A 55,766-nucleotide genomic window follows, 5' to 3' on the forward strand; every position below is an offset into this window, starting at 1 on the left:
ATTATGCGAGCCCTTCGCCGTAACGTTGTCGTATTCGATGTCCACTCCTGAATTCCTGCCGGCGCAGCTGGCGCAACTGCAGCACGTGCTGGACCGCATGCCGCCGGTGGCGGCCATGCAGATCCGAGTCGAGTCCTACGCCGATGGCGTGCTCGACCTGCGCGCGCCGCTGGCCGCCAACGTCAACGACAAGGGCAATGCCTTCGGCGGCAGCCTGGCCTCCGCGCTGACCCTGTCCGGCTGGGCCCTGGTGACGCTGCGCCTGCGCCTGGCCGGGTTCGACGCCGACGTTTACGTCGCCGACAGCCACGTGCGCTACCTGGCGCCGGTCTATGAGGACCTGCACGCCCGGGCGCAGGCCAGCGACGAGGCCGACTGGGACGGCTTCCTGGCCACCTTCGCCCAGCGTGGCAAGGCCCGCATCGGGCTGGTCGCCCGGCAGCCCGGTGCCGCCGGCAAGCCGGCCGCTGAACTGACCGGTCGCTTCGTCGCCTTCGCAAGGCGGTAGGATGTGGCCCTTGCCGATTGGGGAATTCGCATGCGCCGTACGTTACAGATCCTGCTGCTGAGCCTGCTGGCGCTGGCCAGCGTGACGGCCTTGGCCGCCGATCAGAAAATCACCAAGAAGCAGCGCAAGGAACTGGAAGAAACCCAGGTCAAGTACGACTCGACCCTGCGCTGGGGCACCGTGGAGGACGCGCTGCCGTACCTGGACCCGGAGTACGCCAAGCTGCACCCGCTGACCGACCTGGAGCTGCGCCGGTTCGAGCAGGTGAAGATCTCCAGCTATCGCGCCGGGGACAACGTGCCGATGCCCGATGGCCGGGTGGGTCGCAACGCCGAAGTGCGGGTGATCAACAACAACACCCAGTCCGAGCGCACGATGCGGGTCAAGGAAATCTGGCGCTGGGACGTGGAGGGCAAGCGCTGGCTCCAGGCCAATGGGCTGCCGGATCTCTGGCAGGAGCTCTGAAAACCGCGCCGGGCGGGGCTGGACGCCGCTTCGCCTGCATGTGCGACAATCGGCGCCCGCTTATCGACCCGTGATCTGAGTGAATTACGAAGAGTTGCTGGCCTTCGCCGGCCGAAACCCGATGTTGTCCATGGCCCTGGTCGGCCTGACCGTGGCCATCATCGTCACCGAAGTCCGTCGCCTGTTCCGTGGCTTCAAGTCGCTCAAGCCGGCCGAACTGACCCACCTGATGAACGCCGGTGGCGCTGTCGTGGTCGACCTGTCCTCCAGCAGTGACTTTGAAAAGGGCCATATCGCCGGCAGCCGCAACGTGCAGGCGAGCCAGTTCGGCCCGGAGCACAAGCTGGTGGCCAACGCCAGGCAGAGCCCGGTGGTACTGGTGTGCCGGACCGGCACCGCCTCGGAGACCGCCGCCAAGGCGTTGAAGAAGGCCGGTTTCGAGCAGGTCAACGTGCTCGATGGCGGCATTCCCGCCTGGCAGCAGGCCGAGTTGCCGCTGGTCAAAGGCCGCAACTGATTTTGCCCGGATTGCACCGCGCGCCTTGTGCGCGGTGCCACACGCCCGCATAGCAGGGCATGTAACAATCCAACTTATTGCACTTAATTTCTGGAGCTACAGGAAATGTCCGAAGAGACCACCAACGGCGCCGTTGCGCCGGCAGACGCCGCCACCGGCCCCTCGTTCACCGTCGAGAAGATCTACGTCAAGGACGTGTCCTTCGAATCGCCGAACGCCCCGGCCGTGTTCAACGACGCGGTGCAGCCGGAACTGCAGCTCAACCTCAACCAGCGCGTGCAGCGCCTGGGCGAGAACGCCTTTGAAGTGGTCCTGGCCGTCACCCTGACCTGCAAGGCCGGCGACAAGACCGCCTACGTGGCCGAAGTGCAGCAGGCCGGCGTGTTCGGCCTGGTCGGCCTGGACCCGCAGTCGATCGACGTGCTGCTCGGCACCCAGTGCCCGAACATCCTGTTCCCGTACGTGCGTTCGCTGATCAGCGAGCTGATCCAGGCCGGCGGCTTCCCGCCGTTCTTCCTGCAGCCGATCAACTTTGAAGGCCTGTACGCCGAAACCCTGCGCCAGCGCCAGGATCAGGGCGAAACCTCGCTCGCCGATTCCGAGCCGGTCGGCAACGCCTGATCGGCGCTGCTGTCGTTGCGATGAGTACCCACGCAGAAAAAATCGCGGTTCTCGGCGCTGGCTCCTGGGGCACGGCGCTGGCCAGCCTGCTCGCCCGGCACGGTCACCAGACCGTGCTGTGGGGGCGTGATGTGGCGATGGTCGAGGCCATCGACCAGCGCCACGAGAACACCCGTTACCTGCCGGGCATTCCGTTGCCCGCATCGCTGCGCGCCACTACCGATCTTGCCGCCGCAGTCAGCGGCGCGACCTGGATCCTGGTGGTGGTGCCGTCGCACGCCTTTGGTGAAACCGTGCGCGCGCTGGCGCCGCTGCGTCCGGCGCATGCCGGCGTGGCCTGGGCAACCAAAGGCTTCGAGCCCGGGTCCGGCCGTTTCCTGCATGAAGTCGCACGCGAGGTCCTCGGGCCGGACGTGCCGCTGGCGGTGGTGACCGGCCCGTCGTTCGCCAAGGAAGTCACCCAGGGCCTGCCGACGGCGATCACCGTGCACGGTGACGCGCCGGAGTTCGCCCAGCAGGTGGCCGACGCCATGCATGGCCCTGCCTTCCGCGCCTATACCGGCGATGACATGGTCGGTGCCGAGCTCGGCGGTGCGATGAAGAACGTGCTGGCAGTGGCGACCGGCGTGGCCGATGGCATGCAGCTGGGCCTCAATGCCCGTGCCGGCCTGATCACCCGTGGCCTCAACGAAATGCTGCGGCTGGCCGCGGCCATTGGTGCCAAGCCGGAAACGTTGATGGGCCTTGCCGGGCTGGGCGACCTGGTGCTGACCTGCACCGGCGACCTGTCGCGCAACCGGCGGCTGGGCCTGGCGCTGGGACGTGGCCAGAGCCTGCAGGACGCGGTGCGTGAGATCGGCCAGGTGGTGGAATCGGTGCAGACCGCCGATGAAGTCATGCGCCAGGCCCGTCGTCACGGCATCGACCTGCCGATTTCCGAGCGGGTGCGCGCGGTATTGCACGGTGAGCAGACGCCCGAAGAGGGCCTGCGTGCCCTGCTGGCACGCGAGCAGAAACCGGAATACCCGGACACGCTGTTCAAGTAATCCACGAAAACCCGGCCAAACGCAAAAACCCGGCACGAGGCCGGGTTTTTGCGTGGCGCACCGACGAGGTTGCGGCCAGATAAGGTGAAGCCCGGCAGAGCCGGGCTTCAATGGCGCGCGGGAGAGAGGTCACGCGCCATCCAACTGCATCTTGCGTGTTGCGTATTACCGTCGTACCAGTTACCAGGTGAAGCGCGGGCCGACGAACCATTCCTTGTCGCCACCCTTGGCCAGCTTCACTTCGCCAGCCAGGCCCCAGTTCTGGTTGAGCTTGGCCTGGGCGCCGACGCGGCCGTAGAACTCGCCGTCCGGGTTGATGCCGTGCTTCTTGCCGAAATCTTCGTAACCGGCCATTGCGTAGCCTTCGAAGTTCGGGGTGAACGCGGTGCGCACGCCCACTTCGGTCGAGTAGCCGTTGAAGTCCAGGCCGTGCTTCGGATCGAACTTCTGGTAGGCAACGCGTGCCACCAGGTCGGTGGTCGGGGCGATACCGTAGTTGTAGCCCACACCGACCTTCCACTGGTCGACGTCGTTGCTGCCACGCTTGGTTTCCTGCGAGTTGTAATCGCCAAAGACATGGAAGTTCGGCGCCACGGCGACCGAGCCCTTCACGGCCCAACCGTCAGCGTCGCCACCCTTGGCATCGGTCTTCACGTAGCCGCCTTCGACATAGTTGTACGACAGACCGTCGGTAGCCGAAGCAGCGAACGGCAGCGCAGCGAGCAAACCCAGAGCAAGCAGGGAAGTCTTCATATCGGGACACACCTTTAATTATTTTTGGTTTTGCCGACCGCCCCCCTTGGGAGGGGGAGAGAAGGGGCGGTCGACAGGTGTGAATTATCCGTTACGCGCTCTAATCGACCCTGAATATTGAACTGACCGGTGCATGAATGAAGCCCCCGTTCAGGGAACTCGGTTGTGCGGGCTCACGAAAAGGGAATTGCCCTGCGTCTGATCGAGCCGGGCAATCGAGCCGGGCCAGCGGAACCAGATCCATACGTCGAGTCCTTCAACGGCCGGCTACGCGATGAATGCCTCAAGGAGCACGGGTTCCCGACATTGCTTCATGCCCGAACTAGCATCGAAAGCTGGCGGCGAAGACAGATAACATCAGCACTGCACGCTAAACATGACGGCTACCCAGGGCGGGGACGTCGAGGGAGTTCCCAAGTCCATGAGAAGGGTGAGTTCCGATTTCAACCTGGCAGTCCGACTACTTGAGAAGGGAGCGGCGGGGAAAGCGCTGGCCCTTGCGGAGTCGCTGATTGCGTCGAGTGAGGACGAGAGCCGTATCGATGGCTATATGTGCAGCGGGATGATCCATGAGGACGGTGGTGATGAGGTCCAGGTTGATCTTGCTAAAGCCATGGATAGCTATCGACAAGCGGCATTGCTGGCACCAGGCGCCACAACTTACCTGAGTCTGGCCCGTGTCTGCCTGAGGCGCAAAAGATACACCGAAGCGTATCGATTCCTTGACCAGTCCGCGACGTACGAGGTAAGCCCCGAGACTGTTTTAGGCTATGGACACTACTTCGAGGAGTGCGACCCCATGGACCCTGAAAAGGCCAGGCGTTACTTCTTCAAGGCTGCGATGCACGGAAGGTTTGCTGGATTCTTTGGTTACTCCAGGGTGTCCCGTGCAGTGGGACAAAGCTTCCGTGCGCTTCTCATGGATTGCGCAAGAATCATTCTTGGTCCGTGGATTGCGCTGGCCATCGGCGTGCAAGCTCGGTATCAGTTTTGACTGATGTGTTTGTGATGGGGTGGAGTGCTGAAAATAATGGCACTTCTTTGGCCAGTGCTCCGCGGAGCACTGATGAACGAGGCAGGCCGTCAGGTTCGTGCACTGAGGCATGGGGAGCAGGGTATGGTCAGGTTGTTTTCTTCTGTTGTTCTGGCACTGGGTCTGCTGCTGCCTGGTGCAGTGTTTGCCGACAACGGCCAGAGATTCACGGGCACCTATTCCAATGTATGCAGGCATGCCGATTCGGGAGATCTACTTGGATTGGAGCTGTCATTTGTCAGTGAGGCAGACGGTGGCTATGTGCTCGTGCAGAGATACGAGGGTGGCCCCCTTGCTCCTGAGCTCATGAAGATCAAGCGCCGTGGCAACGTTGTCGTGCTGGCGGCCGGAAAGTCGGATTCCATCGTACTGCGCAGGGAAAAGGGGAAGGTACGTGCGACCTATCTCGATGGTCAGCTCAGCTCTATGGGCAGTGCAGATGAAACGCTGGTGTCGTCGCCACCGGTTTGGCAGGGAAAGACGCCCGCCTTATGCAGGTAGCGCTTCCTGACGCTGCGGGGGGCCTTCGTGCGCTGAATGCACCGTTGATGACCTGCGGAGCAGCCAGGCATTCCGCCTTGGATCCCGCCCCCCAATCCTCGGCGTCCAGATCGTTTCGTACCGCAGGCGATACCTCCTCCTTGCCGTCCCCAACCTAACACTGTTAGATTCACCCCCTAACACCGTTAGGTAGATCCCCGTGCGCCCACCCATTGCCCGCGAGAACATCGTCGAGGCCGCCTTCCGGATCCTCGACGAGGCCGGCCTGGAAGGGGTCACCCTGCGCAAGGTGGCCTGCTCGCTGGGCATCCGTGCGCCATCGCTGTACTGGCACTTCAACAGCAAGCAGGCGCTGATCGATGCCATGGCCGATGCCATGATCGGGGAGGTCGCCCGGGACATTCCCGACGGCCAGCCCTGGCGGCAGACCCTGCTGCAGATCGCCCGCGAGTTCCGCCACGCCTTCAAGGCGCACCGCGATGGCGCACGCGTCTATGCGGGCACCTTCCTGGCCACCGAGAACGTGCTGCGGGTGGGCGAGGCCAGCATCGCCGCGCTGGTCGGGGCCGGTGCGCCGGTGCGCTTTGCCGCGACCACCGCGATGGACCTGGTGTACTACGCGATGGGCTTTGTCATCGAAGAGCAGTCCTGGCCCGGCGACGGCAGCATGGCCGCGCTCGGTGAGGCGTTCATGGCCCTGGCCGAGCAGCGCTTCCCGCATTGCTGGCAGGCCCGTGATGTCTGGAGCGAGGTCGATCTGGACACCCGCTTCGAGCAGGGCCTGGGCCTGATGCTCGATGGCATCGAACTGCGCCTGGCCCGCGCTGCCTGACCTGCGACATTCCCTCCTGTTCCTGCTGCTCCCACCCGGAAGCTCACCGATGCGCGCGCCACTCTTTCGATTCACCTCCCTGATCCTGATCGCGGCGCTGCTGGCGGCCTGCGGTGGCAACGATGACAAGGCGTCGGCAGATGCCAGCGCCGACAGCTCGGCGCTGCCGGTCTCGCTGGCCCCAGCGCTGCAGCAGGCGATGGCGCGCACGGTGCTGGTGTCCGGCCCGGTCACCGCCTATGAGGAAATGCAGCTGGGCGTGGAGATCAGCGGCCAACGGGTGACCGCGCTGCCGGTCGACGTGGGCCAGTGGGTCAAGCAGGGCCAGGTGCTGCTGCAGCTGGACCACCGCACCCTGGACAGTGAACTGGCCCAGGCCGATGCATCGCTGCGGCAGGCACAGGCTTCGCAGGAACTGGCACGGCTGAACTACCAGCGCAGCGAAAAGCTGGCCGCGCAGCAGTTGATCAGTGCCAGCAGCCTGGACGAGTTGCGTGCATCGCGCATCAATGCCGAAGCGCAGACCGCCACCGCACGTGCGGCGCGTGACGCGGCCAAGCTGCGTCGCGATTTCGCCGACCTGCGTGCACCGGCCGATGGGGTGATCTCCAAGCGGCTGGTGCAGCCGGGCCAGGTGGTGTCCGCCGGCAGCGAGTTGTTGCGGTTGATCCGCGACGGCCGCCTGGAATGGCGCGCCGAACTGCCCGAGGATCAGCTGGCTGACGTGGTGGTGGGCAACACCGTCGAACTGCCCTATGCCGGTGCGGTGATCAGCGGCCGCATCCGCGCGGTCACCCCCGGGGTGGATGCGCAGACGCGCACCGGCACCCTCTATGCCGACCTGCCCACGCCGGGACCGCTCAAGCCGGGCATCTTCGTGGAAGGCCGCATCGTCACCGGCGATGGCCAGGTGCTCACCATTCCGACTGCGGCGATCGTGCAGCGCGATGGCCACAGCTACGTGTTCAGCGTGAACGACAAACAGCAGGCCACCCGCCATCGTGTCCGCACCGGCCAGGCCGCACAGGGCCGCACCGCGATCCTCGACGGCCTGAAAGTGGGTGATCGCGTAGTGGTGGACGGCGCCGGGTTCCTCGGTGAGGGCGACCGCGTGCGCGTGGTGGCCGATGCCAAGGCCGCCGCCCGATGAATATCTCCGCCTGGGCGATCAAACGCCCGTTGCCTGCGCTGCTGGTGTTCTTCGTGCTGTGCGTGGCCGGCCTGTGGGGGTTCTACAAGCTGCCGGTGGCGCGCTTCCCCGACATCGCCTTCCCGATGACCACGGTGACGGTGACCCAGCCCGGCGCATCGCCCAGCCAGCTGGAGGCCGAGGTCACCCGCAAGGTCGAGGACTCGGTGGCCACGGTCAACAACGTCAAGCGGGTGATCTCCTCGGTCAGCGAAGGGGTGAGCACCACCACCATCGAGTTCCAGCTGGAAGCAGACCTGGCGACCGCGCTGGACGACACCCGCGATGCGGTCACCCGCATCCGCACCGACCTGCCGCAGGACATCCAGGAGCCGGTGATCTCCAAGGTCGATATCGGCGGCTCGCTGATGACCTATGCGCTGGTCGCCCCGCACATGACCGCCGACGAAGCCAGCTGGTTTGTCGACCGTGACATCGCCCGCGCGATGTATGGCGTGCCGGGCGTGGCCCGGGTCACCCGCGTGGGTGGCGTGCAGCGCCAGATCCGCGTGGACCTGGACCCGAACGCACTGATTGCCATGGGCATCACCGCCGGCAATGTGTCCCAGCAGCTGGCACGCATCCAGGTGGAGCGCGCCGGTGGCAAGGCCGAGATCGACGGCGCGCAGCAGACCATCCGCACGCTGGGCACCGTGGGCGACGCGCAGGCGCTGCGCGACTACTCCATTGCCTTGCCGGACGGACGCGGGGTGCGGCTGTCCACCCTGGCCACGGTCACCGATGGCGCGGCCGACCCGACCGAAGCGGCGTTGCTGGACGGCAAGGACGTGGTCGCGTTCTCAATGTCGCGCACGCGCGGCTCCAGCGAGGTCAAGGTGGAGGCGGGCGTGCACGCCGCGCTCGACCAGCTCAAGGCGAGCCATCCCAGCATCGACTTCCGCCTGGTCACCACCGCGATCGACGAGACCCACCGCTCCTACGATTCCTCGATGACCATGCTGTGGGAGGGCGCGCTGCTGGCGTTGCTGGTGGTATGGCTGTTCCTGCGCGACTGGCGCGCCACCTGGGTCTCGGCACTGGCACTGCCCCTGTCGATCATCCCCACTTTTGCGGTGATGTACTTCTTCGGTTTCACCCTGAACATGATCACCTTGCTGGCGTTGTCGGTGGTGGTCGGCATTCTGGTCGACGATGCGATCGTGGAAATCGAAAACATCGTGCGCCACCTGCGCATGGGCAAGCCGCCGCTGGAAGCGGCGCGCGAGGCGGCCGGCGAAATCGGCAACGCGGTGATCGCCACCTCGCTGACCCTGGCGGCGGTGTTCGTGCCGGTGGCGTTCATGCCCGGCATTGCCGGCAAGTTCTTCCGCGAGTTCGGCTGGACCGCCGCCACGGCGGTGCTGTTCTCGCTGCTGGTGGCGCGCCTGCTCACCCCGATGATGGCCGCCTACCTGCTCAAGCCGCACGGCGAGGAGCCGCCGGAGTCGCGGCTGATGACCTGGTACCTGGGCTGGGTGGATGCGGCGCTGCGCCACCGCGGCCGCACGCTGTGGCTGGCCACCGGCCTGTTCGTGGCGTCGCTGGCGCTGGTGCCCTTCATCCCGGCCACGTTCATTCCGCAGTCCGACCTGGGCCGCAGCAACCTCAACCTCGAGCTGCCGCCAGGCACGCGCCTGCAGGAGACGGTGGCGGTGGCCGAACATGCGCGCGGACTGCTCAAGGACATTCCCGAACTGAAGCAGGTCTACACCGCGGTCGGCAGCGTGCTCGACCTGGGCGACCCCAGCGCCACCGGCGTGGGCGAGGCGCGCAAGGCGACGCTGGTGCTCGACTGGGGCACCACCGACACCCGCGACCGCGACCAGCGCGTGCTGGAGCGCGATGCCCGGCACCGCCTGGCCAACCTGCCCGGCGTGCGCGTGAGCTACGTCAGCTCCGAGCCGGGCAACCTGCTGCAGCTGGTGCTCTCCGGTGACGACCCGCAGCGCCTGCAGGAGGCCTCCACCGCGCTGGAACGCGACCTGCGCGGCATCCAGGGGCTGGGCAGCGTCACCTCCACCGCCTCGCTGCTGCGGCCGGAAGTACAGATCGTGCCCAATGCGGCGCGCGCGGCCGACCTCGGCGTGGCCACGGCCGATATCGCCGAAGCGGCGCGCATTGCCACCGCCGGCGACTACGAACAACGCCTGGCCAAGCTCAACCTGCCCGACCGCCAGGTGCCGATCCGGGTCGGCTTCGCCGAGGCCGCGCTGGCCAACCCGGCATTGATCGGGCAGTTGCGCGTCCCCGGCCGCTACGGGCCGGTGCCACTGGCTGCCGTGGCCGAGATCCGCGCCGGCAGTGGCCCGTCGCAGATTTCGCGTTACCAGCGCCAGCGCAACGTCACCCTCACCGCCGAACTCAACGGCCGCCCGCTGGGCGAGGTGATGACCCAGGTGCAGGCCCTGCCCAGCGTCACGCAGCTGCCGCCGGGCGTGAGTTTCCTCAACACCGGCGACGCCGAGGTGTTCGTCGAACTGTTCATCGGTTTCATGCTGGCCATGGCGGCCGGCCTGGTCTGCATCTACATGGTGCTGTTGCTGTTGTTCAACCATGCGCTGATGCCGGTGACCATTCTGGCGGCCGTGCCGTTGTGTGCCGGCGGCGCGTTCGGTGCGCTGTTGATCACCCAGAACATGCTCTCGCTGCCGGCGCTGATCGGCCTGCTGATGCTGATCGGCATCGCCACCAAGAACTCCATCCTGCTGGTGGACTACGCGGTGATCGCCGAGGACGAACACGGCATGAGCCAGCACGACGCGCTGGTCGATGCGTGCCGCAAGCGCGCGCAGCCGATCATCATGACGACCCTGGCGATGGGCGCGGGCATGATGCCGATCGCGCTCGGTTTCGCGGGCGACTCGAGCTTCCGCGCGCCGATGGCGATCGCCGTGATCGGCGGGCTGATCACCTCCACGCTGCTCAGCCTGATCGTGATCCCGGCCGCTTTCACCGTGGTCGATGACCTGGGCGAGTGGCTGTCACGCCGGTTCCGCCGCCGTTCGTCGCATCCGGTGGGTGAGGGCACCCCATAGCGTGCTGCCGCAGGGCATGGCCTCACGGCTCCTGCGGCGGCTGGATCATCTTCCAGCCGTTGCCGGAGGGATCGCGAAAACCGGCATCCACGCTGCCGTAGCGGTCCACCGGGGCCTGCATGAACTCCACGCCGAGCGCGCTCAGGCGTTGATGGGTGGCCCGGCAGTCGGCCACGCGCAACACCAGTGGCGGCATGGCGCCCTTGGCGACCAGCGCATCCAGCGCCTGCGCCGTGGCGGCATCGTGGACCGGCGGGCCGGGCCGGAACAGGCCGAGCTGGACACCGGGCTGGTCGGGGTACTGCACCGTCAGCCAGCGGTAGTCGCCGTTGCCCACGTCGGTATGCAGCTGGAAACCGAGCTTTTCTACGTAGAACGCCAGTGCCTCGTCCTGGTCGCGCACGTACAGGCCAACTACATTGATACCGTCCATCAGGGAACCTCCGTCGTGTGAGGTTGCTTTGTAGCAGCCGCCTTTCGCCGCCGCTTCTCCGAAACTGCGCTGCCCAGGTCCGGCCGGCCGGACGCCCGTGCCAGGCACTCCGGTGCCGGAGCCGGTGACAGGGGCAGTGTGCGGGCGCGCAGCTCGCCCGGACTGCAGCCGGTGATGTCATGGAAGATGCGCCCGAACGTGCCCAGGCTGCTCCAGCCGGTCTGGTAGGCGATCTCGGTAATGGGCAGCGCGGTATCCCGGCACAGGGCGATGGCACGCTCGATGCGACGCGTGAGCAGGTAGCGATGCGGTGGCAGTCCGAAGGCCAGCTTGAACTGCCGGGCGAAATAGGCCGTCGATACCGCGCTCACCTGCGCCAGCCGCTGGATCGGCCAGGCCTCGTGCGGCGCCTGGTCCATGCGGTCCTTGGCGCGCAGCAATCGTCGCAACAGCGCTGGACTCTGGTTCATCGCACCCTCGTCTGATGGTTCGCCTGCGCCCTCGGGCCCGGTGGTGCGGCCAGCTTCCGCAGCGTCTCGCGTCATTCCGCGCAGTGTCGCGCGATTGCCACGCAGGTGCCACGTGCAGGGTAGCGCGCGCGCCGGGCATTGCCGCGTACACGGAATGCAAGCCCGATGTCATGGGGAAGTCACCGGCGATGTCGATACTCCGCCGGTCGCCCACTACCCCCCCTGACCGATGCGCGCCTCTGGCCCTTGCCCTCGTATTTCCCTGCTCGCCCTGCTGCTCGGCACCGCCGTGCAGGCGATGGCGGCTGACACCGCCCCAGCCCCCGCCGACGATGCGCGCACCCTCGACCAGGTGCAGGTGATCGGCCAGGCCACCAGCTACGCCAAGACCACCGTCAGCCAGCAAGCGCTCAACCGCCAGCAGATTCTGAGCAGCGTCAACGATGCGCTCAACGAGTTGCCCGGCGTGGTGGTCAGCGAGGCCGATGCCACCGGTTCGTCGGTGTGGGGCACGCAGATCAGCATGCGGGGCTTTGTCACCAACCGCGATACCCAGCAGATCGGCACCACCATCGATGGCCTGCCCAATGGCGGCTCCGGCTATGGCGGCGGTTCGATGGCCAACCGCTTCATCGATACCCTGGACCTGGAAACGGTGGAAGTGAGCCAGGGCACGGCGGACATTTCCTCGCGGTCCAACGAAGCGCTGGGTGGCACGCTCAACTTCCTCACCAGCGACCCGCTGGCCGAAAGCCGGCTGCGCATGGTGGCCGGCGGTGGCGACCACGACGCCCGAAAATACTACGTGCGCTACGACACCGGCCTGCTCGGCGGACACACCCGCGCCTGGGTCAGCGCGTCCTCGGCGCGGGTCAACGACTGGATCGACGGCAGCGGCCATGTCAGCAACGACAACCTGGCTGCCAAATTCATCACCGAGCTGGACCGCTGGACACTGAGCGGCTACGCGTCGTACAACGATGCCGACGAGCCGGAGTACACCAGCGTGACCCCAGAAGCGTTCGCGATCAATCCCAACCGCGATGGACTGACCGGCACCCTGACTGGCATTCCGTACCTGGACCAGAACTACCGTTCCGGCTCGCGCGCGCTGCGCGAGAACACCTTTGGCTACCTGCGGGGGGCGTTCGACAGCGGCAACGGTTTCAAGCTGTCGCTGACCGGCTATGCGCACCGCATGGAAGGCCGCGGCGACTGGTTGCCGCCGTACCTGGTGCAGGCCCGCGCCGATGGCCCCGGCCAGCCCGAATCGGAGTACCGCGGTGGCGATACCGTCTACGGCGGCAGTGCGCTGGGCCAGTTCTATTTCGTCAATCCCGATGGCAGCGCCGCGCAGATGCGTGCCGGCTGCACGCCGCGCGCGGGCTTCAGCGCCGAATACGATCCGAACTGCTATGCCGCCGGGGTGCAGGGCGTGCAGTCCTACCGGCATTCGCACTACGACAACGACCGTGCCGGCTTTACCGCCGACATGGAGTGGAAGCAGACCCTGGGCGAGGTCGACAACAGCGTGCGTGCCGGCGTCTGGGTGGAGCAGTACAAGCGCAGCGTGCGCCGCGACTGGCACCGCCTGCTCAACGTGGGCACCGACATCGCCTTCGACCACCGCCCGTACTGGGTGCAGTTCGAAGACCGCTACAAGACCGACGAGCAGATGTACTACGTGGAAGACGTCGCCCGCATCGGACCGTTCAGCGCGCGCGTGGGCGTCAAGCAGTTCTTCGTCGACCAGAAGCGCACCCGCGTGATCGGTTCGGCCGAAAACGTGCGCTCCGATTCCCGCTCCGATCCACTGCTGTCGGCGGGCGCGACCTGGACCTTGCCGGTGGATGGGCTGGAGCTGTTCGGTGGCTACTCGCAGAACTTCGCCGCGATCCCGTCCGGGGTTCTCGGTGAAACCGATGCGCAGCGCTTTGCCCGGGTCGAGCCGGAAACGGCCGACAACATCGAGCTGGGCCTGCGCATCAGCCGCTGGCCGTTGACCGGCGCGATCACCGTGTACAACATCAAGTTCGACAACCGCATCGTCTACCTGCCGGCGCGCCTGGCCGACGGCATCGACTACCTGGACGAAACCGACGGCGTCTACGAGAACTTCGGTGGCGTGGAAAGCAACGGCGTGGAAGCCGCGCTGGGCTATGGCTGGGACAGCGGCTGGCGCCTCAACGGGGCCTATACCTACAACCGGTCCAAGTACCTGGGCAGTGGCAATGTCGCGCGCGATACCGAACTGGGCATCGTCGACGGTGCGCAGGTGATCGGCCAGCCGCGCCACACCCTGGTGGTATCGGCCGACTGGCAGGGCGAACGCTGGAACTTCGGTGTGTCCGGACGCTACCTGGGCGAGCGCTACCTCAATGCCGCCAACAGCGCGCGGCTGCCGTCGGCCACGGTGTTCAACGCCAATATCGGCTTCGACCTGCAGCAGCTGTCGCCCAAGCTGAAGGGGGTGGGTGCGAACCTGGTGGTCAGCAACCTCACTGATCGCAAGTACCTGGCCGGCGTGGACGGCAGCAACGCGGCCTTCATCGGCGCGCCGCGCACGCTGGGCTTCTCGGTACGGGTCGACCTGTGAGCGATGAGCGCCGGCGCGTAGCGGACCCTGGACGCCGCCGGTTGCTGCAGGCCGGCATGGCCGGCGGCTTCGCCGCGCTGCTGCCGAGCATCGCCCGGGCGGCCGCGATCGCGCCGGATGCGCGTAGCCGCAGCCTGGACGATGTGCAGCACATCGTGGTGTTCATGCAGGAGAACCGGTCGTTCGACCATTACTTCGGCACGCTGGCCGGCGTGCGCGGCTTCGGTGATCGCTTCGTTGCACCGGCCGCGCCGCTTGGCCCGGGCCAGCCGCCGCGCACGCTGTGGCTGCAGCCCAATGCGGCCGGTACCGGGACCATCGCGCCGTTCGCACTGGATACCGCCGCGCACTTCGGCCACATGCGCGTGGAGGGCACCCCGCACACCTGGCCGGATGCGCAGCGGGCCTGGGACCACGGGCGCATGGCGCACTGGCCGGCGGCCAAGCAGGACCACGCGATGGGCTATTTCGGCCGCGCTGACATGCCGTTCCAGTTCGCGCTGGCCGATGCCTTCACCGTGTGCGATGCCTACCACTGCGCGATGCAGGCCGGCACCAATCCCAACCGGCTGTTCCTGTGGAGCGGGCACAACGATCCGCTCGCCGGTGGCGGCGGCCCGGCGGTGGCCAACTCGCATGACAATTTCCCCGAGCTGGGCGGGCATCCCGCGTCGTACACCTGGACCACCTACGTCGAGCGCCTGCAGCAGGCCGGCGTGGACTGGCGCATCTACCAGGACATGGCCGACAACTTCACCGACAACCCGCTGGCCGGGTTCCAGCCGTTCCGCCAGGCATGGCGTGGCGCACCCGGCCACGATGCCGCGTTGCGCGAACGCGGGGTCAGTACGCGCGGCTTGGCGCAGCTGCGCGAGGACGTGCTCAAGGGGCAGCTGCCGCAGGTCAGTTTCATCATCGCCGATGCTGCCGGCAGCGAGCATCCCGGGCCGTCCAGCCCGGCGCAGGGGGCGGCGTATACCGCGCGCGTGCTGGATGCGCTGACCGCCGACCCGCAGGTCTGGAGCCGTACCGCGCTGCTGCTGATGTTCGATGAAAACGACGGCTTCTTCGACCACATGCCGCCACCGGCACCGCCATCGCGCGATCCATCCGCCGCTGGCGGGCTGGCCGGTGCGTCGTCGGTATCCACCGAGGGCGAATACCATCAGCTGCCCTCGCCGGGCAATGAAAAAGCCGACCCGCTCGCGCTGCGCGGCCGCCCCTACGGGCTGGGTCCGCGCGTCCCGCTGTACGTGATTTCGCCGTGGAGTCGCGGTGGCTGGGTCGATTCGCAGGTGTACGACCACACCTCGGTGATCCGCTTGATCGAACGTCGCTTCGGTGTCGCCGCACCGGACCTGTCGCCGTGGCGGCGCGCGGTCTGCGGTGATCTCACCGGCGCGTTCGACTTCACCCACAGCGACCACCGCCCCTTCATCGCCTCGCTGCCGCCCACCGCCGACACCGCCGCGCGTGCGGCGGCATTGCCCGGGCGCACGCTGCCGACCCGGCCGGAGGCGCAGTTGCTGGCGCAGCAGGAACCCGGCGTGCGCCCGGCACGCGCGCTGCCCTACCACCCGCAGGCCACGGTCGCCGTGGTGGCCGGCAGCGTGCAGCTCACGCTGGGCTGCGAAGGCGCCCCGGCGGTGCTGCAGGTCTATGACTGCCTGCAGCTGCAGGCGATCCCGCGCCGCTACACGCTGCTGCCAGGGACGCCACTGGAAGGGCGCTGGACGCTGGATGCCACCCACGGTTACGACCTCTGGCTGCTCGGGCCCAATGGCTTCCATCGCCGCTATCAGGGCGCTGCCGGTGCTGTTGTGCCGCTGGTCGCGCGGGTGGATCGCTCCGATGCCGGCCTGCGCCTGCGCCTGCACAACCCGGCGCATACCGCACAGGCGGTCACCGTCAGCGCTGGCGCCTACGCCGGCAAAATGCCGGAGCGCCAGTTGCAGCTGGCCGCCCAGGGCAGCGTGGAGATCCTGTGGGATGCCGTGCCCACCGCAGGCTGGTACGACCTTCGGCTGCAGCAGCCCGGTGCGTCGCAGCGCCTGGCCGGTCGCGTCGAAGATGGCCGCCCGGGCAGCACCGACCCGGCGATGGGGGCCGAGCCGATGCGCATTGAACCGGGCTGACCGGGCGCGAACCGGTCATGTGCGCGGCTGAATGCCGTCAAGGGCGGTGGTGCCGGTCCTGCCGGCTGCCGTCCACGCCCGCAACCCCATCACCGCCAGCCCCACGAACACCACGTACAGCGCGGCGGTCACGGTGAGCGACTTGACCACGTACATGCCCACGTAGACCACGTCCACCAGGATCCACAGCCACCACGTGGCAACGTGGCGGCGCGCCTGCCACCACTGCGCCACCAGGCTGAGCGCGGCCAGCATGGCATCCAGCCACGGCAGCGCGGCGTTGGTGTAGGTGTGCATGGCCGCGCCCAGCGCGATGCCGAACAGCACGCCGATGCCCACGTCACGCAGCAGGCGGGTGCGCGACAGCGGCGCGATGACGATCTGCCCGTCCTGCTGCGCGTGCCGGCGCCAGCTGGCCCAGCCATAGACCAGGAAGCCGCCGAACACCACCTGCAGCAGCGTGTCCGAGTACAGCCGGGCCTCGGCGAACACCAGCGCATACAGCGCCACCGACACCAGGCCGACCGGCCAGGCGAGCATCCGCCGCCGGGCCATCAGCCACACGCCTAGGATGCTGCAGGCCACCGCCGACCATTCCAGGACGGCCGGGTTCATAGCGCGAACGTCACCGACAGGCGCGCCTGCCGCGGTGCGCCGGCGAACAGGTAGTAGTCGCCATAGCTGCTGCCGGTATCGCGCCAGTAAAACCGGTTGAACACGTTGTCCACCGACAGGTTCCAGGTCACCGCGCGGTCGCGCAGCTGCTGCTGGAAGCGCAGCCCGGCATCGACCACGTGGTAGCTGGGCACGCGCACGCTGCCATCCACCGTGGCGGCATTGGAAGAGGCATAGCGCCAGCCGCCGGTAACCGCCAGGCCGGTCGCGAACGGCAGCTGGTAATCCACGTGTACCGCCGCACGCGCCTTGGGCACGTTGACCAGCTGGTGGCCGTCGTAGGCGGCCGTGCCGGCGTTGCGCGCGCGGGCCTGCAGCACGCTGGCGCTGGCGGTGATCCGCAATGCGTCGGAGAGCTGGCCGTTGGCGGTCAGCTCCAGCCCGGTATGGGTCTGCTGGCCTTCCTGCACGAAGGTGTAGCCGGCGTCGCTGTCATCGGGCTTGGCGTACTGGAACGGCTGGCCGGTGCGGAACAGCGCCGCGCCCAGGGTCCATGCATCGCCGCGGGCGTACTTCACGCCCATTTCGAGCTGGCGCGATTGCACCGGCGGCAGGTAGGCACCGTCGTTGGAGGTCCAGAACGGCGCCTCCTGGCCCAGCGAAATGCCGCGCACGTAACTGGCGTAGGCGGTGACGCTGTCGGTGGCCTTCCACATCAGCGCGGTCTGCGGCAGGAACCGCGACAGGCGGCTGCGGCGCTCGGGAGTGCCACGCTTGTCATAGGCGCGTTCGTCCAGGCGCACGAAGCGGCCGCCGGCCAGCCATTCCCACTCGCCCAGGCCGATGCGGTCCAGCACGAACAGCGCGTCCTGGCGGCTGTCCAGGCGGCGCGCGGATGCGCCGGGCACCAGCGGCGACGGCGCGAATGCCGGCACCTGCGCATCGTAGATGTTGGCCGTGCCCACGTACTCGTTGACGTTCAGGCGCTTGTCCACGGTACGCCGGAAGCCATCGGCGCCCACGCTCAGCTGGTGGTCGACCGCGCCGGTGGTGAAGCTGCCGCGCAGCTCGGCGCGCACTTCCTGGTTGCGACGGGTGTCGTCGGGGCTGCGGTAGTCGTAGATGTCGTAGTCGCCGTTGGGCGCGAAATAGTTGCCCGGCACGCTGCCATCGGCGCAGCCGGCGGCGTAGTAGCAGCCATAGGCGAAGGCGACGTTGTCGTCGATCACCGTGCGGCTGTGGCTGGCCGATACCCGCGACTGCCAGCGGGGACTGAAATCGTAGGTGTGCAGTGCGGTGATGTTGGTGCTGTCGATGCCCACCGGCTGCTGCCACGGCTGGTGGCCGAGCATGCGCGAACGGCGCACCTGGCGCGGCAGTACGGTGGCCCCCAGCAGCTGGTAGCCCGACGCCGAGCGCTGCGCGCTGGTCTGGTAGTTGGCGTCCACCTCAAGCTTGCCGTGCTCGCCGATCAGCCAGTCGGTGGCCAGGGAGTAGAAGTTGCGGCGGCCGTCGGCGTTGTCGATGTACGAATCGCTGGCATCCCAGGCGGCGTTGAAGCGCACCCCGATGCGCGGCGTCAGCCAGTGGCCGACATCGACGGCGGCGTAGCGCGAGCCTTCCGAATCGGTGCCCAGGGTGAGGTTGCGCACCTCGGCCGGGCGCTTGCCCACGTAGTTGATGATGCCGCCCGGCGCCATCACCCCGGCGGCCAGCCCGGCCTCGCCCTTGAGCACCTCCACCTGCTGGATGTTTTCCAGCGCCAGGCGTTGTTCGCCGGCGATGCTCAGGCCGTTGAAGCGGTAGCCGGTGGCGGTGTCCAGCGCGAAGCCGCGGATCGCGATGTTCTGGTAATACCCCTCCGGGGCATAACTGTCGCCGAGCGAGGCATCGTTGCGGGCCAGTTCGGAGAGCGTGCGCACCTGGCGGGTATCCAGCAGCTGGCGGTCGAGCACGTTCATCGAGGCCGGCGTGCTTTTCCAGTCGCCCACGCCGAAACTGGTGCTCTGGGAGGGCGTCGCGCTGTCCTGCCGGGCCTGCACGCGGACGGCGGCAAGCTCGGTGGGGGAACGGTCCGGCACTTCCGCGGGGGTGTCACGGGCATGCAGCGGCAACGCGGTGCACAGGGCAAGGGCGAGCAGGGTGGGGCGCAGGCAGCGGTTCATACGATTCGTCATCAGCAGGGGGAGACGAAGCGACGGCGCACGCGCGCACCTGCCCATGAAGGAGGTGTGCCCGCTGCTCAAAGCTCCCTACGCCGGTGCAAACCGGATCAGGTTCCAAGGGACTCTCTCAGCCTGGTTATCCAGGCACCCCCGCTTCAGCGGCTATTTCACCACAAACGGCGGGGATCCGCTCGGCAACGCTCAGGCCGCCGCGTGCAGGGCGGCCAGCAGGCGCTGCCCGTGCGGGCTGCCGAACCACTGCGTGTGGCCCAGCAGGAAGGTCCGGTAGGCCACGTCCGCGTTCGCGCTGGAGTGGGTGATCCCTTCAAAATAGTCCACCTCGGACAGGGCGAAGTCGAGGTGCACCACCGGCAGCAGGTCAGCCAGCAGCTGCACCCGCTCGGCCGACAGCGGCAGCACCTGCCGGTAGCCGTCGAGCAGGGCGAGTGCGATGTCCACGCGCACCGCCTCTTCGCCGTGCGCCACGTCCAGCCAGGCGATGGCGTTGCGTTCGATCGCCGTGGCCAGGTCGAACAGCGCGCTGGTGGGCGAGGCCAGGCCGAAGTCGAGCACGGTTGCCACCGCTGCCGCGTCACCGTCGCCGCGCCACAGCAGATTGGACACATGCCAGTCGTTGTGGGCCCACAGCCGGGGTTCGGCCTGCAGGCGCCCGGCCAGCCCGGCATGCCAGGGCAGCACGATGCGATGCAGCTCGTCCTGCCAGGCGGTGCGCGCCAGGTACTGCGCCAGTCCCGGGCGTTGGGCCAGCTGGCCGGTCAGCAGGGCGACCGGATCGGCAGCGCGGATCAGGTCGTCGCGGGCCACCAGCAGGTGGGTACTGCGCTGGGGCGCCGTGTAGGACGCCGCGGCCTGGTGCAGCGTGGCGAGCATGCGCCCGGCGTGGTGCGCGTGCGCCACGTCGGTGGCGTGGGTCCACGAATGTGCCTCGCGGTAAACATCCTGGCCGGCGCCGACGGTATGCAGTTCATAGGTCCACTGGCCGTGTTGCACCGCGCGCTGGCCGGCGTGGTCGGGCAGCACCGTTACCACCGGCACGCCGGCCGCCGCCAGGTGGGCCATGAAACGATGCTCTTCGCTCAGGCCGGTGGCATCGCGCACGCTGCGATGGTGGCGCTTGAGGAAGAACGTGCCCTGGGCCGTGGCCACGATCGCAGCGGCCGACAACGGGCGCGGGCTGTGCCAGAGCAGCTGGCAGTGGCCGCCCAACGGCGGGTATCGGGTCTGCAACCAGGCGATTTCAGCTGCGCTGATCGGCGGCCAATCGGCGGCCACCGCATCGTTGTTGAGGCCTTGGACGCGGTGGGGAGTGTGGGTCATGGCAAGGGGATCGGGACATGCGGTGCGGCGCCGGGGGCGTCAGGGTACCGCGTGTGCGCTGACGCCCCCGGCCGGTTCAGCGTGGTCTGTTTACCACCCGCGCCCGTGGCGGCGATCCCAATCGCGGCGGTCGCGCTGTTCGCGTTCCCAGCGGCTGCGCTCGTAGCGGCGATCATGGCCACGGTCGTAACCGCGGTCGTAGCTGTAGCGGCGATCCTGGCGGCGGTCGTCGTAACGACGGTCATAGCGGTGATCGCGGTGATCGCGGTTGTCGCGGTTGTCGCGGGTGGTCAGGTTGCCGATCGCGCCACCGGCCACCGCGCCGCCCACGGTGGCTGCGGTGTCACCGTTGGAGAGCAGGTGCCCGGCCACGCCGCCCACCACGGCGCCGACCACGGTGCGCTTGTCCTTCCGGGACATGGCATTGGCATCGCCAAGGGTGGCCAGGCCCGCGGTGAGGGCCAGCGCGATGGCCAGGCCACGAAGGCTGAGTGCGGAACTGTTGAACATGGTCGGTTCTCCTGTCGGATGCTTGCCACGCTCGCCGCTGGACATTGCCGGAACATTGCCTTGCCAGCGGGGCGGGGACGCGCATTCATCTAAGAGCAATCGGCATGAAGCGACGCTGAAAATGCGCGCGCCGCCGGGCACCGCGTGGGCCGGGCTTCAGATTTCGCTGTCGCGCAGGTAGTCAAACAGCTCCGCATCGCCCTTCAGCCCCAGCTTGAGCATGGCATCGCCCTTCTGCCGGCTGATGGTGCTCACGCTCTTGTGCAGCTGCAACGCGATCTGCTTGACCGTCAGGCCGCTGCCGAGCAGGCGCAGCACTTCCACTTCGCGTGGTGACAGCGGTTTGGTGCCGGTCTCATCGACGGCGTTGGTGCCGATTGCGTCAATGCGCTCCTTCAACGTGCGGCTGATGTAAGGCAGGCCACGTTGCACCGTCTGGATCGCCACCGGCAGCTCTTCCATCGAGGAGGTCTTGTCCACCAGCCCCAGCACGCCGGTGGAGGCCACCATGCGCAGGATCGCCAGGTTGTTGGACACGCTCAGCATCAGCACCGGCAGGTCCGGGAAGCGGCGGCGGATCAGGCCGATCATGGTGAAGCCGTCAGCATGCTGGCTGCCGGGCATCGAGTAATCGGTGACCAGCATGTCGCACGCGTGCGTGGCCAGTGCGTCGAGTAGTTCGTCGGCGCTGCTGGCCTCGGCCACCACGACGCCCACGCCACTGGATTCGATCACCGCCTTGGTGCCGATCCGGACCACCGGGTGGTCGTCGGCAATGATGATGCGCAGGGTCATGGACTAGTATGCTGACGGAGGTGGACGCCGCGCGGGCCGTGCCGTGGTGGAGACATCATTCTACGGAGATAAGACCGCATGCGTACCCCGGTTGTCCGCTGGCTGGTGCTGATGGTCCTGGCCCTCGTGCCGCCGCTGGCTGCAGCAGAGCAGGCCGCTGGTGCCGCTCCGTCGCTTTCACCGCTGCAGCGCGAGTGGCTTGGTCGGCACCCTACCATCATCCTGGGCCTGTACGACAGCGGCTGGCCGCCGTTCGAGTCGGTTCGTGACGGCCGTCCACAAGGACTGGGTTACGACTACCTCAGCCTGCTCGCACGGCGGCTGGGCGTACGGGTGGACGTGCGCATGTACCGCAGTTGGGGCGAGGTGCTCGACGCCGCCTGCCGGGGCGACGTCGATGTGGTGATGAACGTCACCCTGACCCCCGACCGCGCGCGCTGCATGGTCTACACCCGCGCCTACTTCGATGCGCCCCTGGCGGTGGTGGGGCGCCCGCAGGACACCCGCACCTCGACCGATCCGGACCTGCGCGGGCTGCGCGTGGTGGCCGAGCAGGACTTCGTCACCGGCCAGCAGGTCCGCGCGCGCTTCCCCGGGGCGCTGCAGGTAACCGCGACCGATACCCTGACCGCCTTGAACATGGTCGGCCGCAACACCGCCGACGTGTACATCGGCAACGCCCACGTGGCCAGCGCGCTGATCGCCCAGCACGGGTTGGGCACGGTCAGCCTGCTGCGGCCCAGCGACCTGCCACCGGAGCGCCTGCACTTCGGCGTGCCCACCGCCAACCAGCCCTTGGTGGAGGCCATGGACAACGTGCTCGGGCAATTGACGCGGGCCGAGCGGGACGCCCTGTCCACGCCGTGGCTGACGCCGCTGCAGTGGTCGGGCCAGTCGCGGTTGATCCTGGACAAGGCCGAGCAGCGCGTGTTGTCGACACCGCTGCGCATGGGCTTTGCGCCGAATGCGGCACCGTTGGCATTCGTCGACGCCGCCGACCGGCCCAGCGGGGTGGCCGGCGACTACCTGCGCCAGCTGCGCATGGTCGGTGCGCAGCTGGTGCAGGTGCCGGCGCATGACTGGTTCGAGGTGCGTGAGCAGATGCGTCGCGGCGATGTCGACGCGATCATGGGCATCCCCAACGACTCGACCTACCTGGGAGCGGACTGGGTTTTCAGCGAGCCGTTCATCACCGTACCCAACGTGATCGTGGTGGGTAGCGACAGCCCCTCGGTGCTCAGCCTGGATGACCTGGACGGGCGCAGCGTCCTGCTGTCCGACCCGGACCGGCTGCGCGGCTACATCCTGCAGCAGGCCCCGAATGCGCGGATCGTCCCGGCCCGCAGTATCGAGCAGGCGCTGGAACGGCTGGCCAACGGCGATGCCGATGCCTATGTCGGCAATCTGGCGATGGTCGACCGGATCGTGCGCGACCGTTATCCCGCGCAGCTGCATGTCACCGCGCCGGCCGGCTTCAGTGATCGGTTGTCGCTGGCGGTAAAGCGCCAGTACGCACCGCTGGCGACCACCTTCGACCGGATGCTGGCCAACCTCACCCCGCGCGAGCGCGAGGCGATCCGGGGCGACTGGCTGTCCGCCGAATACCGCAGCGGGCCGGACTGGCGGTTGATCGCCCGCTGGGCGGTGCCGTTGGCGCTGGTGCTGCTCACCGCGATCCTGGTGCACGGCTGGGGCTACTGGCGGCTGCGCCGGGAAGTGGCGATGCGGCGGCGCCTGGAGCAGCGCCTGGAGCAGCGCCTGGCCGAGGTCACCGACAACCTGCCGGCGACCGTCTACCAGGCCCGCCGCGACAGCAATGGCCGGTTCTCCTTCCCCTATATCGCCGGCGACATGGAGGCGTTGTTCGGGATCAGCGCGGCCGAGGCCATTGCCGACGAATCGCGGGTGATCGAGAAGATCGACGCGCAGGACCGCGAACGCGTGCGGGAGGCCCTGGCGCTCGCCGCGCGCGACTTTGCCGCGCTGGACATGGAGTTCCGCACCTGCCCGCATGGCGAAGTACGCTGGATACGCTCGCGCGCGCTGCCCTACGCGGTGGATGAGGGCGAAATGTTGTGGAGCGGCTACTGGGTGGATGTCACCGAGGCCCGGGCCCAGGCCGATGCGCTGGCCAGCGCCAAGGCGGCGGCCGACCGCGCGGCGGCGGCCAAGTCCGACTTCCTGGCCACGATGAGCCACGAGATCCGCACCCCCATGAGCGGCGTGCTGGGCATGGTCGAAGTGCTGGCCCACACCCCGCTGGATGGCGAGCAGCACCGCATCATCGCGGTGATCGAAGACTCGGCGCAGATGCTGCGGCAGATTCTCGACGACATCCTGGACTACTCGCGGATCGAGGCCGGCGCATTGCCGCTGGAACTGCAGCCGGTGGCGCTGCGCAGCCTGCTGGACAACGTCCAGCAGCTGTTGTCCCCGCAGGCATCGGCCAAGGGCCTGCGGCTGCAGTTGGATGTCGACCCGGCGGTGGCGCCGCTGCATCTCGGCGATGGCCTGCGCCTGCGCCAGATCGCGTTCAACCTGCTCAGCAACGCGATCAAGTTCACCGACCACGGCCAGGTGTCCATCGCGCTGGCGCTGGCCGGTGAGGAAGACGGCGCGCAGCATCTGCGCCTGACCATCGCCGATACCGGTATCGGCATCTCCGACGAACAGCGCGAGCGCCTGTTCCAGCCATTTGCGCAGGCCGACATCGCCACCAGCCGGCAGTACGGCGGCACCGGGTTGGGACTGAGCATCTGCCAGCGCCTGGTGGCGTTGATGGGAGGGCGCCTGGAGCTGCACAGCACGCCCGGCGAAGGCACCGAGGTGATCGTGCAGCTGCCGTTGCCGGTGGTTCCGGCCGGCGAAGCGGAGGAGATGCTGCCCACCGACGGCGCGGGGCTGACGGCGCTGCCGCCGGCCCTGCAGGCGCGCCGGGTGCTGGTGGTGGAAGACCATCCCACCAACCAGGCGTTGATGCGCTGGCGCCTGCAGCAGCTGGGGCTGTCCCACGAGGTGGTCATGCACGGACAAGCCGCGCTGGACCTGCTGGAGCACACCGCGTTCGACCTGGTGCTCACCGATTGCCGCATGCCGGTGCTGGATGGTTACGCGATGACCCGGCGGCTGCGTGACCGCGAACGCGAACACGGCCTGCCGCGCATGCCGGTGATCGCCCTGACCGCCAGTGCGCTGGCCGAAGACCGGCAACGCTGCCGCGAGGCGGGCATGGACGACCTGTTGGCCAAGCCGGTGGCACTGGCCACGCTGCGCCAGCTGCTGCTGCGCTGGTTGCCAGGCAGCGGCACTGCCGGGGTCGATGACCGCGCGGTGCCGTCGCTGCCGGTGCACCCGGTGGCGGCACCGACCCGCGCGGCCATCGTCCGGCGTTTCGGCTCCGAACACGTGGCCGGGGTGATGATCGAGAGCATGTGCAGCACTACCGAAGACGATCTTCGCCGCAGCGAGGCCGCGCGCGCCGAGGGTGACAGCGACACGGCGACGGACGTGCTGCATCGCATCGCCGGTGGCCTGGGTACGCTCGGTGCCGGGGCGTTGGCCGGGCAGGCCCACGCGCTGATGCAGCGGGTGGGCGCCGATGGCCTGGCAGCGTGCCGCGAGGACATCGACGCGTTCGAACAGGCGCTGCGCGATTACCTGGCGTCGTTGCAGGCCGGCTGACGCCCGTAGTGGGCTTTCAGCGCGCCTGCTGCAGGTACTCGATCACCTGGCGCCGGCGTTCCGGATCGACGGTCGCGTTGCTCATCCGCGTGCCGGGCACCGCGCGGGTCGGCGAGCGCAGGAAGGTGTCCAGCGTCTGCGCGTTCCAGGTGATCCCGGCTTGGCGCATCGCATTGGAATAGGGATAGTCGCCCAGGCTTCCCGCACGCCGGCCGATCACCCCATGCAGGTTGGGGCCGAAGCGGTGCACGCCGCCGGGGCTGACGGTATGGCAACCGGCACAGATCGCAAACGCGCGCTGCAGCTGCTGCTGATGCAGCGCCTCGGGGGTTTGCGGCGCACCCGTGCAGGCGGCCAGCACCAGGCTGGCCAGTACGATGCAACACAGGCGCATCATTGCCCGTCCGCTGCCGTCACATGCCGGTGTAGTTGGGACCACCGCCGCCCTGCGGGGTCACCCAGACGATGTTCTGGGTGGGGTCCTTGATGTCGCAGGTTTTGCAGTGCACGCAGTTCTGCGCGTTGATCTGCAGCTGCTCCGCACCCTGCGCACCGACGAACTCATACACCCCGGCCGGGCAGTAGCGCGCTTCCGGGCCGGCGTACTCGGCCAGGTTGATCCGCACCGGCACGCTGGGGTCTTTCAGGGTCAGGTGGCCCGGCTGGTCTTCGGCATGGTTGGTGCTGCTCAGGAACACCGAGCTGAGCCGGTCGAAGGTGAGCACGCCATCAGGCTTGGGATAGACGATCCTGGCGTGTTTGTCGGCCGGTTCCAGGCAGGCGTGGTCGGGCGTGCTGTGGCGCAGTGTCCACGGCGGGTTGCGGATGCCCAGCTTGGGCAGCAGCCACTGTTCGATGCCGGTCATCAGCGTGGCCACCTTCTGGCCCTTCTTGAACCATTGCTTGAAGTTCTTGGACTGCTTGAGCTCGTCATGCAGCCAGCTGGCCTCGAAAGCCTGCGGGTAGGCACTGAGCACGTCGTGCTGGCGATCAGCGAGCAGCGCGTCGAAGGCGGCATCGGCGGCCAGCATGCCGGTCTTGATCGCCGCATGGCTGCCCTTGATGCGGCTGACGTTGAGATAGCCCGCTTCGCAGCCGACCAGCGCGCCACCGGGGAACACCGTGGTGGGCAACGACATCAGGCCGCCGGCGGTGATCGCGCGGGCGCCGTAGCCGATCCGCTTGCCGCCTTCCAGGTGCGTGCGGATCGACGGATGGGTTTTGAAACGCTGGAATTCCTCGAAGGGGCTCAGCCACGGATTCTTGTAATCCAGCCCCACCACGTAGCCGATCGAAACCTTGCCGCCCTCGGCGTGGTACAGGAACGCACCGCCATAGGTGTTGGTGTCCAGCGGCCAGCCGGCGGCGTGCACCACCAGGCCCGGCTCATGCTTGGCCGGGTCGATCTGCCACAGTTCCTTGATGCCGATGCCGTAGGCCTGGGGGTCCTTGCCGGCGTCCAGCTGGAAGCGTGCGATCAGCTGGCGGCCGAGGTGGCCGCGCGAGCCTTCGGCGAAAATGGTGTATTTGGCGTGCAGCGCCATGCCGCGTTCAAACGCCGGGCCTGGCTTGCCGTTCTTTTCGATGCCCATGTCGCCGGTGGCCACGCCGATCACCGCACCGGCGTCGTCGTACAGCACTTCGGCGGCCGGGAAGCCCGGGAAGATCGATACTTCCAGTGCTTCGGCCTGCTGGGCCAGCCAGCGGGTGACCTCGCCCAGGCTGACGATGTAGTTGCCCGCGTTGTGGAAGCACTCCGGCAGCAGCGCATGCGGCGTGCCGCGCGCGCCGGTCTCGCTGAGGAACAGGAACTCGTCGCGGGTGACCTGCTGCTTCAATGGTGCGCCGCGCTCGGCCCAGTCGGGGAACAGCTCGGTCAGCGCGCGCGGGTCCATGATCGCGCCGGACAGGATGTGCGCGCCGGGCTCGGAGCCCTTCTCCAGCACACACACCGACAGTTCGCGGCCGGCCTCGATGGCGCGCTGGCGCAGCCGGATCGCCGTGGCAAGGCCGGCGGGGCCGGCGCCGACGATCACCACGTCAAATTCCATGGCTTCACGCGGGGGCAGGGCGGTGGTTTCTTCGCTCATGGTGGTGCGTAACTCTTGGGTAGTGCTGCTGGCCGGGCCGACAGCGGTTGCCTGGGAATCGCGCGCGGAACACACGGCGCAGCGGCTGGATCAGAGCAGCAGGGTAACGGGACGCGGCGTTTACGCCTAGATCGGCGATGCCGACGCGAGCGCTACATGAGTTTTGCTGCGGTGCGTCAATTGGTCGGCACGGTTGCCGCGTATGGCCGCAGCGGTCAGCCGGTGGCATCGAACGCATCGTGGTAGCGCACCTCGGCGTCCGGGCTGTCGCCCAGCAGGTGGCGCGCCTGGAAGTACGCCGGCGGCATGCCCGGCAGCCGCAGCCGTGCATCGGCCACGAAGCCGAAGCGCGCGTAGTAGCCCGGATCGCCCAGCACCACGCAGCCGGCGGCCTGGCGCTGCTGCAGCGCTTGGATCGCCGCATGGATCAGCGCACTGCCGATGCCACGGCGCTGTTGCGCCGGGGCCACCGACACCGGCCCAAGCCCGTACCAGTGCGGGCTGCCATCGCTGAGCGTGACCGGCGACAGCGCCACGTGGCCGACCAGGCCGTGCTGGTCTTCGGCCACCAGCGACACCGGCAACGCACCGGCGGCACGCAGGGCATCGACGATGAACTGTTCGCTGTGGCTGCTGTACGCCATCGTGGCGAAGGCTTCGCGGGTAAGGGCGTGGATGGCGGCGTGATCGTCGGGGCGTTCGGCGCGGATCTGCATGGCCGGTTCCGGTACGGTGGGGAATGCCAGTGTAGGTCGTGCTGCGGCATGCCTTGGCCGGCGGCGGCGCAACCACCACAATGGGCGCCTGTTCGCTTGCCATCAGCCCCGGGTAGCCATGTCTCTGAATCCGTACGATCTGTTTGATGTCCGTTCGCTGCTCAGCGAGGAGGAACTCGCCGTGCAGGCCTCGGTGGCGCGCTTCACCGATGAGCGCGTGCTGCCGATCATCGGCGATGCGTTCGACCAGGGCCGTTTCCCGGACGAGTTGATCGGCGAGATCGCCAGCCTTGGCCTGCTGGGCTGCAGCCTGCCCGAGCAGTACGGCGGTGGTGGCCTGAACGCGGTCAGCTACGGCTTGATCTGCCAGGAGCTGGAGCGTGGCGACTCCGGCCTGCGCAGCTTCGTGTCGGTGCAGAGCTCGCTGTGCATGTACCCGATCTTCGCCTACGGCACCGAAGAGCAGCGCCTGCGCTGGTTGCCGGACATGGCCGCCGGCAAGGTGATCGGCTGCTTCGGCCTGACCGAGGCCCATGGTGGCTCGGACCCGGCGGCGATGAAGACGCGTGCGGTCCGCGACGGTAGCGATTGGGTCGTCAACGGCAGCAAGATGTGGATCACCAGCGGCCCGGTCGCCGACATCGCCATTGTCTGGGCGCACACCGAAGACGGCATCCAGGGTTTCGTGCTGGAGAAGGGCATGCCTGGTTTCAGCACGCAGGAGATCAAGCGCAAGATGAGCCTGCGCGCGTCGCTGACCGGCGCGTTGTTCTTCGACAACGTGCGCGTGCCCGAGCGCAACCGCCTGCCCAACGTGCAGGGCCTGAAAGGTCCGCTGGGGTGCCTCAACCAGGCCCGTTACGGGATCAGCTGGGGCCCGATCGGGGCGGCGGTCGCCTGCCTGGACGAGGCCTTGAACTACACCAAGCAGCGGGTGCTGTTCGGGCGGCCGGTGGCGGCCACGCAGAGCGCGCAGATCAAGCTGGCCGACATGGCGCGGCGGATCACCACCGCGCAGTTGCTGGCATTGCAGCTGGGCCGGCTGAAGGATGCCGGGCAGCTGCAGCCGCAGCAGGTGAGCCTGGCCAAGTGGAACAACTGCCGCATGGCCATCGACATCGCCCGCGAATGCCGCGACCTGCTTGGCGGCGCCGGCATCACCACCGAACACATGGCCATCCGGCATGCGTTGAACCTGGAATCGGTGATTACCTATGAAGGCACCGAGACCGTGCACCAGCTGGTGATCGGGCGTGAGCTGACCGGCATCAACGCGTTCTGACCCAGCCGGCCCATTGAAGCAGCCGACCAACGGTCGGCTCTACCGCGCTCTACGGACGTAGGTGTCGACCGTTGGTCGGCACGCGCGCTCACCCGCCGCCGGCGAACCCGTGCTGTCGCCAGGCCTCGTACATCACCACCGCTACGGTGTTGGACAGATTGAGGCTGCGGTTATCCGGCTGCATCGGCAGGCGCAGGCGGCGGCCATCGGGCAGGGCATCGAGCAGGTCCTGCGGCAGGCCGCGGGTTTCCGGGCCGAACAGGAAGGCATCGCCATCGTCGAACTGCGGGGTGTCGTAGCGCACGCTGCCGCGGGTACTCAGGGCGAACAGACGCGTAGGTGCAATGGCCTGCAGGGCGGTATCCAGGTCTGGATGAACCTGCAGGCGTGCGTATTCGTGATAGTCCAGGCCGGCGCGCTTGAGCTGCTTGTCGCTCAGGTCGAAACCGAGCGGCTCGATCAGGTGCAGCCGCGCGCCGGTGTTGGCGCAGAGGCGGATCACATTGCCGGTGTTCGGCGGGATTTCGGGTTGGAACAGGATGACGTGGAACGTGGGTGCGGTCATCGCGGCAGTTTACGCCGCCGCTGCGACCGATCGCAGCGGCTTACCGACGGACCAGCACCGATGCGGCGGTTTCCAGGGCCAGGGCCTGCAGGTCCGACGGCGACGGGCGCACCTGCAGGGTGGGCAGGTTGATGATCACTTCATGGGCGGCCGCGCTGGCAACGGCGGTGGCTGCGGCGGTGAAGCTGGCGACATAGCCGCGATCATTGGCCTGCTCGGCGGCCAGGGCCTGGTACTGATCGGCGGTCGGGCGCACTTCAACGGCGGCCAGGGTGGTGACGCGGCGGCTGTTGGCCAGTTCCATGCGGTAGTCGGCGATCAGGCCGGCACCCGGACGGACTTCCACGACGGCCAGGGTCGGGATGCTGCTGTTGCGCTCGACGTTGGCCTGGGCGATCTGGTCGGCCGACGGGCGCACCTGCACGGCATCCAGGTTGACGATGGAGGAGGCGGCCTGCACGTTGGAAGCAAACGCGGTGCCGGCGGCGAGGGCGATGGCGATGGCGAGGGTCTTGGTGTTCATGGCTGGGCCTATTTAGTGTTGGTGGGCAGTGGTGTGGTAGTAAGGTAGTACACCGATCCGGGGCTTGCAAGAAGAATTTCAGTTTTCTTGCATCTGTTCAGCGATCAGTCAGTTTTGCTCTGCTCGCCGTCTTGCCTCCCCCAGTACCAAGCAGGCTTCGTGCCAACTTCAAGTTGTTGATTTAAAAGGGTTGAATTCCGGTTTCAGGGTGTCCGCTGTCCGGACACCTGTCCGTTTGGCCGGCGCGGCGGTCCGTTGCGACCCGGGCGGGACGGGCGGCGGCATGCAATGACTGTTGGCCGATGCCCTTGCCGGCCACCACGCGCTAGCATCGGCCTTCATCTTCATGACCAAGGAATCGGAATGACCGCCAAACTTCGTCCGCGTGCTGCGCTGCTGGCTGTAGCGCTTTCTGCCGCATTGGGCAGCCTGGTGCCGTCGCCGGTGCTGGCCAAGCCGGCCGCGCCGGCCAAGGTCGACATTCCGTTCGAGCAGTTCACCCTTCCCAACGGCCTGCGCGTGATCGTGCATACCGACCGCAAGGCGCCGATCGTCGCGGTCAACGTCTGGTACCACGTGGGCAGCAAGGACGAGCCGGCCGGTCGGACCGGTTTTGCGCACCTGTTCGAGCATCTGATGTTCCAGGGCAGCGAAAACCACAGCGGCGAGTATTTCGAACCGTTCAAGCAGGTCGGCGTCACCGGCCAGAACGGCACCACCAATACCGACCGCACCAATTACTTCGAGAACGTGCCGACCACCGCGCTGGACATGGCGCTGTGGATGGAGTCCGACCGCATGGGCCACCTGCTGGGCGCGATCGACCAGGCCGCCCTGGACGAGCAGCGCGGCGTGGTCCAGAACGAGAAGCGCCAGGGCGAAAACCAGCCCTATGGCCAGGTCTGGGAAAAGCTGACCCGCGCCATGTACCCGGAAGGCCACCCGTATCACCACAGCGTGATCGGCTCGATGAATGACCTCAACGCGGCGTCGCTGGATGACGTCAAGACCTGGTTCCGCACCTGGTACGGCCCCAACAATGCAGTCCTGGTGCTGGCCGGCGACATCGACCTGGCCACCGCCAAGGACAAGGTCGCCCGTTACTTCGGCGACATCCCGGCCGGCCCGAGCATGGCCCAGCCCACGGTGGACGTGGCCAAGCGCGAAAAAAGCACGCGTGAGGTGATGACCGACAAGGTGCCGCAGGCGCGCATCTACCGCGCCTGGAACGTGGCCCAGGTCGGTACCACCGACATCGACCAGCTGCAGTTGTTCGCCCAGGTGCTGGGCGGGGCCAAGTCCTCGCGCCTGGACCAGCGCCTGCTGCACCAGGACAAGCTGGTGGACAACATCAGTGCCGGCGCTTACAGCTCGCAGCTGGGCTCCAACTTCGTGGTGATGGCCAGCGTCAAGCAGGGCGTGGACCCGGCCAAGGTAGAGGCGATCATCGATGAAGAGATCCAGCGCCTGGTCAAGGACGGCCCGACCGCCGACGAACTGAGCCGCGGCAAGACCGCCTTCCGCGCCGGCTTCATCCGCGGCATCGAACGCATCGGCGGTTTCGGCGGCAAGGCCGACGCGCTGGCCGAATGCGCCGTGTACGAAGGCGACCCGGGCTGTTTCCGCCGGTCGCTGGCCAACATCGATGCGGCCAGCGCGGCCGACGTGCGCGCCGTGGGCGGCAAGTGGCTGGGCGTGGGCGACCACACCATCGTGGTCGAACCGGGCGCGCGCGTGGCCCTGGCCGAACTGCCGTCGCAATTGCCCAAGCCGTTCAACGTGCCCGCGGTGGACCCGGCCTTCAGCACCCTGCCCAAGCAGGTCGACCGCAGCAGCGGCGTACCGCAGACCAGAACCTTCCCCGAACTGAAGTTCCCGCAGCTGCACCGCGCCACGTTGAAGAACGGCACCCAGGTGATCCTGGCCGAGCGCCACGACATTCCGGTGGTGCAGTTCAGCTATGAATTCCCGGGGGGCTTCACCGCCGACCAGGGCCGCAAGCAGGGCACCGCCAACTTCACCATGGAACTGATGGGCGAAGGCGCCGGCAAGCTCGGCGCACTGCCCTTCGCCGATGCCGCCGATGCGTTGGGCGCCAGCCTGGGCGCGTCGGCCTCGCTGGACAGCGCCAGCGTCTACCTGTCCGCACTGAAGGAAAACCTGGCCCCGTCGCTGGCCCTGTATGCCGACATGCTGCGCCAGCCGCGCTTCGAGCAGGGCGAGATCGACCGGGTCAAGGCGACCTGGATCGCCGGCATCCAGCAGGAGAAGGTCAACCCGAGCGCCGCGGCGATGCGGGTGATGCCGACCCTGCTGTACGGCGCGGGCCACCCGTATGCGATTCCGTTCACCGGCAGCGGCAACGAAGCGGACATCCAGTCGCTGACCCGCGCCGACCTGGTCGATTTCCACCGCGATGCGCTGCGCCCCGAACAGGCCACCCTGATCGTGGTGGGCGATACCACCCTGAAGGAAATCGTGCCGCTGCTGGAGCGCCAGCTCAGTGGCTGGAAGAGCGACGGCGCCGCGCCGACACTGAAGGCCCCGGTCGATGTGCCGCGCCCGTCCCACGCCCGCGTGTTCCTGATCGACCAGCCCGGTGCGGTGCAGGCCAACCTGTTTGCCAGCCAGCTGGTGCCCTCGGCGATGGACCCGGCCGCCACGCGCTTTGATATCGCCAACGGCGTGCTCGGCGGCGACTTCACCTCGCGCCTGAACATGAACCTGCGCGAGCAGAAGCACTGGTCCTACGGCGCCGGCAGCAGTGCCGCCAACACCTTGGGCCAGCGCCCGTGGGGCGCGCGCGCACCGGTGCAGATCGACAAGACCGCCGAGTCGATGAAGGAGATGCAGAAGGACATCGCCGAGTTTGCCAGCGGTGCCCGCCCGGTGACCGCCGATGAAGTGGCGCGGATCCGCAACATCCAGACCCTGAGCCTGCCCGGCGCGTACGAAACCGCCAGCGCGGTGCTGGGCACCATCAGCGGCATCGTGCGTTACCAGCGCCCGGACGACTATGTGTTCAAGCGCAAGGCCGAGATCGAGGCGATGACCCCGGCCCAGGTGCAGCAGGCCGCGACCACGCTCGACCCCAACACCCTCACCTGGGTGGTGGTCGGCGATCTCAAGCAGACCGAGAAGGAAGTGCGCGCGCTGAACATCGGCGAGGTCCACGTCATCGACGCCGACGGCAAGGAAGTGGCCCCGGCCCCCGCCACCCGGTAGTGCCGGCCGCTGGCCGGCAACCTCAAGGACCTGCCGAAGCAGGGTGCCGGGCCACCACCCGGCACCCCATCACCCCCGATTCAGCCGTTTCCCGCACACTCCTTTCTCGTCGCCCAGCCAGGTTTCCCACATGCGCGTTCTCCTGCTTTCCCTGCTCACCCTCAGCGTCACCGCCTGCACCTGGGTGCCGATCGAACCGTCGGGCAAGACCGTGCGCGTGCTGCCGGCCGGGCAGGTGCCCAGCGGTTGCCAGGCCAAGGGCGAGGTGGTGGTGACGGTCAAGAGCAAGGTGGCCTTCTACAACCGCAACCCGTTGCGGGTGCAGGAAGAACTGGAAACCCTGGCCCGCAATGAAGCCCCCAGCGCCGGGGCCAATGCGGTCCAGGCGTCCGGGCAGCCGGCCGACGGCAGCCAGCGCTTCCTGGCCTTCCAGTGCCCGCCCCGCTGAACCCTTCAGCAGGCCCGCCGGACCATACGCCCGAACCTGAATTCGTAAAGGTGCGGTGAAGGCGGCGCCGGCTTACAATAACGCCCCCTTTGCCTGAGCCTTGGCGCTAACTGATGCTCTTCAAGAATGTCTCTATCGCCGGCCTGGCGCACATCGACGCGCCGCACACGCTGACGTCCAAGGAAATCAACGAGCGTCTGCAGCCGACGCTGGATCGCCTGGGCATCCGCACCGACGTGCTCGGTGACATCGCCGGCATCCATGCCCGCCGCCTGTGGGACGCGGACATGCTCGCCTCCGACGCGGCCACCCTGGCGGCCCGCAAGGCGTTGGAAGACGCAGGCATCGGCGCCGACAAGATCGGCCTGCTGGTCAACACCTCGGTCAGCCGCGACTACCTGGAACCGTCCACGGCCAGCATCGTCTCGGGCAACCTGGGCGTGGGCGATGAGTGCATGAACTTCGACGTTGCCAACGCCTGTCTTGCCTTCATCAATGGCATGGACATCGCCGCGCGCATGCTCGAGCGTGGTGAAATCGACTACGCGCTGATCGTCGATGGCGAAACCGCCAACCTGGTCTACGAGAAGACCCTTGAGCGCATGGCCTTGCCGGGCGTGACCGCCGAGGACTTCCGCAACGAGATGGCCGCCCTGACCCTGGGCTGCGGCGCCGCTGCGATGGTGATGGCGCGCACCGAGCTGGTGCCCGACGCGCCGCGTTACCGCGGTGGCGTGACCCGCTCGGCCACCGAGTGGAACCAGCTGTGTCGCGGCAACCTGGACCGCATGGTCACCGACACCCGCATGCTGCTGATCGAAGGCATCAAGCTGGCGCAGAAGACCTTCATCGCCGCGCGCGAAGCGCTGGGCTGGGCGGTGGACGAGCTGGACCAGTTCGTCATCCACCAGGTCAGCCAGCCGCACACTGCCGCGTTCATCAAGAACTTCGGCATCGATCCGAAGAAGGTCATGACCATCTTCGGCGAGCACGGCAACATCGGCCCGGCCTCGGTGCCGATCGTGCTGAGCAAGCTCAAGCAGCTGGGCAAGCTGAAGAAAGGCGACCGCATCGCGCTGCTGGGCATCGGCTCGGGCCTGAACTGCTCGATGGCCGAAGTGGTCTGGTAAACACGTCCCGGGTCGACCCGACCACATGGGTCGACCCACCGGGCTGCCAGGGCACGTGCGAATAATCGAACCACTGCCCCATTCATGTTCGAATTTTGTGTAATTTTAGACATGTAGTCGACATCATGTCGATTCCATCGACATGAGGCGTCCGCGTGGATCTTCAGCGTCCCTACAACGATCTGCCGTTGCTGCCTCCCGCTGCCGAGCTTGAGACCCGGGAGATGCTCAAGGCCTGCATCGAGGCCCACAAAGCGTTGGCGTCCCTGCGTCGCGCCACCGAACATCTGCCCAACCCGGCGGTATTGATCAACACCATTCCGCTGCTGGAAGCCCAGGCAAGCTCGGAAATCGAGAATATCGTCACCACGGCGGACGAGCTGTTCCGTTTTGCCGACCACCAGGACGCGGCTGCCCCGGCCACGCGCGAAGCACTGCGCTATCGCAGTGCGCTTCAGGAGGGGTTTCAATCGCTCGCCGAGCGCCCGCTGTCGACCCGGACCGCTGAAGTCGTCTGCAGCCGCATCAAGAACGCGGACATGCAGGTGCGGCGCGTCCCAGGCACGGCATTGGCGAACCAGCACACCGGCGCGGTGATCTACACCCCGCCTGCCGGTGAACCCCTGCTGCGCGAGAAACTGGCCAACTGGGAGCGCTTCATCCATGACCATGGCGACATCGATCCGTTGATCCGCATGGCAGTAGCGCACTACCAGTTTGAAGCCATCCATCCGTTCACCGATGGCAATGGCCGTACCGGACGCGTCCTCAACCTGTTGATGCTGGTCGAGCAGGACCTGCTGGATCGCCCCGTGCTCTATCTGTCGCGCTACATCATCGAGCGCAAGGCCGAATACTATCGGCTGCTGCTTGCGGTCACCTGCGAGGGTGCCTGGGCGCCGTGGGTGGCGTACATGCTGGATGCCGTCGCCGACACCGCGCGCTGGACCAGTGCCAAGATCGATGCGATCCGCCACCTTCACGAACAGGCCTGTGAGTGGGTCCGCCAGCATCGGCCGAAGACTTATAGTCGCGAACTGATCGATGTCCTCTTCAGTCAGCCGTACTGCCGTATCCAGAACGTTGTCGACGCGGGGATCGCCAAGCGGGAAACCGCCGCGCGTTACCTGCGTGAACTGGTCGATATCGGCATGCTCGAAGAGCAGCGCATGGGCAAGGAAAAGCTGTTTCTGCACCCGGCCTACCTGCGGCTTCTATCCGACAATGATCATGCACCTGTGCGGTATGTACTGCCGCAGGAGCGTTGAACGTGGGCTCGTGCCGAGGCGCGGGCCTGGTGAAAATCTACAAGGCGATGATGCCTTCAGCATCAACAGGTTACGGTTTCAATGAATCTTCCCGGTTATCCCGCTAGTCCAAAGAAGTTCGACGTCCGCCCCGGCCTGTCGATGAATTACCTCGACGAAGGTCCGCGCGACGGCGAGGTGGTGGTGATGGTCCACGGCAACCCGTCCTGGAGCTATTACTGGCGCACGCTGGTGGACGGGCTGTCGGACAAATATCGCTGCATCGTGCCCGACCATATCGGCATGGGCCTGTCGGACAAACCCGATGACGCGCACTACGACTACACCCTGCAGTCGCGCGTGGATGACCTCGACGCGCTGCTGGCGCACCTGGGCATCACCGGCCCGGTGACCCTGGCCGTGCACGACTGGGGCGGCATGATCGGCTTTGGTTGGGCGCTGTCGCACCATGACCAGGTCAAGCGCCTGGTGGTGCTCAACACCGCGGCGTTCCCGATGCCGGCCGCCAAGAAGATGCCGTGGCAGATCGGGCTGGGCCGGCACTGGAAGATCGGCGAGTGGATCATCCGCAGCTTCAATGCGTTCTCGTCCGGCGCCTCATGGCTGGGCGTGGAACGCAGGATGCCGGCCGACGTGCGTCGCGCCTACGTGTCGCCATACAACAGCTACGCCAACCGCATCAGCACCATCCGCTTCATGCAGGACATTCCGCTGAGCCCGGCCGACAAGGCCTGGTCGCTGCTGGAGCGTTCCGGGCAGATCCTGCCGTCTTTCGCCGACCGCCCGGCCTTCATCGGCTGGGGCCTGCGCGACTTCGTGTTCGACCACCACTTCCTGGAAGGCTTCCAGGCGGCGCTGCCGCAGGCGCAGGTGCACGCCTTCGAGGATGCCGGGCATTACGTGCTGGAAGACAAGCACGAGGTGCTGGTACCGAAGATCCGGGCGTTCCTGGACGCCAACCCGATCTGAACGGCGTGACGACCAACGGTCGTCACCTACCGGGTGGCGATCAGGGTAGGTGACGACCGTTGGTCGTCACGCTCTCCGTCACGCCGCGATCGGGGCCGGTGGCGCCGGCGAACTGCCGTTGTCATCGGGATGATCATCGTCATTGCCCGCCTCGTCCCGCCACCGCCAGTCGGCCAGGGTCAGTGCCGGCATGCCATGGGCCGCGCGCGCCTTGTCGCACTGCGCGCTGGCCTTGCCGTATTCCCACGAGGCGTCCACCTCGCGGCACACGCTGGGGCGGTTGGGGTGGATGCTGCAGCGTGAATACACCCCGATTTCCGCATCCAGGGCCACGCAGTACACCGGCTTGGACACGGTGCCGCGCATGCACAGCCGGTGCGGGTCCAGCACCTGGGTCAATTCGTGCGGCACGCCGCCGGGGGTGGTCTCGTCCGATTCCATCCAATGGAACGCCACACGGAACTGGGTGCAGCAGGCGCCGCAGGTGAGGCAGGGATGGGGCATGGGGCGCCGGCCTTGGGCGGCAGCAAGCAGGGAGGAAGCGCGCGATTTTCCATGACCGTGGCCGGCGCGCAAGATTTTTCTGCAGCGGCGACAATGAACCGATGAACAGCCCCGCCAACATTGCCGCCCGCCTGCCCGAGCTGGCCCGTGAACGCCCCGACCAGATCGCCATCCGCTGCCCGGGCAAGCCCGGCCCCGGCGGCATGGCCGCCTACGATGTCACCCTGGATTACCGCACCCTCAACGCGCGCAGCGATGCGATGGCCGCCGGCCTGGCCGCGCACGGCATTGGCCGTGGGGTGCGCGCGGTGGTGATGGTGCGGCCCTCGCCGGCCTTCTTCCTGCTGATGTTCGCCCTGTTCAAGAACGGCGCCGTGCCGGTACTGGTCGACCCCGGTATCGACAAGCGCGCGCTGAAGCAGTGCCTGGACGAGGCACAGCCGCAGGCCTTCATCGGCATCGGCCTGGCCCACGTGGCGCGGTTGCTGCTGCGCTGGTGCCCGGGCGCGAAGACGCTGGTCACGGTGGGCCGCCGCTGGGGCTGGGGTGGCAGCACCCTGGCCCGGATCGAGGCCGATGGCGCGCGTGCGCCGCAGCCAATGGCGGCCACCGATGGCGAAGACGTGGCGGCGATCCTGTTCACCAGCGGCTCCACCGGGGTGCCCAAGGGCGTGGTCTACCGGCACCGTCACTTCGTCGGCCAGGTCGACCTGCTGCGTTCGGCGTTCGGCATGGAGCCGGGCGGCGTCGACCTGCCCACCTTCCCCCCGTTTGCGCTGTTCGACCCGGCGCTGGGGCTGACCTCGGTGATCCCGGACATGGACCCGACCCGCCCGGCCCAGGCTGACCCGCGCAAGCTGCACGACGCCATCAGCCGCTTCGGCATCACCCAGTTGTTCGGCTCGCCGGCGCTGATGCGGGTGCTGGCCGACCACGGCCAGCCGCTGACCGGCGTGCGCCGGGTCACCTCGGCCGGCGCGCCGGTGCCGCCAGACGTGGTCGCGCGGATCCGCCGGCTGCTGCCGGCCGATGCCGAATTCTGGACGCCGTATGGCGCCACCGAATGCCTGCCGGTGGCGGTGATCGAAGGCCGCGAACTGGAGAGCACCCGCCAGGCCACCGAACAGGGCGCCGGCACCTGCGTCGGCCGTGTGGTCGCGCCCAACCAGGTGCGCATCATCGCCATCGACGACGCGCCGCTGCCGGACTGGTCGCAGGTGCGCGAGGTGGCCGACGGCGAGGTCGGCGAAATCACCGTGGCCGGGCCGACTGCCACCGACAGCTATTTCAACCGCCCGCAGGCCACCGCCGCGGCCAAGATCGGCGAAACATTGGCCGACGGCAGCACGCGCGTGGTGCATCGGATGGGCGATGTCGGCTACTTCGATGCGCAGGGCCGGTTGTGGTTCTGCGGGCGCAAGACCCAGCGCCTGCACACCGTGCACGGTCCGCTGTACACCGAACAGGTGGAGCCGGTGTTCAATGCGCTGGACGGGATCGCGCGGACCGCGCTGGTCGGCGTCGGTGCGCAGGGCCAGCAGCAGCCGGTGCTATGCGTGGAACTGCGGCCTGGCGTGGCCGACACCGCCGCGCTGCGCGGGCGTCTGCGCGCCGAAGCCGCTGCGCATCCGCACACCGCACGCATCGAGCGCTTCCTGGTGCATGCCGGTTTCCCGGTGGATATCCGCCACAACGCCAAGATCGGCCGCGAAAAGCTGGCGGTCTGGGCGGCAACCCAAGTGGAACAACGCACATGAAGATCCTGGTGACCGGTGGTGGTGGCTTTCTCGGGCAGGCGCTGTGCCGCGGCCTGGTCGAACGTGGCCACCAGGTGCTCAGCTTCAACCGTGGCCACTATCCGCCACTGGCCGCGCTGGGCGTGGGCCAGATCCGCGGCGACCTGGCCGATGCCGATGCCGTGCGGCACGCGGTGGCCGGGGTCGATGCGGTGTTCCACAACGGTGCCAAGGCCGGTGCCTGGGGCAGCTATGACAGCTACCACCAGGCCAACGTGGTGGGCACCGACAATGTCATCGCCGGGTGTCGCGAACATGGCGTGGGCAAGCTGGTGTACACCTCCACGCCCAGCGTGACCCATCGCGCCACCCACCCGGTGGAAGGCCTGGGCGCGGACGAAGTGCCCTATGGCGAAGACTTCCAGGCGCCGTATGCGGCGACCAAGACCCTCGCCGAGCAGCGCGTGCTGGCCGCCAACGATGCGCAGCTGGCCACGGTGGCGTTGCGCCCGCGCCTGATCTGGGGCCCGGGCGACCAGCAACTGGTGCCGCGCCTGGCCGAGCGCGCGCGCGCCGGACGGCTGCGCATCGTCGGCGACGGCACCAACCTGGTGGACACCACCTACATCGACAACGCCGCGCTTGCACACTTCCTGGCCTTCGACCACCTCGCGCCCGGCGCCGCCTGCGCGGGCAAGGCCTACTTCATCTCCAACGGCGAACCGCTGCCGATGCGCGAGCTGCTCAACAAGCTGTTGGCGGCGGTGGGCGCACCGGGCGTGGAGAAATCGATCAGCTTCAAGACCGCCTACCGCATCGGCGCGGTGGCCGAGCGCCTATGGCCGCTGCTGCGCCTGCGCGGCGAGCCGCCGATGACGCGTTTCCTGGCCGAGCAGCTGTGCACGCCGCACTGGTACAGCATGGAACCGGCACGCCGCGACTTCGGTTACGTGCCGCAGGTAAGCATTGACGAAGGGCTCACGAGACTGAAGTCTTCATCGCATCCACAGGCAGCCATCACTTCCTGAACACCGCGCTTTGGTGACCATGGCAGCACGCCAATCCGGCACGCATCACCCGAGGATCGACATGCTGCATTACGCCGTCATTTTCTTTGTCATCGCCATCATCGCGGCGGTGCTCGGCTTCTCCGGCATCGCCGGCGCCGCCAGCAACGTTGCGTGGATCCTGTTCGTGGTCTTCCTGATCCTGGCGGTGGTGTCGATGTTCCGCAAGCGCGGGTAGAGGCCGCAGGTCAGCCCGGGCTAGCTCTCTTGCGGCGTGGGATGACCGACACGGCCCACCGACGGCCTGATGCTCCGGCGAGTGTCAGGCCGTCGTCGTGTCAGGCCACCGGGGTGATGGAACTGCGCAGCTCGCGCTCGTGCTGGTGCCGCTGCAGGGCCAGCTCCAGCAGCCGGGTGATCAGCGCGGTGTAGCCCAGCCCGCTGGCCGCCCACAGCTTGGGATACATGCTGATCCGGGTGAAGCCGGGCAGGGTGTTGATCTCGTTGATGACCACCTCGCCCTCGGGCGACAGGAACACATCCACCCGCGCCAACCCGGCGCAGTCCAGCGCCTGGTAGGCGCGCACGGCGATCTGGCGGATGCGCTGCTGGTCGGCCTCGCTGATATCGGCCGGTACCACCACGTCCGCGCCATGTTCGCTGATGTACTTGGTGTCGTACGAGTAGAACTCGTCATGCACCACCACCTCGCCGCACACGCTGGCTTCGGGGTGCTCGTTGCCGAGCACGGCGCACTCGATTTCACGGCCGGCGATGGCCGTTTCCACCAGCGCCTTGTGGTCGTAGGACAAGGCCAGTGCCAATGCCTGCTGGAATTCCTGCGCATTGCGCACCTTGCTCACGCCGACCGACGAGCCCTGGTTGGCCGGCTTGACGAACAGGGGCGAGCCCAGCTGCGCGACCAGCGCGGGGTAATCGGCCTGAGCCGCGCTGATGCGGTTGAAGCAGGCGAACGGCGCCACTGCCAGCCCCGCATCGCGCAACAGGCGCTTGGCCACGTCCTTGTCCATCGCCACTGCCGAGCCCAGCACGCCGGCACCGACGAACGGCAGGTTGGCCATGCGCAGCAGGCCCTGCAGCGAGCCATCTTCGCCCAGCGTGCCGTGCACGATCGGAAACACCACATCGATCTGTTCCAGCACCGCGCTGGGCGTGGTCGGCACCAGCTGCTGGCGCTCCAGCCCGGGCAGCACCGCCACCGCATGGCCCGAGCGATGCAGCGCGATCCGGGCCGGGTCGTCGGCATGCAGCAGGAACCCCTGCGGGTCGCTGACATGCCACTGGCCCTGCTTGTCGATGCCGATCAGGGTGACGTCGAAGCGTTCCTTGTCCAAGGCATCGACGATGTTCTTCGCCGACTGCAACGAGACCTCGTGCTCGGCCGAACGGCCACCAAAGATGATGCCTACCCGCGTCTTGCCCATGCCTGCTGCCGCTCCTGCGTGTTCTGGAACCGCAAGGATGGACCTGCACGCGGTGCGTGGCAAAAAAGGTTCTTCTCCCCTCTGTCGGAAAAGCACAACGCGCGCTGCAAGGGTGGCTGAGATATGCGTCACCACCAACGGTGGTGACCTACCCGCACCGCAAGCCGAGCCCCTTGGCGGCCGGCAGGCCCTTGGCAAAATAAAGGAGGAGGCCGTCGCCGCAGGCGGCGGCCGGGGGACATTTGCACAAGGGCCTGCCGGCCGCCAAGCGGCCCGGACGCTCGCGCTGAAGCCAAGCGAAGACCCCATGCAGGCCGCGGTCGCCCAGCCTGCGGACGCCCGTCGTTCAAGGGGGCACGGTAGAATGCAGCGATGGCTCGCTCCCTCTTCCCTTCACTCAAGCCGCTGGCCGGCAATGCGCTGCAACTGGCGCTCAACCGTGCCCTGGCGCTGGACCCGGACACCCGCAGTGCGCTGGCCGCGCTGGATGGCCGCCATATCGCGCTCACCCTGGAGTCGCCCGCGCTGGCGATGCGCATCGGCGTCGATGGCCAACGCCTGACCGTTGGCCCGGTCGACCCGCAGCAGCCGCCGGACCTGGCAGTGCGCAGCACCCTGGCCGGGGTGTTGGCGCAGCTGCCGTTGCTGGCCAATGCACGCCGTGGCGGCGACGCCCCAGCCGGGCGGGTCAACGTATCTGGCGATGCCGAACTGGCCCGCCGCCTGCAACAGCTCGCCAGCCGTTTCGACCCGGACTGGCAGCAACCGTTCGTGCGCGTGTTCGGCGAGATCCTCGGGGTACAGGTCGCCAACAGCCTGCGCAAGGCCCTGCAGCACGCCCGCCGTGGCGCGTCCGACCTGGCGCACAGCGCCGCCGAATATGTCACCGAGGAGTCCCGCGACGTGGTACCGCGAGCAGAACTGGACGCTTTCCATGACGACGTGGACGTGATCCGCGATGACGTCGAACGCATCGCCGTGCGCGTGCAGCGGCTGCGCCAGGTGCGCGCATGAAGGCGATGTTCCGCGCCAGCCGCATCGGCCGGGTGATCCTGCGTTACCGCCTGGATGATCTGCTCGAAGGCACCGTGGTGGAGCGTTGGCTGCGCCTGGCCAAGCCGTTCGTCCCGCGCGCCTCGGCCGATATCGCCGCACAGTCGCGCGGCGCCCGGCTGCGCCTGGCGCTGCAGGACCTCGGCCCAATCTTCGTCAAGTTCGGGCAGATCCTGTCCACCCGCCGCGACCTGATCCCGGCCGACATCGCCAACGAACTCACCCTGCTGCAGGACCGGGTCAAGCCCTTCGACGGCGCCGCCGCCCAGCGCATCGTCGAACAGGCACTGGGCCGCCCGGTCAGCGAAGCGTTCGCCAGCTTCGACCTGCAGCCGCTGGCCTCCGCCTCGATCGCCCAGGTGCACGCGGCCACCCTGGCCGATGGCCGCCAGGTGGTGGTCAAGGTGCTGCGCCCGGATATCGAAAAGCAGATCGACGCCGACATCGCCCTGCTCAAATCCGCCGCCGCGCTGGTCGAACGCACCCATCCGCGTGCCGACAAGATCCGCCCGCGCGAAGTCGTGGCCGAAGTGGAAAACACCCTCGCCGCCGAACTGGACCTGCAGCGCGAAGGCGCCAACGCCAGCGTACTGCGCCGCAACTGGATCGATTCGGACGACCTGTACGTGCCCGAAGTGATCTGGAGCCATACCGCCGAGCGCGCACTCACCCTGGAACGGGTGTGGGGTATTCCGTCGGACGACATCGCCGCACTGGACAAGGCCGGCATCGACCGCAAGGCGCTGGCCGCCAAGGGCGTGCGCGTGTTCTACACGCAGGTGTTCCGCGACAACTTCTTCCATGCCGATGCGCACGCCGGCAACATCTGGGTCGACATCGACCCGGCGCGCCGCGACAACCCGCGTTTCATCGCGCTGGATTTCGGCATCATGGGCCAGCTCTCCGAGGAAGATCAGTACTACCTCGCCGAGAACTTCATGGCCATCTTCAACAAGGACTACCGGCGCATGGCCGAGCTCCATGTCGAAGCCGGCTGGATGCCCAACAACGTGCGCATCGATGAGCTGGAAGCGGCCGCACGCTCGGTGTGCGAGCCGTACTTCACCCGCCCGCTGTCGCAGATCTCGCTGGCCGAAGTGCTGATCAAGCTGTTCCGCGTCGCCCAGCGCTACGAGCTGACGCTGCAGCCGCAGCTGATCCTGCTGCAGAAGACCCTGCTCAACATCGAAGGCGTGGGCCGCCAGCTCGACCCGGAACTGGATATCTGGGCGGTGGCGCGGCCGGTGCTGGAACGCATCCTGCGCGAACGCTACAGCCCGCGCCGGGTGCTGAAGGAGCTGCGCAAGCGCCTGCCGGAAATCATGACCCACACCCCGGACATGCCGCGCCTGGTGCATGCCTGGCTGCGCCAACAGGTGGAGGGCGGGCACGAACTGTCGATGCGTTCGGCCGACCTGGTGGCGCTCAATACCAACCTGCTGAAACTGCAGAAACGGGCCGTTGCCGCCATTGCCGGCGTAGGCTTGTTGATCGTCGCGGCGGTGCTGTATGGCATGCAGCCGGGCGGTTGGTACTTCGGCGATGCCCCGGTGTGGAGCTGGGTGAGTGGCGCAGCCGGTCTGTTCTCGCTGGCCAGTGCCTGGTGGCGGCGCTGACATCACGCTGCAGGCACTCAAGGACGCGCTGGCGCGGTTGTGCTGACAGCAACAGCGAACGGATCGCGGTGCGCAACGCCTGAATCGGCACCGATGGCGCTGCCAGCGCCCGGCAGGGATAATCGATCGGTGAACGACACCGATACCGATACCGCTGCTGCGCCGGACACCCTCCGCGCGCCCGCCCCCCTGCAGCTGCTGCACCTGGATGACCGCCTGGCCGTGGTCAACAAGCCTGCCGGGCTGATGGTCCACGACAGCAAGCTCGCACGCGGCGAAGACGACTTCCTCGCCGACCGCCTGCGCGACCAGCTCGGCAAGCCGATCTTCCTGGTGCACCGGCTCGACCGTGCCACCAGCGGGTGCCTGCTGCTGGCCTTCGACCGCGAGAGCGCCAGCGTGCTCGGCAAGTCGCTGATGGGCGGCGATGTCAGCAAGGACTACCTGGCGATCTGCCGCGGCTGGCCTGCCGAAGCAACCTTCACCGTCGACCATGACCTGGACGGTGGCCCGGGCAAGCCGGTCAAGAAGCAGGCCATCACCCATTTCCAGCGCGTGGCCGTGGGCGAGATCGCCGTACCGGTGGGCGAGTTTGAAACCTCCCGCTACGCGCTGCTGCGCTGCCAACCGCAGACCGGCCGCTTCCGCCAGATCCGCCGCCACCTCAAGCACCTGTCGCATCACCTGATCGGCGACACCAGCCACGGTGACGGCCGCCACAACCGCAGCTTCCGCATGCAGGGGATCCACCGCATGCTGCTGCACGCCGAACGCCTGCGCTTCCCGCATCCCGATGGCACGCCGATGGATGTCAGCGCCCCGGTGGAGGGTGAGTTCGCCAAGGCGATGGATCTGTTCGGCTGGGATGTGGCCTGACCGCACACCGGACCCCGTAGAGCCGACCGTTGGTCGGCTGCTCTTCCCCCGGCGCCGGTGTGTGCAGCCGACCAACGGTCGGCTCTACGGGGGGCGTTACCGGGTTACTTCGCGGCCGGTGCCGGCGCCTCGTTCATGATCGCTTCCAGGTCCTTCTGCAGGTCCACAAACAGTGGCTGCATCTTTTCCTGGATGGCCACCATCACGTTCTGCATCAGCGCCGGGGTCTTGTCCAGCAGGCTCTGCCCGGCCGAGCTCTCGTAGAACTCGGCCATCGCCAGCACGTCCTCCTTGCTGAAGCTCTTCTTGTAGAGATCCACGTACATCGGCCGCAGCTGCTGCCACGACAACGCCTGGCGGATGGTCTGCGTGGTGCGTGCTTCCATCCGCTTCATCTGTTCCTGCTGTTGCGGATCGAGCTGCCGCTGCTGGGCCACCTGCTGGAACTGCTGGGCCTGCATCGCTTCGATCTGCGGCAGCATGCTGTCCAACATGGTCTGCGCGCGCGAGGCGGCCAACAGGCGGTTGATGTCGGCATCGGACGGCGGCGCGGCCAGCGCCGGCGCGATCACGGCCAGGCCCAGCGCCAGGCCCAGGACAAATCGGGTCAGGCCACGTCGGGCCTGTGGGCGGATCGAAAGCATGTGCGGAGCATCCTGCGTTGCATGGAAGCCCCAGAATACCCGCGATGGTGTCATCAGGCTGTATTTTGCGGACGTTATCGGCGTCATCGGGGCACGTTGCAGTCACCCAGCCGGCGGTCCTCCCTTACAATGCCGCCCATGGGCAACGGGCCAGTCACCATCAGCGCGCACCTGACGATTCCGGATACGGAGATCGTCGAGCGGTTCGTGCGCGCCAGCGGCGCCGGTGGCCAGAACGTCAACAAGGTCTCCACCGCGGTCGAACTGCGGTTCGACGTGGCCGGCTCGCCGTCATTGCCCGAGCCGCTGCGTTCGCGCCTGCTGGCCCGGCGCGACCGGCGCATGACCGGCGAAGGCGTGCTGGTCATCGACGCCCAGCGTTTCCGTACCCAGGACCGCAACCGCGAAGATGCCCGCGATCGCCTGGCCACCTTCATCCAGGCCGGGCTCAGCGTGCCCAAGCCGCGCGTGGCCACCAAGCCGTCGTACGGGTCCAAGCTGCGCCGTCTGGATGAAAAAAAGGGCCGCGCGCAGATCAAGCGCGGGCGCACCACACGCAATTGGGAGTGATTGCTTGAACAACCGAAGTCCGCTGCTGCCACCCATTCCGCCCAACATGCCGCAGGTAAAACCGAACCGCCTGCTGCGCTGGCTGGCCCGCTGCACCCTGCGCCTGGGTGGCTGGAAAGTGACCGGCAGCTTCCCCGATGTGCCCAAGCTGGTCTTCATCGTCGCCCCGCACTCGTCCAACTGGGACGGATTCTGGGGCATGGCGGCCAAGATCGCGCTCGGCATGCAGGTCAAGGTGCTGGGCAAAGCCTCGCTGTTCTGGTGGCCGCTGTCGCCGCTGCTGCGCGCGCTGGGCGTGATCCCGCTGGACCGCAGCTCGCCGCAGGGCACGGTGGAGCAGGCGGTCAGCCTGCTGCGCAATTCCGAGCGCATGTGGTATGCCATTACCCCGGAGGGCACCCGCAAGGCGGTTACCCACTGGAAGGCCGGCTTCCTGAAGATCGCGCGGATGGCCGACGTGCCGGTGCTGGCGTGCTACTTCCACTACCCGGAGAAGACCATCGGGATCGGCCCGCTGTTCTACTCCAGCGGAGACGATGCCGCCGACATGGCCGCCATCCGCGCCTACTACCAGCCCTGGCAGGGCAAGAACCGCGGCACCGTCTAACGGGCGCAGCGCCCCATCCCACGGGCGGCGGGGCCTGCACAGCCATACGCCACGACCGGCACATGCTGGCCTGGGGCAATGGGAGTAGGGTGATCGGCTGCGGTTTTTCCGCAGTCGCACCCATTCCAAGGAGCCCGTTTCATGTCGCGTACCGTAGTTTTGGCCGCTGCCATCAGCCTGGCGCTGGCGGCTTGTTCCGGCAAGGAGTCCACCCCCGTGTCCGATACCCAGAGCCCCGCCGCTGCCACGCAGCCGGCCGATGCTTCCACCAACCCCCTGTTGAGCGCCAGCACGCTGCCGTTCCAGGCGCCGCCGTTCGACAAGATCAAGGACAGTGACTACCTGCCGGCCTTCAATGAAGGCATGAAGCAGCACCTGGCCGAAGTCCGCAAGATCGCCGACAACGCCGAACCGGCCACCTTCGACAACACCATCGAAGCGCTGGAGCGCAGCGGCGACACCCTGACCCGGGTCTCGCGCATCTTCTTCGGCCTGGTCCAGGCCGATACCAACGACGCGCGCCAGAAGATCCAGGAAGAAGTGGCGCCGAAGCTGGCCGAGCACCAGGACGAAATCAGCCTGGACCCGAAGCTGTTTGCCCGCATCAAGACCCTCTACGACGCGCGTGCCTCGTTGGGCCTGGACCCGGTGCAGCTGCGCCTGGTCGAGCGTGACTACCAGGAGTTCGTGCGTGCCGGCGCGCAGTTGAACGATGCCGACAAGGCCTCCCTGCGCAAGCTCAACGTGGAAGAAACCACGCTGGCCACCCAGTTCCACACCCGCCTGGTGGCCGCCACCGCCGCCGGTGCGGTGGTGGTGGACGACAAGGCCAAGCTGGCCGGCCTGGACGAGGATGCGATCAACACCGCCGCCGCCGATGCCAAGGACCGCAAGCTGGACGGCAAGTACCTGCTGCCGCTGCAGAACACCACCCAGCAGCCGGTGCTCGGTTCGCTGAGCGACCGCGAGCAGCGCGCCGCCGTGCTCAAGGCCTCGGAAACCCGCGCCGAAAAGGGCGACGCCAACGACACCCGTGAGACCGTGCAGCGCCTGGCCCAGCTGCGTGCGCAGAAAGCCAAGCTGCTCGGCTTCGACAACTATGCCGCCTACAGCCTGGCCGATCAGATGGCCAAGACCCCGGCCGCCGCGCTCAAGCTGCTGACCGACACCGTGCCGGCGGCCACCGCCAAGGCGCGCGGCGAGATCGGTGAAATGCAGAAGGTGATCGACGCCCAGCACGCTGCTTCAAAGACCGGCGGCTTCAAGCTGGCCGCGTCCGACTGGGACTTCTACGCCGAACAGGTACGCAAGGCCCAGTACGACCTGGACGAAGCCCAGATCAAGCCGTACTTCGAGATGGACAACGTACTGCAGAACGGCGTCTTCTACGCCGCCACCCAGCTGTACGGCATTACGTTCAAGCCGCGCACCGACATCCCGACCTACCACGCGGACATGAAGGTGTACGAAGTGTTCGACAAGGACGGCACCTCGCTGGCCCTGTTCTACACCGACTACTTCAAGCGTGACAGCAAGTCCGGCGGCGCCTGGATGGACGTGTTCGTCGAACAGGACGGCCTGACCGGTGCCAAGCCGGTGGTCTACAACGTGTGCAACTTCACCAAGCCCGCTGCCGGCCAGCCCGCGCTGCTGAGCTTCGATGACGTCACCACCATGTTCCATGAGTTCGGCCACGCGCTGCACGGCATGTTCTCCAAGGTGAAGTACCCGTCCATCGCCGGCACCAGCACCTCGCGCGACTTCGTCGAGTTCCCCTCGCAGTTCAACGAGCATTGGGCGCTGGACCCGAAGGTGTTCGCCAACTACGCCAAGAACTACAAGACCGGCGAGCCGATGCCGCAGGCCCTGGTCGACAAGATCCTCAAGGCGCGTACCTTCAACCAGGGCTATGCGACCACCGAGTACCTGTCGGCCGCGCTGCTCGACCTGGCCTGGCACACTCAGCCGGCCGACGCCAAGCTGCAGGACGTGGCCACCTTTGAAGCGGCTGCGCTGAAGAAGTTCAAGGTCGACCTGCCGCAGGTGCCGCCGCGCTACCGCACCACCTACTTCGACCACATCTGGGGCGGCGGCTATTCGGCCGGGTACTACGCCTACTTCTGGGCCGAAGTGCTCGACCATGATGCCTTCGAGTGGTTCAAGGAAAACGGTGGCCTGACCCCGGAAAACGGCCAGGTGTTCCGCGACAAGATCCTCTCGCGCGGCAACAGCGTGGAGCTGTCGGACCTGTACCGCGACTTCCGCGGCAAGGACCCGTCGGTGGAACCGCTGCTGGTCAACCGCGGCCTGAAATAATCGCCCGGTAGGTATCGACCGTTGGTCGATACGCTCTGGCCGCTACCCAGACACGAAAACGGCAGGGGAAACCCTGCCGTTTTTCGTTGTGCGGACCAGTGCCGCGCATGCCATCACGTCCCCACGTGCACCCCGGCCACCATCTCGCTGCACCCCAGGTGGTCCAGCGCGATTTCCAGCGCATGCATGTAGCTCTGCGCGCAGTACCCGCGTGCCACCCCGATACGCTGGCCCACGTCAGGTGGCAGGCAGGCTTCGGGCGTGCGGGTGTCGTCGTCATGCACTTCCACATAGGCGTTGCGCAGGTGCGGTAGCAACTGTTGCAGGCGCACGCTGTGTACGCACGCGCCGGGATCCAGCAGGGTCACCTCGCCGCGGCTGTGATCGGCCACGCGCAATGCATCCAGCAGTTCCTGTTCGGACCCGCACGCGCGGATCGCCACCGTGGTGCCCGCATCGATTGCCCGGTGTACCAGCGATTTCAGTACCAGTGCCGGCAGGGGCGGCGCGGTGCGGATCAACGGACCGGCCGCTTCCGGCCCGCGGATGATGAAGATCGACATGGCTCAGGCTCCCTCCGCCACGGTCTGCAAGCGTCGCGCGGCGATTGCCAACGACAACCGGCAGGCGTCCTCGCGGCCACTGCTGCACACCACCCGCGCCATCGGCGCGTGCTGCGGGTGCAGGTGCTCATCCAGCGCGTCATCGTCGTTGGCAGCCATCTCGATGTACGGCGCAGGCAACGCTTCCAGCGCCATGCGCAAGGCCTGGCCATACCGCGCCCATTGCGGCGCATCGACCGCCGTGGTGGCGATCAGCACCAGCGTCGGGCGGCTGCGTTGCGCGCGCTGCAGGCAGCGCACCAGCGCGGGCAGTGAATCGCAGTCGCGGCACGCCACGCGGTGCCCGGCAATCCGGGCAGGTAGCGGCGTGGCATCCGGCGCGGCGCCAGGCGGCGTATGCCGGATCATCAGGATGGTCATGGAACACCTCGATCAAGCGCCTTGCGGCGCGGTGACGCCACGATGCGACGGTGGCCCGTAAAACCGCCATGGCCGCCGCGGCCACGCCGCGTAAACATCGCGTAGCTTCTGCACCCGGGCGCGGGAACTTGGCTGCCGCCGCCACGGTCACAACCTCGTCCCCAGAGAGAGCCCGCTGCCATGGAGAGTCCCGCTACCGCTACCGCCCCGAACCGGATGCTGCACTGGCTGAAAAAAGAGGCCCTGCCGCTGGCGGTGATGCTCGGGTTGCTGCTGGCCGCGCGCGACTCGCTGGCCAACCATTACCAGGTGCCCAGCGGCTCAATGCAGCACACCTTGATGCCGGGCGACCGGGTGGTGGTGGACATGCGTGCCTACGGCCTGCGCCTGCCGTTCACCTCGGTCGAGCTGCTGCACACCGGCCAGCCGCAACGCGGCGACGTGGCGGTCTTCGACTCGCCGGTGGACGGCACGCGGTTGATCAAACGCATCGCCGCGGTCGGCGGTGACCGGGTCGAGCTGCGCGACGGCCACCTCAGCATCAACGGGCGCCCGCTGGGGCAGGTCGGGGTCGATGAGGTCGAAGACTTCGGCCAGCACCTGGCCCAGCTCGACCTCGGGCAGGGCGGTGGCCCGGACATCGGCGGCCTGAGCGTGCCCGCCGGCAAGGTGTTGATGCTGGGCGACCACCGTGGCAACAGTGCCGACGGCCGCTATTTCGGCCTGGTCCAGGCCAGTGCGCTGTACGGCAAGGCCTCGCACGTCTACTACCGGCGCGGGCAGGGCTTGACCTGGCAGGCCCTCTAGGCCCCTGCAGGGTTTCTGTATTGATACATGGAACGTCTCAATGCAGACCTTGTGGGTTATGGATCGACCTGTAGCCACTGCCTATCCTGAGCGCTGACTTTTTCGCGCAGGCCCGCTGCTGTGGGCCCTTCCGGCATGAATGGCGACACCGCCGCGGTCCCCGGCCGCAGCCCCCCGGGCACCACCTCCCCTGACCGCGCCGCGTCCGCGCATATCGAGCAGGGCACGCCCGCGTTCCGGCGGACCGCGTTGGCGCTGTTCCTGGCGGGGTTTTCCACCTTCGGCCTGCTCTACACCGTGCAGCCGCTGTTGCCCGAGTTCAGCCGCCACTTCGGCGTGTCCGCCGCCAACAGCGCGCTGGCGCTGTCGCTGAGCACCGGCCTGTTGGCGGTGTCGATGCTGCTGGCCGGGCTGATCTCCGACCGGGTGGGCCGGCGCAGCGTGATGATCTGCGCGCTGCTGGCATCCAGCGTCCTGTCGGCGGCCAGCGCGCTGGTCGATGACTGGACCACGATGCTGGTGCTGCGCACCCTGCTGGGCATCGCCCTGAGTGGCGTGCCGGCGGTGGCGATGACCTACCTGGTCGAAGAGATGGACAGCCGCGCGCTGGGCCTGGCCATGGGCCTGTACATCGGCGGCAACGCGGTGGGCGGCATGAGTGGGCGGCTGATCGCCGGCATCGTCGCCGACCACTGGGGCTGGCGCTGGGGCATTGGCGTGGTGTCGCTGATCGCAGTGCTGAGCACGCTGCTGTTGTGGATCCAGCTGCCGCCGTCGCGGCACTTCCAGAGCCGTCGCGGTGGCCTGCGCGAGCTGCCCTCGCGTTGGCGCCAGCTGTTCGCCGACCCGGGCCTGCCGTGGCTGTTCGCCACCGCCTTCGTGTTGATGGGCGTGTTCGTCACCCTCTACAACTATCTGGGCTACCACCTGCTGGCACCGCCGTACCGGCTCAGCCAGACCGTGGTCGGGCTGATCTTCAGCGTGTACCTGGTGGGCACCTTCAGCTCGGCGTGGATGGGCCAGCAGGCCAACAAGTACGGGCGCAGCCGCGTATTGGGCATCTGCTATGCACTGGTTGCGCTGGGCATCGTGCTGCTGGCACTGCCGTGGCTGGGCGGCATGGCCGCCGGCATTGCGCTGGTGACGTTCGGGTTCTTCGGCGGCCACTCGGTGGCCAGCAGCTGGGTCGGCAGCCGCGCCGGCACGCTGCGCGCCGAAGCGTCGGCGCTGTACCTGTTCGCCTATTACCTGGGCTCCAGCGTGGCCGGCGTGATCGGCGGCGTGTTCTACACCCATTGGGACTGGCTGGGCGTGTGCGGTTTCGTCGGTGTGCTGACGGTGGCTGGCGGCGTGATCGCCTGGCGGCTGGGGCGGCGTGTGCAACCGGCGGGCGCCGCACTTGCGCTCGGCCGCTGACGGCAGCGTCGTCCAGACCGCCTGGCGGGAATGCACGACGCGGCGCTCATCCAGCAGCACAACGTCTTCGGCCAGGACGCGGCTGATCAACATGACTGTCCTGATGTGGAGTGTGTCCCTTCCGCTGCTGGCCTCGCCCGTGCTCAACCGTTGGCCTGGCCCTGCAGCAGCTGGGTGAAATGTGCGATCAGCGGCGAGGCCGTGCCGCGTCGGCAGGCCACGTGCACTTCCGAACTGGCGGCGCGGTCGCTGAGCGCAACGAAGCGCGCGCCGTCCACCTGGATATGGCTGCACGAGGCCGGCAGTACGGTGACCCCGAGGCCGGAGGCCGCCAGACTGATCAGCGTCGAGGCCTCGCCGGCCTCCTGGATGATGCGTGGGGTGAAGCCCGCGCTGCGGCACAACGCGATGAAGTGATCGTGGATACCGGCACCGACCTCGCGCAGGAACCCCACGAACGGTTCGTGCGCAAACAACCGCAGCGCCACCGACGCGTCAGCCGGTAGCGCCCGCACCAGCGGATGCTGGTCGTGCACCACCAGCGCCAGCGGGTCACTGAACAGCTTGCGCGACATCAAGGGTGCCGGCAGCGCACGTTTGCGGATCAACCCGACGTCGAGCTCGCCGGCCATCAACGCATCGATCTGCTGCAGGGTGTTCATCTCGCGCAGCTTCAACCGCACCTGCGGAAACTGCTGGCGGTAGGCAAAGATCGCGCGCGGAATCTGCGTGGACAGCGGGGTGGCGCGGGTCAGCCCGATCCGCAGTTCACCGGTTTCGCCGCGCTGCGCGCGCTGGGTGAGGTCGACCGCCTTGTCCATCCGCTCCAGTACCGCGCTGGCCTGCTCGCGCAGCACGCGCCCGGCTTCGGTCAGTTCCACGCGGCGGTTGCTGCGCAGGAACAGGCGCGCGCCCAGCAGCGTTTCCAGCTGGCGGATCTGCTGGCTGAGCGGTGGTTGCGACATTCCCAGCCGCTCGGCCGCGCGGCCGAAGTGCAGGGTATCGGCGACGGCCAGGAAGTAACGCAGGTGGCGCAGTTCGATCGACATGGCAGGATATGCGTCAGCGCTCGGAATGACCGCTTTCATCATAGCTGCGCGGGCTGAACAGGTCCGGCTGGATCAACTCGATGAAGGCGCGCGCCTGCGGCGACAGGAAGCGCCCGCGGCGCACGATCACCCCGTAACTGCGCTCGGGGAACCAGGCGCCCATCGAGCGCGTCACCAGTTTCCCGCGGTCGGCATCGTTGAGGCACAGCGCCGGCACGATCGAGATGCCCATGCCCATCGCCACGTACTGCTTGATCACCTCCCAGCCGCCCACCTCCAGCGCCACGGTGTAGGGCAGGCGATGGCGCTGGAAGACCTGGTCGACCAGCCGGTAGGTGATCTGGCGCTTGGGCGGCAGCACCAGCGGGTACTGCGAGATCGCCTCCAGGCTGAGCTCGCCGCGTGCCAGCGGGTGCTCGGGCGGGGCGATCAGCACCTGCTCGAAACGGTAGGCCGGGGCATAGCTGAGATCGGCCGGCACGTCGGTCATCGAGCCCACGGCCAGGTCGGCCGCATCGCTGCGCAGCAGGTCGGTACCGTCGGCGCTGATGGCGTTGTGCAGGGTCAGGCGCACATCGGGATGGCGCTGGCGGAAGCGCTCCACGATGCGCGGCAGCAGGTACAGGATGGTCGAGCTGTTGGCGGCGATGTTGAGTTCGCCCGCGTCCAGGCCTTTGACCTTGTCGCGGAAGCTGGCTTCCAGCCCGTCCAGGCTCTCCACCAGCGGCAGCGCCATGTCATACAGCAACTGGCCCTCGCGGCTGGGCACCAGGCGGCGCCCGCTGCGCTCGAACAGGCTCACCCCCAACTCGCGTTCCAGGGCCTGCAACTGCTGGCTGATGGCCGGCTGGCTGACAAACAGCGCCTCCGCCGCGCGTGAGACCGAGCCCAACCGCACCGTTTGGCAGAACGCCCGCAGCGGTTTGAGTCGGTCGGATTTGTAGGAAAACCGGGGACTTGGCGGTCGTGGTGTGGGCATGGCGTCATAAGTATAAGCACAACTTATGTAACCCATTGCAATAACTGCTTTGTCAAATATCGATGCGGCGGCGCACGGTGGAGCCCTACCGCAATGCAGGAGCCCGCCATGTCCGCCGTCGCCGCTTTCGCCACTGCCCAGCCCACCCCGATCGATGCTCCGGCCACGCCCGGGATCGCGGTGACCACCCAGCTTGCCGGCCAGTCCGCGCTGCTGCCGGCGGGGGTACTGGCGCTGCTGGTGTCGCTGCACCGGGCGGTGGAGCCCGAGCGCCAGCAACGGTTGCAGGCCCGCCAGGCTCGCCAGGCGTTCTTCGACGGTGGCGGCCTGCCGGACTTCCGCGCCGACACCGCGCCGATCCGTGCCGGCGACTGGACCGTCGCGCCGCTGCCCGAAGCCCTGCAGGACCGCCGCGTGGAGATCACCGGCCCCACCGACCCGAAGATGGTCATCAACGCGCTGAACTCGGGGGCCAAGGTGTTCATGGCCGACTTCGAGGATTCCACCGCCCCGGCCTGGCGCAACCTGCTGGCCGGCCAGCAGGCACTGATCGGCGCGGTGCGCGGCGACCTCACCCACACCGCGCCCAACGGGAAGCAGTACGCGCTGCGCCCGCTCAATGAGCAGGCGGTGCTGATCGTGCGGCCGCGTGGCTGGCACCTGGACGAAAAGCACGTGCGCATCGATGGCCAGCCGCTGGCCGG

The 55,766-nt window shown here is 67.6% G+C and carries 51 protein-coding genes, 1 pseudogene and 1 riboswitch (1 of these 53 cut by a window edge); of the genes and pseudogenes, 32 read left to right on the forward strand and 20 right to left on the reverse strand.

What is annotated here, in order from left to right; translation table 11 throughout:
- The first annotated feature begins 37 nt into the window (after window positions 1–37).
- From AC3IR9_RS00740 to AC3IR9_RS00760, 5 genes are all read left to right on the forward strand, one after another.
- Window positions 38–508: a YiiD C-terminal domain-containing protein gene (locus AC3IR9_RS00740; RefSeq protein ID WP_489293375.1), complete on the forward strand. Its 471-nt coding sequence runs from the start codon at window positions 38–40 to the stop codon at window positions 506–508.
- A 30-nt stretch (window positions 509–538) separates the two neighbouring features.
- Window positions 539–973: a hypothetical protein gene (locus tag AC3IR9_RS00745; RefSeq protein ID WP_489293376.1), complete on the forward strand. Its 435-nt coding sequence runs from the start codon at window positions 539–541 to the stop codon at window positions 971–973.
- 79 nt (window positions 974–1,052) lie between these two features.
- On the forward strand, window positions 1,053–1,490 hold the full coding sequence (locus AC3IR9_RS00750) for a rhodanese-like domain-containing protein (protein WP_489293377.1): 438 nt from the start codon (window positions 1,053–1,055) through the stop codon (window positions 1,488–1,490).
- Window positions 1,491–1,595: 105 nt separating this feature from the next.
- Window positions 1,596–2,111 (forward strand): protein-export chaperone SecB, encoded by a 516-nt coding sequence (secB, locus tag AC3IR9_RS00755; protein WP_489293378.1) that lies wholly within the window; start codon window positions 1,596–1,598, stop codon window positions 2,109–2,111.
- Window positions 2,112–2,131: 20 nt separating this feature from the next.
- Window positions 2,132–3,157, forward strand: a complete 1,026-nt coding sequence (locus tag AC3IR9_RS00760) for an NAD(P)H-dependent glycerol-3-phosphate dehydrogenase (protein ID WP_489293380.1) — start codon at window positions 2,132–2,134, stop codon at window positions 3,155–3,157.
- A gap of 180 nt (window positions 3,158–3,337) precedes the next feature.
- Here AC3IR9_RS00760 and AC3IR9_RS00765 read toward each other — a convergent pair whose 3' ends face one another.
- Entirely contained in the window at window positions 3,338–3,910 is a 573-nt protein-coding gene (locus AC3IR9_RS00765) for an OmpO family porin (protein WP_489293382.1), read from the reverse strand.
- A gap of 162 nt (window positions 3,911–4,072) precedes the next feature.
- Here AC3IR9_RS00765 and AC3IR9_RS00770 point away from each other — a divergent pair.
- The 6 genes and pseudogenes from AC3IR9_RS00770 to AC3IR9_RS00795 all read left to right on the forward strand — a co-directional run.
- A pseudogene (locus AC3IR9_RS00770) lies at window positions 4,073–4,255 on the forward strand (integrase core domain-containing protein); the annotation flags it as partial.
- An 85-nt stretch (window positions 4,256–4,340) separates the two neighbouring features.
- On the forward strand, window positions 4,341–4,904 hold the full coding sequence (locus AC3IR9_RS00775) for a tetratricopeptide repeat protein (protein ID WP_489293384.1): 564 nt from the start codon (window positions 4,341–4,343) through the stop codon (window positions 4,902–4,904).
- Window positions 4,905–4,976: 72 nt separating this feature from the next.
- A complete protein-coding gene (locus AC3IR9_RS00780) occupies window positions 4,977–5,444 on the forward strand; it encodes a hypothetical protein (RefSeq protein ID WP_489293386.1) in 468 nt (155 codons plus the stop codon).
- Between the two features lie 199 nt (window positions 5,445–5,643).
- Window positions 5,644–6,276 carry a TetR/AcrR family transcriptional regulator C-terminal domain-containing protein gene (locus AC3IR9_RS00785; RefSeq protein WP_489293388.1) on the forward strand — a complete coding sequence of 211 codons (633 nt, stop codon included), beginning with the start codon at window positions 5,644–5,646 and terminating at the stop codon, window positions 6,274–6,276.
- 49 nt (window positions 6,277–6,325) lie between these two features.
- Complete coding sequence (locus AC3IR9_RS00790; RefSeq protein WP_489293389.1) at window positions 6,326–7,426, forward strand: efflux RND transporter periplasmic adaptor subunit; 1,101 nt, start codon at window positions 6,326–6,328, stop codon at window positions 7,424–7,426.
- Window positions 7,423–10,500 (forward strand): efflux RND transporter permease subunit, encoded by a 3,078-nt coding sequence (locus tag AC3IR9_RS00795; protein WP_489293391.1) that lies wholly within the window; start codon window positions 7,423–7,425, stop codon window positions 10,498–10,500. The genes AC3IR9_RS00790 and AC3IR9_RS00795 overlap by 4 nt, the downstream gene beginning before the upstream one ends.
- 22 nt (window positions 10,501–10,522) lie before the next feature.
- Here AC3IR9_RS00795 and AC3IR9_RS00800 read toward each other — a convergent pair whose 3' ends face one another.
- Both AC3IR9_RS00800 and AC3IR9_RS00805 read right to left on the reverse strand, forming a co-directional pair.
- Entirely contained in the window at window positions 10,523–10,933 is a 411-nt protein-coding gene (locus AC3IR9_RS00800) for a VOC family protein (protein WP_489293393.1), read from the reverse strand.
- Window positions 10,933–11,403, reverse strand: a complete 471-nt coding sequence (locus AC3IR9_RS00805; protein ID WP_489293394.1) for a helix-turn-helix domain-containing protein — start codon at window positions 11,401–11,403, stop codon at window positions 10,933–10,935. The genes AC3IR9_RS00800 and AC3IR9_RS00805 overlap by 1 nt, the downstream gene beginning before the upstream one ends.
- A 229-nt stretch (window positions 11,404–11,632) precedes the next feature.
- On the opposite strand from AC3IR9_RS00805, the gene AC3IR9_RS00810 reads away from it, so the two are divergent.
- Window positions 11,633–13,999 (forward strand): TonB-dependent receptor, encoded by a 2,367-nt coding sequence (locus AC3IR9_RS00810; protein ID WP_489293396.1) that lies wholly within the window; start codon window positions 11,633–11,635, stop codon window positions 13,997–13,999.
- Window positions 14,000–14,055: 56 nt separating this feature from the next.
- Entirely contained in the window at window positions 14,056–16,134 is a 2,079-nt protein-coding gene (locus AC3IR9_RS00815; RefSeq protein WP_489295949.1) for a phosphocholine-specific phospholipase C, read from the forward strand.
- Window positions 16,135–16,149: 15 nt separating this feature from the next.
- Here the strand turns inward: AC3IR9_RS00815 and pnuC are convergent, their stop codons facing one another.
- From pnuC to AC3IR9_RS00840, 5 genes are all read right to left on the reverse strand, one after another.
- Window positions 16,150–16,749, reverse strand: coding sequence for a nicotinamide riboside transporter PnuC (gene pnuC / locus AC3IR9_RS00820; RefSeq protein ID WP_489293398.1), 600 nt, complete (start codon window positions 16,747–16,749; stop codon window positions 16,150–16,152).
- Window positions 16,746–18,914: a TonB-dependent siderophore receptor gene (locus tag AC3IR9_RS00825; protein WP_489293400.1), complete on the reverse strand. Its 2,169-nt coding sequence runs from the start codon at window positions 18,912–18,914 to the stop codon at window positions 16,746–16,748. Before AC3IR9_RS00825 ends, pnuC begins: the two co-directional genes overlap by 4 nt.
- Before the next feature lie 67 nt (window positions 18,915–18,981).
- Window positions 18,982–19,076: riboswitch (TPP riboswitch) on the reverse strand.
- A gap of 39 nt (window positions 19,077–19,115) precedes the next feature.
- Window positions 19,116–20,252 carry a phosphotransferase enzyme family protein gene (locus AC3IR9_RS00830; protein ID WP_489293402.1) on the reverse strand — a complete coding sequence of 379 codons (1,137 nt, stop codon included), beginning with the start codon at window positions 20,250–20,252 and terminating at the stop codon, window positions 19,116–19,118.
- A gap of 90 nt (window positions 20,253–20,342) precedes the next feature.
- A complete protein-coding gene (locus AC3IR9_RS00835) occupies window positions 20,343–20,762 on the reverse strand; it encodes a glycine zipper 2TM domain-containing protein (protein ID WP_489293404.1) in 420 nt (139 codons plus the stop codon).
- Between the two features lie 156 nt (window positions 20,763–20,918).
- Window positions 20,919–21,557: a response regulator gene (locus AC3IR9_RS00840; RefSeq protein ID WP_489293406.1), complete on the reverse strand. Its 639-nt coding sequence runs from the start codon at window positions 21,555–21,557 to the stop codon at window positions 20,919–20,921.
- 78 nt (window positions 21,558–21,635) lie between these two features.
- Here AC3IR9_RS00840 and AC3IR9_RS00845 point away from each other — a divergent pair, with 78 nt between their 5' ends.
- Complete coding sequence (locus AC3IR9_RS00845) at window positions 21,636–25,238, forward strand: ATP-binding protein (RefSeq protein ID WP_489293408.1); 3,603 nt, start codon at window positions 21,636–21,638, stop codon at window positions 25,236–25,238.
- A gap of 16 nt (window positions 25,239–25,254) precedes the next feature.
- Here the strand turns inward: AC3IR9_RS00845 and AC3IR9_RS00850 are convergent, their stop codons facing one another.
- The 3 genes from AC3IR9_RS00850 to AC3IR9_RS00860 form a co-directional block, all read right to left on the reverse strand.
- The gene (locus AC3IR9_RS00850; RefSeq protein ID WP_489293410.1) at window positions 25,255–25,632 is read right to left on the reverse strand and encodes a c-type cytochrome; all 378 of its coding nucleotides are present in this window, start codon (window positions 25,630–25,632) and stop codon (window positions 25,255–25,257) included.
- Between the two features lie 19 nt (window positions 25,633–25,651).
- A complete protein-coding gene (locus AC3IR9_RS00855) occupies window positions 25,652–27,328 on the reverse strand; it encodes an electron transfer flavoprotein-ubiquinone oxidoreductase (protein ID WP_489293412.1) in 1,677 nt (558 codons plus the stop codon).
- A 215-nt stretch (window positions 27,329–27,543) separates the two neighbouring features.
- Entirely contained in the window at window positions 27,544–28,044 is a 501-nt protein-coding gene (locus AC3IR9_RS00860; RefSeq protein ID WP_489293414.1) for a GNAT family N-acetyltransferase, read from the reverse strand.
- 118 nt (window positions 28,045–28,162) lie between these two features.
- On the opposite strand from AC3IR9_RS00860, the gene AC3IR9_RS00865 reads away from it, so the two are divergent.
- On the forward strand, window positions 28,163–29,326 hold the full coding sequence (locus AC3IR9_RS00865; RefSeq protein WP_489293416.1) for an acyl-CoA dehydrogenase family protein: 1,164 nt from the start codon (window positions 28,163–28,165) through the stop codon (window positions 29,324–29,326).
- Between the two features lie 88 nt (window positions 29,327–29,414).
- Here AC3IR9_RS00865 and trmL read toward each other — a convergent pair whose 3' ends face one another.
- Together trmL and AC3IR9_RS00875 are read right to left on the reverse strand one after the other, a co-directional pair.
- Window positions 29,415–29,891, reverse strand: a complete 477-nt coding sequence (gene trmL, locus AC3IR9_RS00870) for a tRNA (uridine(34)/cytosine(34)/5-carboxymethylaminomethyluridine(34)-2'-O)-methyltransferase TrmL (RefSeq protein WP_489293417.1) — start codon at window positions 29,889–29,891, stop codon at window positions 29,415–29,417.
- 40 nt (window positions 29,892–29,931) lie between these two features.
- Entirely contained in the window at window positions 29,932–30,414 is a 483-nt protein-coding gene (locus tag AC3IR9_RS00875) for an XAC0231 family protein (protein ID WP_489293419.1), read from the reverse strand.
- Window positions 30,415–30,777: 363 nt separating this feature from the next.
- On the opposite strand from AC3IR9_RS00875, the gene AC3IR9_RS00880 reads away from it, so the two are divergent.
- The 5 genes from AC3IR9_RS00880 to AC3IR9_RS00900 all read left to right on the forward strand — a co-directional run bounded on the left by AC3IR9_RS00880 (window position 30,778) and on the right by AC3IR9_RS00900 (window position 37,454).
- Window positions 30,778–33,639 carry a M16 family metallopeptidase gene (locus AC3IR9_RS00880; RefSeq protein WP_489293420.1) on the forward strand — a complete coding sequence of 954 codons (2,862 nt, stop codon included), beginning with the start codon at window positions 30,778–30,780 and terminating at the stop codon, window positions 33,637–33,639.
- A 130-nt stretch (window positions 33,640–33,769) separates the two neighbouring features.
- Window positions 33,770–34,087, forward strand: coding sequence for a DUF4156 domain-containing protein (locus AC3IR9_RS00885; protein WP_489293422.1), 318 nt, complete (start codon window positions 33,770–33,772; stop codon window positions 34,085–34,087).
- A 113-nt stretch (window positions 34,088–34,200) separates the two neighbouring features.
- Window positions 34,201–35,217 carry a 3-oxoacyl-ACP synthase III gene (locus AC3IR9_RS00890; RefSeq protein ID WP_489293423.1) on the forward strand — a complete coding sequence of 339 codons (1,017 nt, stop codon included), beginning with the start codon at window positions 34,201–34,203 and terminating at the stop codon, window positions 35,215–35,217.
- Window positions 35,218–35,372: 155 nt separating this feature from the next.
- Window positions 35,373–36,485 carry a protein adenylyltransferase Fic gene (fic, locus tag AC3IR9_RS00895; protein ID WP_489293425.1) on the forward strand — a complete coding sequence of 371 codons (1,113 nt, stop codon included), beginning with the start codon at window positions 35,373–35,375 and terminating at the stop codon, window positions 36,483–36,485.
- 81 nt (window positions 36,486–36,566) lie between these two features.
- The gene (locus AC3IR9_RS00900; RefSeq protein WP_489293427.1) at window positions 36,567–37,454 is read left to right on the forward strand and encodes an alpha/beta fold hydrolase; all 888 of its coding nucleotides are present in this window, start codon (window positions 36,567–36,569) and stop codon (window positions 37,452–37,454) included.
- A 78-nt stretch (window positions 37,455–37,532) separates the two neighbouring features.
- Here the strand turns inward: AC3IR9_RS00900 and AC3IR9_RS00905 are convergent, their stop codons facing one another.
- Window positions 37,533–37,958, reverse strand: coding sequence for a YkgJ family cysteine cluster protein (locus AC3IR9_RS00905; protein WP_489293428.1), 426 nt, complete (start codon window positions 37,956–37,958; stop codon window positions 37,533–37,535).
- Window positions 37,959–38,059: 101 nt separating this feature from the next.
- Here AC3IR9_RS00905 and oleC point away from each other — a divergent pair, with 101 nt between their 5' ends.
- The 3 genes from oleC (at window position 38,060) to AC3IR9_RS00920 (ending at window position 40,939) form a co-directional block, all read left to right on the forward strand.
- On the forward strand, window positions 38,060–39,715 hold the full coding sequence (gene oleC / locus AC3IR9_RS00910; RefSeq protein WP_489293429.1) for an olefin beta-lactone synthetase: 1,656 nt from the start codon (window positions 38,060–38,062) through the stop codon (window positions 39,713–39,715).
- Window positions 39,712–40,722: a 2-alkyl-3-oxoalkanoate reductase gene (gene oleD, locus AC3IR9_RS00915; RefSeq protein ID WP_489293431.1), complete on the forward strand. Its 1,011-nt coding sequence runs from the start codon at window positions 39,712–39,714 to the stop codon at window positions 40,720–40,722. The genes oleC and oleD overlap by 4 nt, the downstream gene beginning before the upstream one ends.
- Before the next feature lie 61 nt (window positions 40,723–40,783).
- The gene (locus tag AC3IR9_RS00920) at window positions 40,784–40,939 is read left to right on the forward strand and encodes a DUF1328 domain-containing protein (RefSeq protein ID WP_481476846.1); all 156 of its coding nucleotides are present in this window, start codon (window positions 40,784–40,786) and stop codon (window positions 40,937–40,939) included.
- A gap of 100 nt (window positions 40,940–41,039) precedes the next feature.
- Here AC3IR9_RS00920 and ddlA read toward each other — a convergent pair whose 3' ends face one another.
- On the reverse strand, window positions 41,040–42,146 hold the full coding sequence (ddlA, locus tag AC3IR9_RS00925) for a D-alanine--D-alanine ligase (RefSeq protein WP_489293433.1): 1,107 nt from the start codon (window positions 42,144–42,146) through the stop codon (window positions 41,040–41,042).
- Between the two features lie 372 nt (window positions 42,147–42,518).
- Here ddlA and AC3IR9_RS00930 point away from each other — a divergent pair, with 372 nt between their 5' ends.
- The 3 genes from AC3IR9_RS00930 (at window position 42,519) to AC3IR9_RS00940 (ending at window position 45,691) form a co-directional block, all read left to right on the forward strand.
- Window positions 42,519–43,160: a ubiquinone biosynthesis accessory factor UbiJ gene (locus tag AC3IR9_RS00930; protein WP_489293434.1), complete on the forward strand. Its 642-nt coding sequence runs from the start codon at window positions 42,519–42,521 to the stop codon at window positions 43,158–43,160.
- Window positions 43,157–44,815, forward strand: a complete 1,659-nt coding sequence (gene ubiB, locus AC3IR9_RS00935; protein WP_489293436.1) for a ubiquinone biosynthesis regulatory protein kinase UbiB — start codon at window positions 43,157–43,159, stop codon at window positions 44,813–44,815. Before AC3IR9_RS00930 ends, ubiB begins: the two co-directional genes overlap by 4 nt.
- Before the next feature lie 93 nt (window positions 44,816–44,908).
- Complete coding sequence (locus AC3IR9_RS00940) at window positions 44,909–45,691, forward strand: pseudouridine synthase (protein WP_489293437.1); 783 nt, start codon at window positions 44,909–44,911, stop codon at window positions 45,689–45,691.
- Window positions 45,692–45,795: 104 nt separating this feature from the next.
- Here AC3IR9_RS00940 and AC3IR9_RS00945 read toward each other — a convergent pair whose 3' ends face one another.
- The gene (locus AC3IR9_RS00945; protein WP_489293438.1) at window positions 45,796–46,335 is read right to left on the reverse strand and encodes a DUF2059 domain-containing protein; all 540 of its coding nucleotides are present in this window, start codon (window positions 46,333–46,335) and stop codon (window positions 45,796–45,798) included.
- Between the two features lie 138 nt (window positions 46,336–46,473).
- On the opposite strand from AC3IR9_RS00945, the gene arfB reads away from it, so the two are divergent.
- From arfB to dcp, 3 genes are all read left to right on the forward strand, one after another.
- Window positions 46,474–46,905 carry an alternative ribosome rescue aminoacyl-tRNA hydrolase ArfB gene (arfB, locus tag AC3IR9_RS00950; protein WP_489293439.1) on the forward strand — a complete coding sequence of 144 codons (432 nt, stop codon included), beginning with the start codon at window positions 46,474–46,476 and terminating at the stop codon, window positions 46,903–46,905.
- A 46-nt stretch (window positions 46,906–46,951) separates the two neighbouring features.
- Window positions 46,952–47,512, forward strand: a complete 561-nt coding sequence (locus AC3IR9_RS00955; RefSeq protein ID WP_489295658.1) for a lysophospholipid acyltransferase family protein — start codon at window positions 46,952–46,954, stop codon at window positions 47,510–47,512.
- A 141-nt stretch (window positions 47,513–47,653) separates the two neighbouring features.
- The gene (gene dcp / locus AC3IR9_RS00960; protein ID WP_489293440.1) at window positions 47,654–49,828 is read left to right on the forward strand and encodes a peptidyl-dipeptidase Dcp; all 2,175 of its coding nucleotides are present in this window, start codon (window positions 47,654–47,656) and stop codon (window positions 49,826–49,828) included.
- Window positions 49,829–49,941: 113 nt separating this feature from the next.
- Here dcp and AC3IR9_RS00965 read toward each other — a convergent pair whose 3' ends face one another.
- The gene (locus AC3IR9_RS00965; protein ID WP_489293442.1) at window positions 49,942–50,391 is read right to left on the reverse strand and encodes a 3-dehydroquinate dehydratase; all 450 of its coding nucleotides are present in this window, start codon (window positions 50,389–50,391) and stop codon (window positions 49,942–49,944) included.
- A 3-nt stretch (window positions 50,392–50,394) separates the two neighbouring features.
- Window positions 50,395–50,811 carry a hypothetical protein gene (locus AC3IR9_RS00970; protein WP_489293443.1) on the reverse strand — a complete coding sequence of 139 codons (417 nt, stop codon included), beginning with the start codon at window positions 50,809–50,811 and terminating at the stop codon, window positions 50,395–50,397.
- Window positions 50,812–50,991: 180 nt separating this feature from the next.
- Between AC3IR9_RS00970 and lepB the strand changes: the two genes are divergently transcribed.
- A complete protein-coding gene (lepB, locus tag AC3IR9_RS00975) occupies window positions 50,992–51,618 on the forward strand; it encodes a signal peptidase I (protein ID WP_489293445.1) in 627 nt (208 codons plus the stop codon).
- A 135-nt stretch (window positions 51,619–51,753) separates the two neighbouring features.
- Window positions 51,754–53,034: an MFS transporter gene (locus AC3IR9_RS00980; protein ID WP_489293446.1), complete on the forward strand. Its 1,281-nt coding sequence runs from the start codon at window positions 51,754–51,756 to the stop codon at window positions 53,032–53,034.
- Window positions 53,035–53,177: 143 nt separating this feature from the next.
- Here the strand turns inward: AC3IR9_RS00980 and AC3IR9_RS00985 are convergent, their stop codons facing one another.
- Together AC3IR9_RS00985 and AC3IR9_RS00990 are read right to left on the reverse strand one after the other, a co-directional pair.
- Window positions 53,178–54,083, reverse strand: coding sequence for a LysR substrate-binding domain-containing protein (locus tag AC3IR9_RS00985; protein ID WP_489293447.1), 906 nt, complete (start codon window positions 54,081–54,083; stop codon window positions 53,178–53,180).
- 13 nt (window positions 54,084–54,096) lie between these two features.
- Window positions 54,097–55,062, reverse strand: a complete 966-nt coding sequence (locus tag AC3IR9_RS00990; protein ID WP_489293449.1) for a LysR family transcriptional regulator — start codon at window positions 55,060–55,062, stop codon at window positions 54,097–54,099.
- 108 nt (window positions 55,063–55,170) lie between these two features.
- Here AC3IR9_RS00990 and aceB point away from each other — a divergent pair, with 108 nt between their 5' ends.
- On the forward strand, window positions 55,171–55,766 hold the 5' portion of the coding sequence (aceB, locus tag AC3IR9_RS00995) for a malate synthase A (RefSeq protein ID WP_489293450.1). It continues 1,039 nt past the right edge of the window; only the first 596 of its 1,635 coding nucleotides appear in the window; its start codon is at window positions 55,171–55,173; its stop codon lies beyond the right edge, outside the window.

It is taken from the genome of Stenotrophomonas sp. GL_101 (genome assembly GCF_057835675.1).

Bases quoted from the DNA above. Each gene is read 5' to 3' on its own strand.
- AC3IR9_RS00860 (WP_489293414.1), bottom strand. From the start codon at position 28,044: ATGCAGATCCGCGCCGAACGCCCCGACGATCACGCCGCCATCCACGCC.
- AC3IR9_RS00875 (WP_489293419.1), bottom strand. From the start codon at position 30,414: ATGAACACCAAGACCCTCGCCATCGCCATCGCCCTCGCCGCCGGCACC.
- AC3IR9_RS00985 (WP_489293447.1), bottom strand. From the start codon at position 54,083: ATGTCGATCGAACTGCGCCACCTGCGTTACTTCCTGGCCGTCGCCGAT.
- AC3IR9_RS00825 (WP_489293400.1), bottom strand. From the start codon at position 18,914: ATGAACCGCTGCCTGCGCCCCACCCTGCTCGCCCTTGCCCTGTGCACC.
- AC3IR9_RS00765 (WP_489293382.1), bottom strand. From the start codon at position 3,910: ATGAAGACTTCCCTGCTTGCTCTGGGTTTGCTCGCTGCGCTGCCGTTC.
- AC3IR9_RS00805 (WP_489293394.1), bottom strand. From the start codon at position 11,403: ATGAACCAGAGTCCAGCGCTGTTGCGACGATTGCTGCGCGCCAAGGAC.
- AC3IR9_RS00905 (WP_489293428.1), bottom strand. From the start codon at position 37,958: ATGCCCCATCCCTGCCTCACCTGCGGCGCCTGCTGCACCCAGTTCCGT.
- AC3IR9_RS00865 (WP_489293416.1), top strand. From the start codon at position 28,163: ATGTCTCTGAATCCGTACGATCTGTTTGATGTCCGTTCGCTGCTCAGC.
- AC3IR9_RS00930 (WP_489293434.1), top strand. From the start codon at position 42,519: ATGGCTCGCTCCCTCTTCCCTTCACTCAAGCCGCTGGCCGGCAATGCG.
- AC3IR9_RS00815 (WP_489295949.1), top strand. From the start codon at position 14,056: ATGGCCGGCGGCTTCGCCGCGCTGCTGCCGAGCATCGCCCGGGCGGCC.
- AC3IR9_RS00940 (WP_489293437.1), top strand. From the start codon at position 44,909: ATGGCGCTGCCAGCGCCCGGCAGGGATAATCGATCGGTGAACGACACC.
- AC3IR9_RS00850 (WP_489293410.1), bottom strand. From the start codon at position 25,632: ATGCGCCTGTGTTGCATCGTACTGGCCAGCCTGGTGCTGGCCGCCTGC.
- AC3IR9_RS00745 (WP_489293376.1), top strand. From the start codon at position 539: ATGCGCCGTACGTTACAGATCCTGCTGCTGAGCCTGCTGGCGCTGGCC.
- AC3IR9_RS00810 (WP_489293396.1), top strand. From the start codon at position 11,633: ATGCGCGCCTCTGGCCCTTGCCCTCGTATTTCCCTGCTCGCCCTGCTG.
- AC3IR9_RS00890 (WP_489293423.1), top strand. From the start codon at position 34,201: ATGCTCTTCAAGAATGTCTCTATCGCCGGCCTGGCGCACATCGACGCG.
- AC3IR9_RS00835 (WP_489293404.1), bottom strand. From the start codon at position 20,762: ATGTTCAACAGTTCCGCACTCAGCCTTCGTGGCCTGGCCATCGCGCTG.
- AC3IR9_RS00885 (WP_489293422.1), top strand. From the start codon at position 33,770: ATGCGCGTTCTCCTGCTTTCCCTGCTCACCCTCAGCGTCACCGCCTGC.
- AC3IR9_RS00780 (WP_489293386.1), top strand. From the start codon at position 4,977: ATGAACGAGGCAGGCCGTCAGGTTCGTGCACTGAGGCATGGGGAGCAG.
- AC3IR9_RS00970 (WP_489293443.1), bottom strand. From the start codon at position 50,811: ATGACCATCCTGATGATCCGGCATACGCCGCCTGGCGCCGCGCCGGAT.
- AC3IR9_RS00800 (WP_489293393.1), bottom strand. From the start codon at position 10,933: ATGGACGGTATCAATGTAGTTGGCCTGTACGTGCGCGACCAGGACGAG.
- AC3IR9_RS00740 (WP_489293375.1), top strand. From the start codon at position 38: ATGTCCACTCCTGAATTCCTGCCGGCGCAGCTGGCGCAACTGCAGCAC.
- AC3IR9_RS00830 (WP_489293402.1), bottom strand. From the start codon at position 20,252: ATGACCCACACTCCCCACCGCGTCCAAGGCCTCAACAACGATGCGGTG.
- AC3IR9_RS00790 (WP_489293389.1), top strand. From the start codon at position 6,326: ATGCGCGCGCCACTCTTTCGATTCACCTCCCTGATCCTGATCGCGGCG.
- AC3IR9_RS00795 (WP_489293391.1), top strand. From the start codon at position 7,423: ATGAATATCTCCGCCTGGGCGATCAAACGCCCGTTGCCTGCGCTGCTG.
- ddlA (WP_489293433.1), bottom strand. From the start codon at position 42,146: ATGGGCAAGACGCGGGTAGGCATCATCTTTGGTGGCCGTTCGGCCGAG.
- AC3IR9_RS00845 (WP_489293408.1), top strand. From the start codon at position 21,636: ATGCGTACCCCGGTTGTCCGCTGGCTGGTGCTGATGGTCCTGGCCCTC.
- AC3IR9_RS00880 (WP_489293420.1), top strand. From the start codon at position 30,778: ATGACCGCCAAACTTCGTCCGCGTGCTGCGCTGCTGGCTGTAGCGCTT.
- lepB (WP_489293445.1), top strand. From the start codon at position 50,992: ATGGAGAGTCCCGCTACCGCTACCGCCCCGAACCGGATGCTGCACTGG.
- AC3IR9_RS00945 (WP_489293438.1), bottom strand. From the start codon at position 46,335: ATGCTTTCGATCCGCCCACAGGCCCGACGTGGCCTGACCCGATTTGTC.
- AC3IR9_RS00760 (WP_489293380.1), top strand. From the start codon at position 2,132: ATGAGTACCCACGCAGAAAAAATCGCGGTTCTCGGCGCTGGCTCCTGG.
- AC3IR9_RS00840 (WP_489293406.1), bottom strand. From the start codon at position 21,557: ATGACCCTGCGCATCATCATTGCCGACGACCACCCGGTGGTCCGGATC.
- trmL (WP_489293417.1), bottom strand. From the start codon at position 29,891: ATGACCGCACCCACGTTCCACGTCATCCTGTTCCAACCCGAAATCCCG.
- ubiB (WP_489293436.1), top strand. From the start codon at position 43,157: ATGAAGGCGATGTTCCGCGCCAGCCGCATCGGCCGGGTGATCCTGCGT.
- pnuC (WP_489293398.1), bottom strand. From the start codon at position 16,749: ATGAACCCGGCCGTCCTGGAATGGTCGGCGGTGGCCTGCAGCATCCTA.
- oleC (WP_489293429.1), top strand. From the start codon at position 38,060: ATGAACAGCCCCGCCAACATTGCCGCCCGCCTGCCCGAGCTGGCCCGT.
- dcp (WP_489293440.1), top strand. From the start codon at position 47,654: ATGTCGCGTACCGTAGTTTTGGCCGCTGCCATCAGCCTGGCGCTGGCG.
- AC3IR9_RS00955 (WP_489295658.1), top strand. From the start codon at position 46,952: ATGCCGCAGGTAAAACCGAACCGCCTGCTGCGCTGGCTGGCCCGCTGC.
- AC3IR9_RS00900 (WP_489293427.1), top strand. From the start codon at position 36,567: ATGAATCTTCCCGGTTATCCCGCTAGTCCAAAGAAGTTCGACGTCCGC.
- AC3IR9_RS00920 (WP_481476846.1), top strand. From the start codon at position 40,784: ATGCTGCATTACGCCGTCATTTTCTTTGTCATCGCCATCATCGCGGCG.
- AC3IR9_RS00965 (WP_489293442.1), bottom strand. From the start codon at position 50,391: ATGTCGATCTTCATCATCCGCGGGCCGGAAGCGGCCGGTCCGTTGATC.
- AC3IR9_RS00855 (WP_489293412.1), bottom strand. From the start codon at position 27,328: ATGAGCGAAGAAACCACCGCCCTGCCCCCGCGTGAAGCCATGGAATTT.
- AC3IR9_RS00990 (WP_489293449.1), bottom strand. From the start codon at position 55,062: ATGCCCACACCACGACCGCCAAGTCCCCGGTTTTCCTACAAATCCGAC.
- AC3IR9_RS00980 (WP_489293446.1), top strand. From the start codon at position 51,754: ATGAATGGCGACACCGCCGCGGTCCCCGGCCGCAGCCCCCCGGGCACC.
- oleD (WP_489293431.1), top strand. From the start codon at position 39,712: ATGAAGATCCTGGTGACCGGTGGTGGTGGCTTTCTCGGGCAGGCGCTG.
- secB (WP_489293378.1), top strand. From the start codon at position 1,596: ATGTCCGAAGAGACCACCAACGGCGCCGTTGCGCCGGCAGACGCCGCC.
- arfB (WP_489293439.1), top strand. From the start codon at position 46,474: ATGGGCAACGGGCCAGTCACCATCAGCGCGCACCTGACGATTCCGGAT.